The sequence below is a fragment of the Conexibacter arvalis genome (assembly GCF_014199525.1).
GTDB classification, from domain to species: domain Bacteria; phylum Actinomycetota; class Thermoleophilia; order Solirubrobacterales; family Solirubrobacteraceae; genus Conexibacter; species Conexibacter arvalis.
Map to the genome: position 1 here is coordinate 776,516 of NZ_JACHNU010000001.1, position 55,852 is coordinate 832,367.

The window sequence follows — 55,852 nt, forward strand, 5'->3', positions numbered from 1 at the left end:
CCAGCGACGCGTCGATCGACAACGTGATGGTCTTCGCCCATCACCCGACGCTCGATCCGAGAGACACGCGCGACTCGCAGCTCGGCGACCGCCTCGAGGTGCGGCTGGTCGAGAAGCTGCTGAGCGACTTCCGCCACGACTCCGGCAAGGGCGTCGCGATGGTCGGCTCGCACGCGTCGATCATGAACGTGCGCCGCGAGGAGGGCGTCCCGTACATCGTGCTCCCGTCGTCGGGCAAGGCGCCGTACGGCACGCCCGATCGCGGCGGCATCACCGGCTGGGTCCGCGCCGGCATCGACTCCGACGCCAACGCGGCCGAGGAGTGGCTGAGCCTCGACGTGCGCGCCTTCGCGCAGGAGATCGACCTGCAGGCGCCCGCGACGCTCGAGGTCGGCAGCGCCGCGACGCTCGGGGGCACGCTGGTGCAGCCGAGCGCGCTGAGACCGGGCAGCCGCACGGTGCCGCTGCGCTACCCGCTCTCGCTGCGCTGGTCGGGCAGCGACGAGCTGGCGATCGGCAGCGGCGAGGAGGCGGTCGAGGCCGCCCGCGAGGCCGACAAGGTCGCGATCGTCGATCCCGAGAGCGGCCAGCTGACCGCGCTCAAGACCGGCACCGTCGCGATCGCCGTCGAGGCCGACTCGATGCGCGAGGGCGACCTCGCGCCGATCAGAGCGCAGAAGACGATCGACGTCGTCGCCGCGACCGGGCCCGGCCCGAAGGCGTGGATCGGCACGCCGGTCTTCCCCGACCAGGCGGCGACCACGATCGGCGCCGGCCAGCCGGTGACGATCTCCAACACCGGCGACGAGCCGCTGGAGATCGCGCTCGCCCGCGTCGATGCGCTGGAGGGCCCGGCCGGCGACTTCATCGTCGCCGACGACACCTGCAGAGCCGAGATCGCCCCGGGCGCGGCCTGCACGGTGCTGGTGCGCTTCGCGCCCAGCCGCGAGAACGCCGTCTCGACGGCGCGGCTCGTCTTCCGCTCGAACACCGCCGAGCGGCGCCACACGGTGACGGTCAGCGCCAGATCGACCGGCCTGCCGAGAGGCGAGAAGGGCGACCAGGGCATCCCGGGCATCCCCGGCGCGGACGGCCCGGTCGGGCCGCAGGGCCCGCAGGGCCCGGCCGGTGAGCCCGGCCCGCAGGGCCCCGGCGGCGAGTCCGGCGCGCAGGGCCCGGCCGGTCCGCAGGGCCCGCAGGGCGAGTCCGGCGCGCCCGGCCCGGCCGGCGCGAAGGGCGACGCCGGCGCGCCCGGCGCCGCCGGCCCGAAGGGCGACAAGGGCGACCGCGGCGAGCGAGGAGCCAAGGGCGACCGCGGCCCGGCCGGCCGCGACGCGCTCGTCACCTGCACGGTCAGAAACGCCAGAGTGACGTGCAAGGTCCTCTACACGAGCGCCTCCGCGAAGAAGGCGAAGACGCGCGCGAAGACGAAGGCGAGCCTCGTCCGCTCCGGCCGCACGTTCGCGACCGGGCGCGCCAACGCCAAGGGCCGCGTCACGCGGCTGAAGGCCAACCGCAAGCTGCCGCGCGGCAGATACACCCTGCGCATCGGCAGCGGCAAGCGCGTGGCGAAGGTCGGCGTCGTCGTGCGCTGATCCGACCCGCACCGCAGGACCGCGGCCGGTCGCCCTCGGGCGGCCGGCCGCAGCGCGTGGGCCGAACGGGCCCCGCCGGCGCCGCCCCGTGCCCCGGGGCGGCGCCGCCATGCCCGGCCATCCGTCCGCTTCCGATTGCGCTCTACTTCCGCGCTGTTATATACACCTCTTTCCAGATTTGATCCGGGGAGGCAAAGGGGATGGGAACAGCAGCCGCGACGGTGGCGGACGAGGCGCTGGTGCGCTTCAGCGGGACGTCGAGAACCGAGCTCAACCCGGTGCTCGCCGGGATCCCGTGGCTCGACGGCTTCGAGCTGCGCGCCGGCGTCGACGCGGTCACCGGCGGGATAACCGGCTCGGCGCTCGAGAAGACGCCGGTCGACGAGTGGAGGACGAAGACCTCCTCCGAGCAGTACACGTTCATCCAGAGCCAGCGCGACCTCAGCAACGAGATAGAGATCGGCGCCTCCGGCAGATACAACATCGAGGGCGTCACCGTCAGCGCCTCGGTCGAGTACCTGACGAGAGTCCACTACTCCGAGCTGGCCGTCACGCTGATCGCGCGCTTCGAGTCGCACTGCGTCGACTACGACCGGCTCGCGGAGGCGAGACTGACCGACAGAGCGCGCAGACTGCTGGAGAGCGATCCGGAGAGATTCCGCTACGCCTACGGCGACTACTTCGTCGCCGGCGGCCGCCGCGCCTCGCGCTTCACCGCCGTCTACACCTGCACGTCGCGGACCGTCGACAAGATGCAGGAGTTCAAGTCGAGAATCGGCGCGAGCATGCCCGAGGTCTTCAGCGCCGAGGGCAGCGCCCGCTTCAAGGAGACGGCGAGAAGCAGCGACGTCGACATCTCGACCCACGTCTTCATGGAGGGCACCGACGGCGACTACCCGGGCGGCGGCCAGTGGACGCCCGACAAGGTGATCGAGGCGCTCGCCTGGTTCAAGCAGCACCAGAGAGGCGTCTACCTCACCGCGCTGCTCTGCCACTACAACACGATCGAGCCCTCCTACCCGCGCACCGTCGACGTCGCGCCGCAGGCTTTCGCCGAGCTGCGCCGCCTCTACCTGTCGGCGTGGGACGTGCGGGCCCAGTACGCGTCATGCCCGCCCCACTACAAGGAGCAGCTCAGCGGCGAGTTCCGCACCTTCACGTCGAGACTCGAGGCGAGCAAGGACGACCTCGTCACCGACGTGAAGCTGCGCGGCGACATGCAGCAGGCGTGCGACCTGCTCGGCGCCAGACTGAAGGCCGTCTACGACCGGCTCGAGGCCTACCTGCGCGTCACGCAGGCGGTCAGGGACGAGCCGCGCAAGGACGAGGCGATAGAGGAGGGGACCGGCCGGCAGTCGTGGCTGTACGGCATCCGCGACTGGGTCAAGAGCGACGCCGTCACGATCCACCGCAACGACTCGCGCTACGAGGAGAAGTGGCAGATCGGCTGGCGCGAGGCGACGATCGGCTTCAGCAACTCGAAGGCGCTCGTCGTCGGCTGGGAGGTCGTCTCCGACTGGGGCGACGGCACCAACGGGCAGTGGTGGAAGACGACCGAGCAGAACCTGCTCAGGGACCAGGCGTACGTCCACGTCAAGTCGCAGTACGACCGCGGCTGCGCCTGGACGCTCCACGTCTACTACGTCGACGCGGTCGACTACCAGTTCTGAGTCGCGCCGCTGCGGAGACCGGGGGTGCGGACCAGCCGGATCGCGCTCAGCGGCGAGGTCCGCTCGACGTAGTAGCGGACCCCGTCGCGCCCCTCGATCGCCGTCACGGCCGCGTCCTGTCGGCGCCACGACAGCGCCCAGATGATCGCGAAGCCGGCGGCGATCGCGGCGATCTGCGGGAACAGGAACGCGAGGCCCGCGGCCGCCAGCGTGCAGGCGAGCAGCGGCCACAAGCGGTTGAGCAGCACGCGTCCGGGGCTCACCTCCGGCAGCGACTGGGACGATCTGGCGTCGGCGAGCAGCCGGGCGATCGGCGGCGTCGTCTCCGCTCTGCGGCCGAGCGCGACGCCGACGGCCCCGGCGAGCACCCACCAGCCGGCCGCGAACGGAACCAGCAGCGGGTCGTCGGCGCGGCTGGCGGCGAAGGCGGTGATCGCGGCCAGCAGCGTCGCGGCCGCCGCGCTCGTCATCACGGTCGCCTTGAGGAAGTCCGTGAAGCGCATCTGGCGGCGCGGGGCTCAGCCGGCCGGCTGGGCGCCGCCGTCTCCGGCGTCGCCGCCGAGCAGCGCTTCCAACAGCGCCCGCACGCCGTCGGTCCCCTCGACCACGAGGTCGGCCTCGTCGGCCAGCTCCGTCGGCCCCTCGTCGGAGGCGGCGCAGACGCGCAGCGCGTGGCGCAGCTTCCCCTCGGCGAGCATCTCGCCGAGGCCGCGGAAGCCGTCGAGGTCGGTCACGTCGTCGCCGACGTACATCGCCGCGTCGAGCTCGGCGTCCTCGAGGAATCTCTGGATGCCGGCGCCCTTGTCCATCCGCACCGGCGGCCGCACCTCCAGCACCTTGCGGCCCCAGTGGGTGCGCAGGCCGCTCTGCTCGGCGCGGCCGGCGATCGTGTCGATCGCGGCGCGCGCGGCCTCCTCGTCGGGGGCGCCGCGCCAGTGGAAGGCGACGATCGAGCCCTTGTCCTCGATCCGCACCCGCAGGCGCCGCAGCTCGGCGTTGTCGGCCTCGCGCCCGAACGCCTGGATCCGCCTGCCCCAGTCGCGCACCGCCGGGTCGAGCACCGGCTCGACCGCGCCGGCCCGCAGCAGCTCCGTGCCGTGGCTGCCGAGATAGGAGATCGTCCCGATCGAGACGATCCGGCGGGCGTCGGAGGCGCGCCGTCCGCTGACGCAGGCGACGACCGCGTAGCGGCGCGCGATCTCGATCAGCAGCGTCCGCGTCGCCTCCGGCACGTGCGCGTCGTCGGCGTAGCGCACGATCGGCGCGAGCGTCCCGTCGATGTCGAGCAGGACCGCCGAGCGCGCCGGGTCGGCCCGCAGCGGCGCGAGCGCCTCGGCGAGCCGCGCGTCGGATGCGTCCGCCGTTGGTCTGGCGGGGGTCACCCGCCCTAGTATGGCGACCCCGCTCGCGGGCCGCCGTTCGGGGGTCCGGGCTGCAACGAGGCTTTCATCGCGCGGGCGCGCGCGGCGGGCCGAAGCCGACGCGCGCCGTCAGCGGCAGCCGCGGCCGACGCCGCTGCGGGCGCCGAACGTCGCCGCGAACGTCGCCCGCGGCGGCGCGTCGGCGGCGCGCGGGACGGGAGCGCCCGGGACCGCGGCGACGCCGATCTCGCGGAAGCGGGCGCGGAGCATGTTCGCGCGGTGGCCGCTGCTGCGCATCCAGGCGCCGACGACCCACGCCGCGTCGCCGCCCCAGGCGAGGTTCTCGCCGAGCGTCCAGCGCGCCGGCGGCGGGGCGTAGCCGGTCGCGAGGATCCGCGCGTCGAAGGCGCGCCCGTCGGGCGAGGTGTGTGCGAAATAGCGCCGCCGCACCATGTCGCGGGCGTGCCCGGCGGCAGCGCGCTCGAGGCAGCGGTTGACACGCAGCGGCGGGAGATCGGAGCGCGTCCGCTCGCGGTTGACGAGGCACAGCAGCGCCCGCGCGGAGCGCGCCGCGCTCGCGGCCGTCGCCGGCACCGTGCGGGCCGCCGCGCAGGCGCCCTCCTGGACGGTGCGGGCCGGGGCGGCCCGTGCCGCGGCCGGCGCGGCAGCGAGGCAGGCGGCCGCGGCCAACCAGGTCGCGGCCGCGGGCGCCGCCGCCCGTCGGCGTGTTGCGGGTCTGCGTTTGGCATGCGGAATCGTCCCACCTCCCGAGCGGTGGATTCGCCGTCTGCCTCCCTCGTGGCAACCGTGCCCCCGGACGGCGCCGCCCCTCCGACGGCGCGCGTCTTTGCACAGGATTGCTTCACCATTGGGGCTGCCCGGTCTGCCGCCGGGCAATCCCCGAACCTGCGGCCGCGGTCAGGGCGTCGAGCCGCTCGCCTCGCCGACACGCGCGACGCGCGGGAGGCGGCGGCCGCCGCCTCAGCGCTCGGCCGGGCGCTGCCCCAGCGGTCTGGGCGGCGGCGTCGCAGCCGATCGCCGCGTAGCCGCCGTCTCGCTACGGCGCTCAGCGGCGCGCGGCGCGGCCGCGCGCCGGCCGAGCCGGCCGGCGCTCACAGCGCCAGCGCGCCAAGCACCTCTTCCCACCAGGAGCGCTCGGCGTCGCTGCGCGCGGCGCGCGCCTTGCGGCGGACCCACTGGGAGAGGAGCTGCTCGCGCCCGAGCGCGAGGACCGGGCCGGTGACGGCGAAGTAGCCGTCGTCGAGCAGGACGAGCGCGCCCGGCTGGTCGCGGCGCGTGCGGAGGCGGTCGACGACCTGGCGGCCGGCGACCTCCTGGACGCTGGTGGGGTCGCCGTCGGCCTCCTGCCACGGGCGCACGTGAAAGACCGGCGCGTGGCCCTCGGGGATCCGCCGCGGCCGCGGTCTCGGGCCGATCGGCCCCTGGCGCCAGCGCTCGACCAGTCTGTTGATCGCCGGCAGCGCCTCGCGCCGGATCAGCACGTGGAGCCGGTCGCCGGCGCGGATTCTCGTCGAGCCGCGCGGCGGGACGGCCTGGTCGTCGCGCACGATCAGGTTGACGACCGCCTCGCGCGGCAGCTCCAGGTCGCGGATCCGCAGCCCGACGATTCTGTCGCTCGCGGCGACGCCGAACTCGACCGAGTCGGCGCCGAGCTGGCGGATCGTGCCGGTCTCCGACAGCGCGCTCGTCGCCAGCGGCGGCTCGTCGGCGGTCGCCTTCAGCTTGCGCGCGAGCGCCTCGAAGGTCGAGCCCTGGAGGACCGTCGACAGCAGCACCGCGAAGAAGACGATGTCGAAGAAGTCGGCGCTGCCCTGGACGCCGGCGAGCACCGGGAAGGTCGCGAGCACGACCGGCACCGCGCCGCGCAGGCCGGCCCAGCCGAGCACCGCGCGGTCGGCGAGGTCGAAGCCCGGCCCGCTCGCGACCAGCGCCGCGACCGGCCGCGCGACGAACGCCAGCATCAGCGCGAGCACCGTCCCCTCGATCCAGATGTCGCCGAACTGGCTCGGGAAGACGAGCAGGCCGAGCACGAGGAACATCGACAGCTGCGCGACCCACGCCATCCCCTGGTGGAACGTCGTGATCGTGTGCTTGGCCGGGATGTGCGCGCTGCCGAGCGCGAGGCCGGCGAGGTAGACGGCGAGGAAGCCCGACCCGTGCAGCGCGTCGGCGGCGCCGAAGGCGAGCGCCGCGGTCGCCAGCGAGGCGACCGGGTAGAGGCCGGGCGTCGCGAGCTGGAAGCGCTGGAACAGCTGGACGGCGCCGAGGCCGACGACGGCGCCGAGCACCGCGCCGATCCCGACCTCGACGACGAACAGCTCGAGCATGTCGAGCAGCCCGTAGTCGGGCTTCTCGATCCAGTCGATGAAGCCGACGACGAGCAGCACGGCGATCGGGTCGTTCATGCCGGCCTCGCCCTCGAGCGTGCGGCCGAGCTTCTTCTTCAGCGACGAGCCGCGCAGCAGCGCGAAGATCGCGGCGCCGTCGGTCGAGGAGACGATCGCGCCGAGCAGCAGCCCCTCCAGCAGCGTGAAGTCGAACAGCCACGTCGCCGCCAGGCCGCAGATCGCGGCGGTGATGAGCGTGCCGAAGAAGGCGAGGCTGACGACGTTGCGCAGCACCGGGCGGATCTCGCCGAAGCCGGCCGTCAGGCCGCCCTCGAACAGGATCAGCGCCAGCGCGATGATGCCGATCTCGCGCGCCAGGTCGTAGTCGGAGAAGTCGACCCAGCCGAGGCCGTCGGAGCCGACCGCCATGCCGATGCCGAGGAACAGGACCAGCGAGGGGAGCCGCAGGCGCCCCGCCAGCAGGGACGCCGCGATGCCGGCGAACAGCAGCGCACCCGCGATCAGGATGAGGTGGCCGTCCGCCATTGAGAACGGAACCATTTCAAGCTACGCAACGATTTGCACTTAGCCTTCCGGCGCATGCCTCCCGCCCCGCTTCCGCCACGCGCCCCTCGACAGCCGCTGAGCGACCTCGACCCCGCCCTCCTCGACGACGCGACGCTGAAGGAGGAGGGTCTGCGCGACCTCGTCCTCAGACATGCGAACCTCGCCAACAGGCGCGGCGTCAACGTGCTCGTCGAGCGGGTCCGGCTGACCGGCTGCCGGCTGACCGGCATCCAGCTCGCCGAGTCGAACGTGCGCGACCTCGCGGTCGCCGACAGCCGCGTCGACCTCGCCGCCTTCCGCATGTCGCGGCTGGAGCGGGTCGTCTTCCGCGGCTGCCAGCTGCAGGAGCTCGACCTCGTCGAGGCCGACCTGCGCTCGGTCGTCTTCGACGCCTGCGACCTCAGCGGCGCCGACTTCCGCAACGCCCGCTTCCAGCGCTGCGAGATGCGCGGCTGCACGCTCACCGGCGCGCTCGGTATCGAGCGGCTGCGCGGCGTCTCGATGCCGTGGCCGGACCTCGTCGGCCTCGTCGGCGAGCTGGCGGCGGCGATCGGGATCGGGATCATCGATCCCGAGGAGGACGAGGCCGCCTGAGCGCGGCGGGCGCGCTACGGGTGCAGCCCGTGCTCCAGCGCGCCCTTCACGCTCGCGTCGAGCGCGTTGACGCGCGCGAGCGCCAGCGCCTCGGCAGAGCCGAAGCGGCGGCCGGGGGCGCTGTCGGGCCCGTGGTGGCTGAGCACGCAGTGCAGCAGCGCGATCCGCCGCTCGTCGCTCAGCTGCGGGATCCGCGCGGCGCGCTCCTCGATCATCCGCGCGCCGATCTGCACGTGGCCGAGCAGGCGGCCCTCCTCGGAGATCCCGAACTCGGCCCCGTAGGTGAACTCGCGCGTCTTGCCGAGGTCGTGGACGAGCGCGGCGGCGATCAGCAGGTCGGAGTCGAGCCGCACGTGCAGCTGGCAGGTCTCCTGCGCGAGCTGCGCGACCGCGACGGTGTGCTCCAGCAGGCCGCCGAGGTAGGCGTGGTGGCCGGCGCGGGTGCACGGCGCCCGCCGCCACGCGGCGCGCAGCTCGGCGTCGCCGACCAGCTCGGCGAGCAGCGCCCGCAGCCCCGGCTCGTAGACCTCGCGCGCGAAGTGCTCGAGGAAGCCGTCGAGCTCCTCCATGTCGCGGTAGGTGCTCGGCAGGAAGGCGGCCGGGTCGGCCTCGCCGTCGCGCGCTCTGGCGATCGCCCGCACCTCGATCTGCAGCTCGTCGCGGAAGCGCTCGACGCGGCCGGCGACGCGCACGAGCTCGCCGCGCTCGAAGCGGCCGGCGATCAGGTCGGCGTCTCTGAAGACGCGCGCCTGCACGGCGCCGGTGCGGTCGCGCAGCTCCAGCGCCAGATACGGCGTGCCGGCGCGGCTGACGAGCCGGTCCTTGCGGGTGCAGGCGAAGACGCCGTCGACGTCGGTCGCGGGGCGCAGTGCGCTGACGGTCGGAGGTCCGGCCACCCGCTCATCATGTACTACTTTGGATCGATGCAGCCACTGCGATGGGAACGCCGACCCGACGGCCTTCGCGCCCCCGCCCTCGTCTGCGCCTTCAAGGGCTGGAACGACGCGGGGGACGCGGCGACGACGGCCCTCCAGTTCGTCGGCACCTCGCTCGGCGCGACCCGCTTCGCGACGATCGATCCGGAGGAGTTCTTCGACTTCCAGGCGACGCGGCCGCAGGTCAAGCTGGTCGAGGGGCTGACGCGCGAGATCGAGTGGCCGGAGGTCGAGATCTACGAGGCGCGCGTCCCGCGCGCGCCGCGCGACCTGATCCTGATGACCGGCAGCGAGCCGTCGATGCGGTGGCGGACCTTCACCCAGCTCGTGCTCGACCTCGCCGAGGCGCTCGGCGTCCAGATGGTCGTCTCGCTCGGCGCGCTGCTCGCCGACGTCGCGCACTCGCGCCCGATCGGCATCACCGGCCTCGCCTCCGACCCGGCGCTGGTCGAGCGGCTGCAGATGACGCCGTCGAGCTACGAGGGCCCGACCGGCATCGTCGGCGTGCTGCAGGCCGCCTGCCAGAGAGCGGCGATCCCGTCCGCGAGCCTGTGGGCGTCGGTGCCGCACTACATCGCCTCCGCGCCGAACCCGAAGGCGGCGCTCGCGCTCGTGCGCAAGCTCGAAGGGCTGGTCGGGGTCTCGGTCGACGCCTCCGAGCTGGAGTCGGCCGCCGCCGACTACGAGCGCCAGGTCAACCTCGCGGTCCAGAGCGATCCCGACGTGCAGGCGTTCGTCGAGCGGCTGGAGAAGGCCGCCGACGAGGAGGACGCGCCGCTGGACCCGACCGAGCTGCCCTCCGGCGACAGGCTCGCGTCCGACTTCATGCGCTTCCTCAAGCAGCGGGGCAGCGACCGCTAGCTGCCCGACCGCCTACCGCTCGGCGGCCGGGCAGACGAGGCGGTAGTCGCAGATCCCGCAGGCCGCGAACGACGGCGTCGGCTCGAAGCCCTGCGAGAGGATCCCCTCGGCGACCTCGGTCGCGATCTCCTCGATCCAGTCGCGCGCGTCGTCGGCCCGCTCGACCGGCACCTTCGCGTCGTCGAGCACGTAGTAGTAGGCGCCGCGGGCGGCGTTCAGCTCCCACGCCTCGCGCGCCGCGACCGAGTACAGCGACAGCTGCACGTCGTTCTCCAGCTGCGCCGCCGATCTGGGCGGGCCGGTCTTGTAGTCGATCAGCTCGAAGCCGCCCTCCGGCAGCTTGTCGACACGGTCGACGCGGCCGCGCAGCAGGTGCGGGCCGAGTCTGAAGGAGAACGCTCTCTCGAACGCGACCGGCTGCGCCGGCTCCTCCTGGAAGCGCTCGTGGTAGCGCGTCAGCGCCGCCGTCGCCTTGCCGCGCAGCTGGATCTCCTGCTCCGATCCGCCGAAGCCGCCGCGCCGCCAGCCGAACTCCAGCAGGCCCATCATCTCCGACAGCGTCTGCGCCCCGCCCTGGGCGTGGAATCGCTCAAGCACCTGGTGGACGAGGATGCCGAAGCGCTGGTTGAGCGTCGGCTCCTGCGGGATCCGGAAGACGCGCGCGAACTTGTACTTCAGCGGGCAGGTGCGGTACGTGTCGATGTCGGAGGCGCTCAGCATCACGCCCTCGTTGCGCAGCGGCAGGAACGGCTCCAGCGACGGCTCCTCGCGCGCCGCGATCGCCGCCGCCCGCCGTCTGTCGTCGGCCTCGGCGTCGAGCAGCCAGTCGTCGAGCGGCGAGGAGGCGAGGATGTCGCGCTGCTCGCTCGTGATCGCCGACGCGAGCCGGGCGTTGACCTCGGCGAGCGCGTCGGCGACCGGCTGGTCCTGGGCGCGCTCGATCAGCGCGGCCAGCTTGACGACCTCCAGGTAGCGGACGATCGCGTGCGAGACGTCGAGGTCGGTGTCGAAGCGCAGCTCGCCGATCCGCGTGCCGGTCCGCTTGATCGTCTCCAGCAGCTCGTCGCGGAGGATCCGATAGGTCGAGTGGAGCGACTCGGCCGGGCCGAACAGCTCCTCGGCGCGCTCCTCCCAGACGCCGCCGACGGCGGCGCGGGCCTCCTCCGCGAACGGCGACGGCGGCTGGGCGGCGCCGCGGTCGCTCGCCTGCGGGTGGACGAGCACGAGCCGCCGCCGCGCGCGCGTCATCGCGACGTGCAGCAGCCGCCGCATCTCGGCGACGTGCGCCTCGCGGTCGTCGACCTCGAGCCGCTCCTTCATCAGCTCCGGCGCGATCGGCTCCAGCGTGCGCGCGTGCGCGCCCGGCATCCCGGCGGCGTGGAGGCCGAGCACGAAGACGTGGTCGAACTCGAGCCCCTGCGCCGCGTGCATCGCCATCACCTGCACGCCGCGCAGGACGGCCGGCGGCGGCTCCTCCTGCTCGCGCAGCCCGGCCTCGGCGGCGGCCGCGATCGAGCGCGCGAACTCGCGCGGCGTCGCCTGCGGCTGGCGCTGGACGAAGGCGCTCGCCAGCTCGCCGAAGCGGGCCAGCCCGCGCAGCCGCTCGACGACCTCCGCCTGCGCGGTGAAGAGCTGCTGGCGGCGCAGCCCGAGCCGCTCGATCAGGCGGTGGACGTAGAGGTCCGGGCGCATCGTGTCGAGCGCCCCGACCGCCGATCTGTAGAGCGACAGGAACATGCGGATCCGATCGCGCGCCTCCGGCGGGATCTGCGGCGACTCGAGCGCGGCGGCGAGCGCGCCGACCATGTCGAGCTTGCGGCGGCGGGCGATCTGGGTGCAGCGGGCGAGGTCGACCGAGCGCAGCTCGATCGGCGGCCGCGCCAGCGCGCGCACCACCGCCGGCGCGTCGGCCGGGTCGATCAGCAGCCGCAGCCAGGCGAGCAGGTCGCGCACCTCGGCGCGCTGGAAGAAGGCCGCCTCGCCGACGAGCCGATGGCCGACGGCGCGCTCCTCCAGCGCGACCGCGACCGCCTGTCCCTCGCGCGCGATCGAGCGCACGAGCACCGCGATCCGCTCCGGCGGCACGTCCTCGCGCCCGATCAGCCGCTCGACCTCGGCCGCGACCGCCTGCGCCTGCGCCCGCTCGTTCGCCGCGCGCCAGAAGGCGACCTCGCCGCCGAGCGGGCCGTCGAGCCGCTTCTCGATCCGGTCCTCCAGCGGCGCGACGACGGCGCAGGCGGCGTCGAGCACCCGCTGGGGGCAGCGGAACGAGTGCTCCAGCCGCACGACCGTCGCGTCGGGCAGCTCGGCGTGGAAGTCGCGCAGGTTCTTCGCCGCCGCGGCGCGGAAGCGGTGGATCGCCTGGTCGTCGTCGCCGGCGGCCGTCAGGTTGCCGTGCTCGGAGGCGAGCAGCCGCAGCAGCAGGCCGTGGGCGAAGTTCGGCTCCTGCACGTCGTCGACGAGCAGATGGCGGTAGCGGGCCGCGACGCGGGCGCGCACGTGCGGGTGGTCGCGCAGCAGCCTCAGCGCGCCGATCACGAGGTCGCCGCTGTCGAGCGCCCCCTGCTCGGCGAGCATGCGGTCGTGGGCGCGGTAGACCTCGGCGAACTCGCGCTCGCGCGCCCCGCGCGCTCGCTCGGCGTCGCTCGCCCCCTCCTCGACGCCCAGCCCCGCCGCCCAGGTGGCGTACTCCTCGGCGCCGATCAGCTCCTCCTTGAGGCGGTCGATCCGGCGCACGAAGCTGGCGACCAGCGCCGCCGGGTTGCCGCGGAAGTCGTGGCGGCGGATCGTCAGCTCGTCGATCCGCTCCAGCAGCATCGCGAGCCGGTCGGCGCGGCCGACGGCGACCGCGAAGGGATCGTGCGCGGCGGCCAGCGCCTCCTCGCGCAGCAGCCGCGCGCAGAAGCCCTCCAGCGTCGTCACGGCCAGCTCCTCGTAGGAGCGCTCGACCGCCTCCTCGACCATCCGCCGCAGCGCGTCGGCCGACCGCTCCGACGGCGCCAGCGTCAGCAGCGACTCGGGCGCCTCGCCCTGCTCGACCAGCCACGCCAGCCGCGCGACCAGCGTCCGCGTCTTGCCGCTGCCGGCGCCGCCGACGATCAGCAGCGGCCCGCCGCGGTGGGTGACCGCGGCGCGCTGCGCGGGGGAGAGGCCGTCGTGCTCCGCATGGGGAGCGCCGCGGCGGCGCGCCGAGGCTGCGCTTCGGTGGGGGGAGGACCCGAAGGCGGACACCCTGCAAGTATGCCTCCGATGCACTCCTCCGGCACGGCGCTCGACGCGGATTGGCTGGGCGCCTGCCGCGCCGCCGCCGGCGGGCTGCGCACGATCCTGCGCGAGGCGCCGGCGACGCGCGAGCGCGCGATCGAGACCGGCGAGCGCGGCGAGGGCGGCGACCGCACGCTCGTGATCGACCGCGCCGCCGAGGACGCCGTCTTCGCGCAGCTCGACGCGCTCCACGCGGCCGGCCATCGCTTCACCGCGATCTCGGAGGAGCGCGGCGAGGTCGACTACGGCGGCGGCGGGGTGCGGGTCGTGATCGACCCGATCGACGGCTCGCTCAACGCGAAGCGGCTGCTGCCCTCCTGCGCGCTGTCGATCGCGGTCGCCGACGGCCCGACGATGGCCGACGTCGCCTTCGGCTACGTGCTCGACCTCGGCACCGGCGAGGAGTGGTCGGCGAGACGCGGCGGCGGCGCCTGGCTCGACGGCGCCGCGCTCGACCCCGGCCTGCCGGAGCGGCGCGGTCGCAGCGGGCGGCTGGAGGTGCTGGGGATCGAGCAGGCCGACCCGAGATGGCTGGCGCCGCTCGTCGGCGCGCTGGAGCGCGAGACCGAGCGGCTGCGCGTGAAGGGCTCGATCGCGTTGACGATCTGCCAGGTCGCGGCGGCGCGGATGGACGCGATGCTGTCGCTGCAGCGCTGCCGCGGGGTCGACGCCGCCGCCGCGCAGCTGATCGTGCGCGAGGCCGGCGGGCTCGTCTCCTTCCCCGCCTGCGACGACCCGCTCGCGGCGCCGCTCGACGTCGTCGCCCACTCGCCGGTCGTCTGCGCCCGCTCGCCCGAGACGCTCGCCTCGCTCGCCGCGCTGACCGCCTGAGGTCCGCCGTCCGACGGTTCCCCCGGCAGCCGGAGCGGCCGCGCTGCCATGATGGAGGGGATGATCGACTGGCCGCTGGCACAGCGGCTGGCCGGCTACGTCGCCGGCCGGCCCGAGACCGCTCCGCTGAGCGCCGACCTCGGCGAGCTGTCGCGCGACAGCGCCGAGCGGGTGATCGCGTACACGGGGCTGACGCCGCGGCGGGAGATCCCGCATGCCGAGCCGGTCGGCCGCGACGAGTGGATCCGCGCCAACGTCGCCTCGATGAGCGCGCTGCTCGACCCGGCGCTGAGAAGCGTCACGGCGAGAGTCGCCAAGCCGGCGAGACCGGCGATGGAGCTGGTGACCGGGGTCGTGATGACCGCCGAGGTCGGCGTCATGCTCGGCTTCCTCGCGCAGCGCGTGCTCGGCCAGTTCGAGCTGGTGCTGCTCGACACGACGCCGGCCGACCGACCGCCGCGGCTGCTCTACGTCGAGCCCAACCTCGCGAGAGCGGTGACCGCCTTCAGAGCCGACGAGCGCGAGTTCCTCCACTGGGTCGCGCTGCACGAGGTGACGCACGCGGTCCAGTTCGCCGGCGTGCCGTGGCTGCAGCCGCACATGGCCGGCATGGTGCGCGAGCTGCTCGACTCCGCGCAGCTGAAGATCGACGCGAGACGGGCGCTGCGCCTGCCGCGCAGCGACGACCTCAAGCGGCTCGTCGAGGCGGTCCGCACCGGCGAGCTGGTGACGCTCGTCGCCAGCCCGCAGGAGAAGGCGACGATCGACGCGATGCAGGCGACGATGGCCGTGATCGAGGGCCACGCCGAGCACGTGATGGACGCCGTCGGCACGCCGCTGCTGCCGTCGCTGCCGAGACTGCGCGCCGCGCTCGACGCCCGCCGCCGCTCGCAGTCGGCGCCGGCGCGGCTGATGATGAAGCTGCTCGGCATGGAGATGAAGATGCGCCAGTACCAGCAGGGCAAGGTCTTCGTCGACGCGGTCGTGAGAGCGGGCGGGATCGAGGCGCTCAACCGCGTCTGGAGCAGCCCGGCGGCGCTGCCGACGCTGGCGGAGATCGAGGATCCCGCCGCCTGGCTCAGGCGAACGGACGTTCCGCCCGCGCTGACCGCCTGAACGTCCGTTCGCACATCGCGCCGGTGTAACGCGACGCGGCCGCCGGGTTACAAACGGGTGTTCGCCCGTTTCGACCTCTCCAAGGAGCTTCCGCTCGATGGCCACGAACGACACGACCGCGAGACCGACCGAGACCGCGCCGAGAGCGCCCAGAGCGCCGAGAGCCCGCAGAGCCGCGAGAACCCGCAGAGCCGCGAGCGCGCGCAGCGCCGCGAGACGGAGCGCGAGCGCGCCGCGGACGCGCGTCGGCACGACGACCGAGCCGGTCGCCGTCACGCCGATCGCCCAGGCGCAGCAGCTCGCCGAGCGGATCGTGCTGATCCCCGTCGGCGCCGCGCTGGAGGCGCGCGACCTCGTCGCCGACGCGTTCGAGGGGGTCGTCTCCGCCTCGACCGGCGCGCTCGACGAGCTCCGCGCCGCCACCAGCTCGCGCAGCGCGCTCGACAGACGGCTGAAGCGGTTCGAGCGGCGCGGCGGCAGAGCCCGCATTGAGCTCGAGCGCGACCTGCGCAGAACCCGCACGCGGATCGAGCGCGAGGTGCGCCAGCACCGCGTCGCGCCGGTGCGCCAGCGGGTCGCGCCGCTGACCGACCGCGTCGCGCCGGTCCGCAGCCGTGTCGAGCGCGTGGTTCAGAACGGGCTCGGGGCGGGCAGAAGGTTCGTTGAAGACGCTCAGGACCGCATCGCGAAGGTCGCCTGAGCGGCTTCCACCGACTTCGTCCGCCGCGCTGGGGAGTGCGCGACGGCAGGGTTCGCCGGCTCACACCACGGCCGGCGGATGCAGCACCTCTCCTCCCTCAACCGTCGGGGCGCTCGGGGACGAGCGTCCCGACGGTCCTTGACCGGGCGCGTTCCGGTTCCCGGACTGACCGCAGCGGCCTGCCACAATGGATTGCATGCCGACCCAAGACCAGATCCGCGAGGCGCTGCGCGCCGTCATCGACCCTGAGCTGCGCAAGGACATCGTGGAGCTCGAAATGGTCCGCTCGATCGATGTCCACCCGACCGGCGTCGTCGACGTGATGGTGTCGCTCACCACGCCCGGCTGCCCGATCCGCAGCCACTTCCAGACCGGCGTCGCCAACGCCGTCAAGGCGCTCGACGGCGTCACCGGCGTCAACGTCAGCTTCGACGTCCTCTCCGACGAGGAGAAGGGCAACCTCCAGCGCAAGCTCGGCCGCGGCGGGCCGCTCCCCTCCGGCGCGCTCGCGCAGGTCAAGAACGTCATCTGCGTCGGCTCCGGCAAGGGCGGCGTCGGCAAGTCGTCGGTCACCGCCAACCTCGCCGCCGCGCTGACGGCCGAGGGCAAGCAGGTCGGCGTGCTCGACGCCGACGTCTGGGGCTACTCGCAGCCGCGCATGCTCGGCCTCGGCGCTCAGCGCCCGAAGGTCAACGAGCAGCGCAGAATCGTCCCGCCCGAGGCCGGCGACGGCATCAAGGTGATGTCGATCGGCTTCTTCATCGAGGAGGATGCCGCGGTCGTCTGGCGCGGCCCGATGCTGCACAAGGCGCTGCAGCAGTTCCTCGAGGACGTCGACTGGGGCGCGCTCGACTACCTCCTCGTCGACCTGCCGCCCGGCACCGGCGACGTCAGCATGACGCTCGCGCAGCTGCTGCCGGACGCGAGATTCCTGCTCGTCACCACGCCGCAGCCGGTCGCTCAGAAGGTCGCCCGCCGCTCGGCCGAGATGGCGACCAAGGTCAGACTGGAGATCGCCGGCGTCGTCGAGAACATGTCCGGCTTCGTCGCGCCCGACGGCGAGCGCTACGCGCTCTTCGGCGACGGCGGCGGCCAGCTGCTCGCCGACGAGCTCGGCGTCCCGCTGCTCGGCAAGGTGCCGCTGACGATGCCGCTGCGCGAGCAGGCCGACGCCGGCACCCCGCTCGTCGCCGCCGACCCCGACGATCCCGCCGCGCAGGCGGTCCGCGACGTCGCCAAGGGCCTGATCGCCCTCACCCCGGTCGCGCTGCCGGTGATGCAGAGCGAGCCGGAGCCCGCCGGGCTGAACGTCATCCCGCCGAGACCGGTCGGCATGTCGCTCCCGATGGCGTAAGACGTTCGAAGCAGACGCGCCCCGGTCCGGGGCGCGTCGTCGCTCCAGCCCTTACTTCCCGGCGTAATATCTGGCGTTGATCTCGGCGAAGTGGGCCCATTCGTCGGGCAGCTGGTCTTCGGCGAAGCAGGCGTCGACCGGGCAGGCCTCGACGCAGGCGTCGCAGTCGATGCACTCCTCCGGGTCGATGTAGAGCATCTCGACTCTGTCGAAGTCGGGCTCGTCCTGCGTCGGGTGGATGCAGTCGACCGGGCAGACCTCGACGCAGGAGTGGTCCTTCGTACCGATGCAAGGCTCTGCGATCACGTAGGCCATTGGCGATTTCCTCTTTGCAGCGTTGGTTGATGCGTGAAGCGAAGGCGCATCATACGACCGCGTCCCCGCGTCGGCGACGGCTGCGGCGCGACCGGGTCAGGCTGCCGTCGCCAGCTGCGGCCGGCGGTCGGCCCACGGGCGCGTCGCCTCCAGCTGGGCGGCGAGCGCGAGCAGCGGGCCCTCCTGCGCCGGTCGGCCGATGAAGTGGACGCCGGTCGGCAGGCCGTCGTCGCCATGGAAGAGCGGGACCGAGATCGCCGGCTGGCCGGTCACGTTCGCGATCGCCGTGAACGGCGTGAACTCGCCCGAGCGGCGGAAGGTCCCGGCCGGATCGTCGGTGACGCCGTTGACCTCGCCGATCGGGACCGGCCGCTGCGCCAGCGACGGGGTCAGCACCGCGTCGTAGGCGGCGGTGGCGGTCACGAGCGTGCGCGCGAGCGCCTGCAGCTGCGCGATCGCGGCGAGGTAGCGGGCGGCGCCGAGCTCGCCGGAGCGCTCCCACAGCATCCAGCTGAGCGGCTCCATGTCCTCCGGCGTCGGCTCGCGGCCGGCGACGGTCGCGGCGAAGACCATCGCCGAGCCGACCGCCGGCCCGAAGGCGGCCGAGAAGAGGTCGAGCAAGCCGGGGACGGCCCACGGCGGGTCGATCTCCTCGACCTCGTGGCCGAGCTCCTGCAGCAGCGCGACGGCGTCGTGGACGGCCTGCGCGGCGATCGGGTCGATCGGCGTCTCGGTCAGCGGCGGCCGCAGGCAGAAGCCGATCCGCAGCGGACCGGGCTCGCGCGCGGCCGTCTGCGCGAACGGCTCCGACGGCGCGGGCGCCCACGACGCGTCGCCCGGCTCGGGGCCGGCGAGCAGGTCGAGCACGACGGCGCTCTCGGCGACCGTGCGGGTCAGGACGCCGTCGCAGACGAGGAACGACTCGCCCTCGATCGGCGCAAGCGAGACCCGCCCGCGCGCCGGCTTGAGCCCGACGAGGCCGCAGCAGGCCGACGGGATGCGGATCGAGCCGCCGCCGTCGTTGCCGTGCGCGATCGGCACCATCCCGGCCGCGACCGCGGCCGCCGCGCCGCCGGATGAGCCGCCCGGCGTGCGCTCGAGATCCCACGGGTTGCGGGTCGGGCCGTTGCGGCGCGACTCGGTCGTGGGCAGGATGCCGTACTCCGGGAGCGCCGTCTTGCCGACGATCACGAAGCCGGCCTCCCGCAGCCGGCGCACGAAGGCCGCGTCGAACGGCGGCGTCAGGTCGCCGAAGAGGCTGGCGCCGCAGGTCAGCGGCATCACGGCGACCGGCCGGTTGTCCTTGATCGCGATCGGCACGCCGGCGAACGGCCGCGGGTCGTCGGCGCCGATCGCGTCGGCGGCGGCGAGCGCGCCGTCGGCGTCGACGTGGGTGAAGGCGTTGACGCGGCCGTCGAGCGCGTCGATCCGCTCCAGCGACGCGGTCATCAGCTCGCGGGCGCTGATCTCGCCGGCGCGCACGAGCGCGGCCAGCTCGGTCACGGGACGGAAGAGGAGATCGTGCACGTGGCGGCTCCTGACGGTCGCGAGGCGGGTGGAGTGACCCGACTAGCCTATGGCTCCCGGCGATACCGTGAGGCGTCCCGTCACCGCGCAGGCCCCCGACCGCGACAGGAGAGCAGATGAGCGCCACCGAAACCGACGTGCAGTCCGGCCTCGAGGGGGTCGTCGCCTTCGCGACCGAGATCGCCGAGCCGGACAAGGCGGGCGGCGCGCTGCGCTACCGCGGCGTCGACATCGAGGAGCTGGTCGGCACCGTCCCGTTCGAGCAGGTCTGGGGCCTGCTGGTCGACGGCAGCTACCTGCCCGGCCTGCCGCCGGCCGAGCCGCACGCGCTGTCGGTCCGCTCCGGCGACCCGCGCGTCGACGTGCAGTCGGCGCTGGCGATGCTCGCGCCCGAATGGGGCTTCCTCCCGCTGATCGACGAGAGCGACGAGAGCGCGCGCGACCAGCTGGCGCGCGCCTCGGTGATGGCGCTGTCGTTCGTCGCCCAGTCGGCGCGCGGGATCGGCCGCCCGCCGGTCTCCCAGCGTGAGATCGACCAGGGCGAGTCGATCCCCGAGCGCTTCCTGATCCGCTGGCGCGGCGAGGCGAACCCCGACCACGCGAAGGCGATCGACGCCTACTGGATCTCGGCGGCCGAGCACGGCGTCAACGCCTCCACCTTCACCGCGCGGGTGATCGCCTCGACCGGCGCCGACGCCGCCGCGGCGCTGTCGGGCGCCGTCGGCGCGCTGTCGGGTCCGCTCCACGGCGGCGCGCCGTCGCGCGTCCTGCAGATGCTCGACGAGGTCGAGCAGCTCGGCGACGCCGAGAAGTGGGTCAAGGACGCGCTCGACCGCGGCGAGCGGCTGATGGGCTTCGGCCATCGCGTCTACCGCGCCGAGGACCCGCGCGCCCGCGTCCTGCGCCGCACCGCGATGGAGCTCGGCTCGCGCCGCGCCGAGGTCGCCGAGCAGCTGGAGAAGGCGGCGCTCGCCGAGCTGCAGGCGCGCAAGCCCGACCGCGTCCTGGCGACCAACGTCGAGTTCTGGTCGGCGGTCGTGCTCGACTACGCCGAGGTCCCACCGGAGCTGTTCACGCCGCTGTTCGTCTGCGCCCGCACCGCCGGCTGGTCGGCCCACATCCTCGAGCAGAAGCGCGAGGGCCGCCTGATCCGCCCCTCCGCCAAGTACGTCGGCCCCGCTCCGCGCCCGCGCGACGCGGTCTGAGCTCGGGCGTCACGGCCCGAGCAGCGCCGCCGGCACGACGGCGATCCCGTCTGCGCGGCGATACGCCTCGGGCCCCGTCGTGACGACGACGGCGTCGAGCAGGTCGGGTCCGATCTCCCGCGCCAGCCAGCGCAGGTGGCGCAGGTCGTCGTCGCGCACGTCGCGCGCGAGCTTCACCTCGATTGCGGCGACCCGCCCGTCGGCACGCTCGACGATGAAGTCGACCTCCCGTCTTCCGCCGATCGTCCGCAGGTGCTTGACAGAGGCCTCGGCCGCCTGCGCATACGTGCGCAGCGACAGCGCGACGAGCGACTCGAACAGGCGGCCGAGCAGCACGCCGTCGCGCGGCGCCGGCCCGCGCGGTCCCTCGCCTTCCAGCAGCGCGTCGGCGTCGACGCCGAGCAGCCGAGCGGCGAGCGCCGGGTCGGCGAGCTGGTGCTTGGGCGGCGAGGAGAGCCGCGAGAGCCGGTTGCGGGTCGGCTGCCAGGCTTCGACCGGGTCGAGGATCCACAGCCGCTCCAGCACGTCGCGGTACGGGATCGTCGTCGTCTTCGCCGGCTTGTCGCCGTGGCCGGCGGTCGCGGCGTCGCGGATCTGCTCGAACGACGCGCTCGTGGAGGAAGCCGCGGCGTAGGCGGTCATCCACCGCCGCAGCGCGGCGGGGTCGCGGACCGCGCGGCCGAGCTCGGGGAAGTCGCAGTCGACGATCCGCAGCAGATAGCCGTCGAGCTGCGCCCGCAGCGCGCGGCCGGACAAGCCGCGCAGCCCCGGGAAGCCGGAACGGACGATCTCCTCGGCGTACTGCGCGAGTCGCACCTCCGTCGACCCCTCGATCGCCGGCCGCTCGCGCGCCAGCAGCCGCCTCAGGCTGACGGTCGGCTCCTGCAGCCCGCGCTCGGCCAGCGCGAGCGGCCGCATCCGCACGCTGACGATCCGTCCTGCGCCAGAGTGCGCGCCGCGGTCGGTCGGCTGCGTCGAGCCGGTCAGCAGGAACGAGCCCGGCGCGGCGCCGCGGTCGACGGCGCGCCGGACGAGGTCCCACGTCTCGGGCACGTACTGCCACTCGTCGAGCAGCAACGGGCTCGGCCCGACGAGGAGGCGCGCGGAATCGCCGGCGGCGATGGCCCGCAGCGCCGGGTCGTCCAGCTCGCGGACCGAGGCCGCGCGCCGCTGGGCCGTCGCGGTCTTGCCGACGCCCTTGGCGCCTTCGAGCGCCAGCGCCGGAACGGCGGCGATCAGCTCATCGAGTTCCCGATCGACGACGCGCGGGTGGTACGCGTCTGTCGAAGAGCCGCCTGAACTACCGTTCCGCACGGATCAACACTACCATTCCGCGCGGACCCACACTACTGATCCGCACGGATCAACACTACCGTTCCGCACTGCACCTGGAGGCCCGTCTCGGACGTGCGGGCCCTGGAACGCACGAAGGGCCCGGCGGTTGCCGGGCCCTTCGGTGAAACGGTTCCCGCCCGGATGGGCGGGTCGGTGGAGCGGGGCGGTCCGCTCCGGGAGGCCGGGAGGCCTCCTTACATCATGCCGCCCATGCCGCCCATGTCGGGCATGCCGGCGCCGGCGCCGCCGTCCTTCTCCGGGACCTCGGCGACGATCGCCTCGGTCGTGAGGATGTTCTTGGCGATCGACGCGGCGTTCTGGAGCGCGGAGCGCGTCACCATCGCCGGGTCGAGCACGCCCTCGGCGACGAGGTCGACGATCTCGCCGGTCGCCGCGTTGAGGCCGTGGCCCTTCTTCGCCTTGCGGACGTCGTTGACGACGACCGAGCCCTCGAGACCCGCGTTGTGCGAGATCTGGCGGAGCGGCTCCTCGAGCGAGCGGAGGATGATCTTCGCGCCGGTGCGCTCGTCGCCCTCGGCGATCGCGTCGAGGTCGATCGCGTCGGCTGACTGCAGCAGGGCGACGCCGCCGCCCGGCACGATGCCCTCCTCGAGGGCGGCGCGCGTGGCCTGCAGCGCGTCCTCGACGCGGTGCTTCTTCTCCTTCATCTCCGTCTCGGTCGCCGCGCCGACCTTCACGACGGCGACGCCGCCGGAGAGCTTGGCGAGACGCTCCTGGAGCTTCTCACGGTCGAAGTCCGAGTCCGTGGTCTCGATCTCCGACTTGATCTGCTTGATGCGGCCCTTGATCGCCTCGGCGTCGCCGGCGCCGTCGATGATCGTCGTGTTGTCCTTCGCGACGACGACGCGGCGGGCGCGGCCGAGCTGCGAGATCTGCGTGTTCTCGAGCTTGAGGCCGAGGTCCTCGGTGATGACCTCGCCGCCGGAGAGGATCGCGATGTCCTCGAGCATGCGCTTGCGGCGGTCGCCGAAGCCCGGAGCCTTGACGGCGACGCCGGTGAAGGTGCCGCGCAGCTTGTTGACGACGAGCGTCGCGAGCGCCTCGCCCTCGACGTCCTCGGCGATGATCAGCAGCGGCTTGCCCGACTGGATGACGGCCTCGAGGACCGGCAGCACGTCGCGGACCGAGCCGATCTTGGAGTTCGCGATGAGGATGTACGGATCCTCGAGCACGGCCTCCATGCGATCCTGGTCGGTGACCATGTAGGGCGAGATGTAGCCCTTGTCGAACTGCATGCCCTCGGTGAACTCGAGGTCCATGCCGAAGGTCTGGCCCTCCTCGACGTTCACGACGCCGTCCTTGCCGACCTTCTCGATCGCGTCGGCGATGACCGCGCCGATCTCCTCGTCACCGGCGGAGAGCGCGGCGACGCGGGCGATCTGGTCCTTGCCGCCGACGTCCTTGGAGAGCTTGCGGATCGCCTCGACGACGTCCTCGACGGCCTTCTCGATGCCGCGCTTGAGGGCGAGCGGGTTGGCGCCGGCCGCGACGTTCTTGAGACCCTCGCGGACGATCGCCTGCGCGAGGACCGTGGCGGTCGTCGTGCCGTCGCCGGCGATGTCGTTGGTCGCCGTGGCGACCTCGCGGACGAGCTGGGCGCCCTGGTTCTGGAAGACGTCCTCGACCTCGATCTCACGGGCGATCGTGACGCCGTCGTTCGTGATCGTCGGGGCGCCGAACTTCTTGTCGAGGACGACGTAGCGGCCCTTCGGGCCGAGCGTGACCTTGACGGCGTTGGCAACCGCGTCGACGCCGGCCTCGAGGGCCTTGCGCGCGTCCGCGTCGTACTTCAGTTCCTTGTGAGCCATGTCTGGTTCGTTCTCCTGTGGGTGAGCGGGAGGGCCCTACGACGTGACCTTGGCCAGGACGTCCGACTCGCGCAGCACGAGCAGGTCCTCGCCGTCGATCTTGATCTCGGTGCCGCCGTACTTGCTGTAGAGGACCTCGTCGCCCTCGCTCACGTCGAGCGGGATGCGCTTCTCCCCGTCCTCGTCCCACTTGCCGTCGCCGACGGCGATGACCTTGCCCTTCTGGGGCTTCTCCTTGGCCGTGTCGGGAAGCACGAGACCGCTCGCGGTGGTCTCCTCCTCCTCGACCGCCCGCACGATCAGCCGATCGCCAAGGGGCTTGAGCTTCATGTGATGCAACCTCCGGGATGGAAAGGGAGTGCAGTGGGGTCGTGTTTGGCACTCTCAGCACGAGAGTGCCAGCGTGTGACCACTATAACCATCCGCGGGCCGGATGGAAAGCGAAATTTGGCACTCTCGGCATGAGAGTGCCAAAGGCGGGCGCGCATCCGCTCCGGAAGCGGGTGCGACGAGCGGGGACGGGAGCTGCGCAGCGCGGTCGCCGACCGGGCGACCGTCGCGACGGCGTCAGTTCTGGGCGCCGCCGATGCCGTGCAGGCGGTCGCGGATCGTCGGCGGGCGGTCGATGATCTGCGAGAAGCGCACGACCGTCACGATGTCGTCGAGCTCGACTCTGCGGTCGTAGATCTGCTCGAGGAAGTGGACCATCTCCTCGGTGCGGCGGAACTCGGGGTTGTCGTGCTCGATGTCGCGCGGCGAGAGGTCCTTGACCCGCTTCACCTCGACCGAGTCGATCACCGCGTGGAAGATCCGCTCGCGCGGCGAGTACTGGTAGCCGATCGTCACCAGCACGCAGTCGTTCTTGCGGTACTTGTGCGACTTGTCGCCGAGCCGGATCGTCGCCGTCTTGCGGCCGTTCCGAAGCTGGTCGGCGAAGACGGCCGAGTAGAAGTTCAGCACGCGCACGGAGACACCACCCTATCGTTCCCGCGAGATCGCCGACAGTGCGCGCTGCACCATCTCGCGCTCGCCTCTGTAGCTGAGCGCTCTGGCCGCCTCCGCGAGCGGCATCCAGCGCGCCTCCTCGACCTCGTCGTCGTGATCCTCCAGCGCGCCCGAGCGGTAGTCGAACAGGAAGAAGCGGACCATCTTGAAGATCCGCTGGCCGTCGCGCTGGTAGAAGTAGCGCACGTCGCCGAGCTTCTCGACGAGGTCGGCGTCGACGCCGGCCTCCTCGCGCACCTCGCGCCGCGCCGCCTGCTCGGCCGTCTCGCCCGGGTCGACGTGGCCCTTCGGCAGGCCGAGCACTCTCTGCCCCTGGGCGCCGCGCCGCGTCGGGACGATCACGATCACCTCGCCGTCGCGCACGACGACGCCGCCCGCCGACAGCTCGCGCGCGTCGTCGCGCCGGCCGTCAGTAGACATACCGCTCGAGCGCCGAGGGATCGTGGACGGTCAGCTTGCCGCGGCCCTGCTCGATCACGCCGGCCCGCTCCAGCACGGCGAGGAAGCGGCTGGCCGACTCGCGCGAGGAGCCGGCGAGCTTCGCGATGTCGGCCTGGGTCGCGCTGACGAGCACGTCGCGCTCGCCGGCGCCCTCGTCCTGCGCCTCCTTCACGAGCTGCATCACGACGTTCGCGACGCGGCTCTGGACCGTCTGGAACGACTGGCTGGCGATCCGCTCGTTGGCGGCGCGCAGGCGGCGGCCGAGCGAGATCACGAGCTTGACGGCGATGTCGGGGTGCTCGCGCATCAGCCGGCGCATGTCGGAGCCAAGGATCGCGATCGCCTCGACGCCGTCGAGCGTCTCGATCGTCGCCGAGCGGCGCTCGTCCTCGAACATCGCCAGCTCGCCGAAGATGTCGCCGGGCCCGAAGTTCGCGAGCGTGATCGTGCGGCCGTCGGCATGCTCGCGGATCACCCGCACATGCCCGCGCTTCAGCACGTAGCAGGTGTCGCTCGCATCGCCCTCGCGAAAGATCACGCGGCCCGGCTCGTAGCGGCGCGGCACGGCGACCTCCGCCACGCGCGACAGCTCCTCCGGGCCGAGCGCCTCGAACGTGGGCACCCGCGCAAGCAGCGCGACGGTGTCCTCGGTGCTCGTTGCCACGCAAGGTATGTATCAGAACGGCGACGAGGCGAGCGCCCGCCCGGACGCCGATTCCCACGTTTCGGGGGGTTTGCGCGGGAAGGCCCACGCAAACCCTCCCGTCGTGGCGCGAGCGGCCCTCCTCAGACCGCGTCGAGCGCCTGCTCGCGGCGTCGCCGGCGCAGCGCGCGCGCAAGCGGCCATGCGCAGGCGGCGAGCAGCGCCAGCGGCACCAGCGCGGCCGCCGCGATCACCGCGACGCCCGCGGTGACGGCGAGCAGCCGGCCGGCGTCGTCGAAGGCGGCGCCGGGGGTGAAGGCGCCGTCGTCGTGCTCGGAGGCGCGCTCGTCGGTCCGGACGGTCAGCGTGACGCGGCTGAAGTCGACGCGCCGGTCGAGCGCCCGCTGGTCGCGCTCCCAGGCGGCGATGCGCCGGTCGAGCGTCTGCAGCTCGCCGCTCAGGCGGTCGATCTCCTCCTGGTCGGTCGCCGCTCTGAGCGCGTTCGCGGTCGCCGTGCGGCGGGCCTCGGCGGCCGACAGCCGGCGCCGGATCGTGACGTGCGCCTGGTTGACGTCGAGCGCCTCGTCGGTGCGCGACAGCGCGCGCGCATCGGGCAGGTCGGAGAGCTGCGCCAGCGCGCGCTGCAGCCGGTCGGCCGGGATCCGCAGGTCGAAGCGCGCCTCCCCGCCGTCCTCGCGGGTCGCGACGGTCGAGGCGTCGACGATCCCGCCGTTGCGGGCGACGACGCCGAGCACGCCCTGCGCGACGTCGCCGAGGCGGTCGGCCGGGGCGCCCAACTCGACGCTCGCGGAGCGCTCGATCTTGCGGGCGGCGCCGCTGGCCGGCGGGGCCGACTGGGCCGCGAGCGGCGGCGCGGTCGCTGCACCGGCGCCGCCCGCGCCGCTGGCCGCCTGCATCAGCCCGCGCCGGCGGCCCTGCAACGGCGCCGCCGATTCGCGCTCGAAGCGGAGCGGCGGAGCGGCGCTTTCGAGCGCGGCTCCGCCGTCGGCGTCGCGCGCCGCCGTTCCGCCGTCCGTGTCGCTCGCCGCCCCACCGCTGAGTGCGTCGCTGATCGCCGCGCCGCCGCTGACGGGGCTGTCGCTCGTACCGCCTCCGCCGCCGGTGACGTCGACGGCGACGACGATCGCGACCAGCGCGGCGAGGCCGGTCGCCGTGGCGGCCGGCGCGAACGGGATGCGGGCGAGCAGGCCGCGGCGGCGGGTGCCGCCGCCCGTGCGGCGCGCCGTCGCCGGCGCGCCGCCGTTCGCGGCGCTCGTACCGCTCGCACCGTCCGCGGCGCTCCCGCCGTTCGCGGCGCTAGCACCGTCCACGTTGCTCCCGCCAACCGCGGCGCTCCCGCCGTCCGCAGAACGCAGCGCGGCGAACGCGTCGGCGCGTGCGCCGGCGAATCTCGTCGCCACGCGCGCGTCGAGCGCGGCGCGGAACTCCGGGTCCGATCTGGGGCGCTCGGCGACGAGCGCCGTCGCGAGCCGCGCGAGGTCGGCCTCCTCGGCGCCGACGGGGTTGCCGGCGAGGGCGGCGTCGATCGCGGCCAGCTCGCGCGCGGCGGTGGGATCGGGTGCGCTGCTACGACGGCGCATGGCAGGCCTTCCTCAGCTTCGTCATGGTGCGGTGCAGGAGCGTGCCGGCGTTCGTCTCGCTGACGCCGAGGACGGAGGCGATCTCGGCGTTGGAGAGGCCGGCGTGGAACTTGAGCGCGACCAGCTCGCGCTCGCGCGGGGCGAGCCGTTCGAGCGCGGCGCGGACCGTCGTGCGCGCGAGCGCGTGGTCGGCGGCATCGTCGACCGCCGTCGCCTCGGCGTCGCGCGGATCGGCCGCGAGCGCGGCGTGGCGTCTGCGCCTGCGCAGCTCGTCGAGCGCGGCGTTGCGCGCGATCCCGAACAGCCAGGCGCGCTCGTCGCCGCGCCGGCGGTCGAACGAGCGCCGACGGCGGTAGGCGCGCTCGAACGCGAGCGCCGTCACGTCCTCCGCGGCCGCGGCGTCTCGCAGCAGCGTCGCGACGTATCCGTAGACGTCGTCGCGGCTGGAGCGGTAGAGCGCCTCGAAGCGCTCCCAGCTGGTGTCCACGGCCGTCGGCGTGGCGGTCATGGTGGCGTTCACACCGACACTACGCGCCAGCCGGCGCGCTCGTCACAGGAATCTCAGGCGAACAGCCGCGGGTCGTTCGTGATGACGCCGGTGACGCCCATCGCCGCCAGCGCGCGGATGCGCGCGGCGTCGTCGACGGTCCAGACGTAGCACTCGCCTCCGGCCGCGGCGATCGTCGCGACGAGGCGCGGCGTCACCAGCCGCCAGTGGACCATCAGCGCGTCGCAGCGGCCGGCGCGCAGGGCGGCCGCGGCGCGCGCCGGCAGGGCGCTGCGCATCAGCTGCAGGACCGCGAACGCCGGCAGCTTGTACAGCGCCGAGGTGGTGTAGTCGCGGCGGGCGCGCGGCACCGACCAGCCGAGCCGCAGCCGCGGCTCGTAGGCGCGGACGCGGGCGAGGCTCTCCAGATGGGTCGAGGAGATCAGCGTCCGCTCGACGAGGTCGTGGGCGCGGAGCGCGTCGACGACGCGCAGCTCGTAGCCGGGGAGCTTCAGGTCGACGTCGAGCTCGATCCCGTCGAACGGCTGGGCGGCGAGGTGGGCGAGCCCGTCGCCGAGGCCGAGCGGCGGCTCGCCGCCGCGCAGGTCGCCGTAGTCGTGCGCCAGCAGCAGCCGGCCGCGGGCGACGTCCGGCCGGCCGTCGGCGCCGAGGTCGGGCAGCACGTCGAACTCGATCATGTCGACGCCGGCGGCGAGCGCGGCGTCGAAGCTCGCGAGCGTGTTGCCGGGCGCGATCAGGTCGGCGCCCTTGTGGCCGATCCGCTTGACCGTCATCGCTGGCATCCCGGGCACCAGTAGGTGATGCGGTTGTCGTCGCCCTGGCCGCGGGCGCGGATCGTCTCGCCGCAGCGCGGGCACGGCATGCCGGCGCGCTTGTAGACGCGCCGGTCGTCGCGCTCGGAGGGGAAGCCGTCGACGCGTGCGGCGGCGAGCATCCGCGGGCGGGCGTGCTCGACGATCGCGACCGCCTCCTCGTCGCGCACGTCGCGCACCGGCCGCCACGGGTCGACCGCCGCGCCCCAGCAGCCCTCGGTCTTCCAGATGTTCCCGATCCCGGCGACGTTGCGCTGGTCGAGCAGCGCGTCGCCGATCGTGCGCGACTGGTCGTCGGCGCGCAGCCGGCGCAGGAAGCGCTCCGGCGCGAAGTCGTCGGCGAGCAGGTCAGGGCCGAGCGCGCGCAGGCGCTGGTCGAAGCGCGTCCGCGAATCGGTCATCAGCTCCAGCACCGGCCCGTCGAACTCGACCACCTCCACCTCGCCGGCGCGCACGACCAGCCACGCCCGTCGCGGCGACTTGCGCCAGCGGGCGCCGGGCGGGTAGACGGCCCAGGCGCCGTTCATGCGCAGGTGGGAGTGCAGCGTCAGGCCGCCTTCGAAGCGCAGGAAGAGGTGCTTGCCATAGGGGTCGACGCGCGTGACGCGCCGCCCCGCCAGCCGCTGCGGCCAGCGGTCGGGCGCGTGGCGCGGCTGTGGCGTGCGGATCTCGTCCGGCACGTTGCCCTCCAGCACCGGGCGGATGCGTCGCGCGGCGCGGAGGATCGTGTCGCCCTCGGGCATCCCACACAGGGTACGAAGCCCGGCCAGCCGCCGGTGAAGGAGCTGTGAGCGCGGCGGCCGTCAGGCGCTGGTGACGACCGCCTGCGCGGCGAGCGCGCGGGCGCGGCGCGGGTCGAGCTTGCCGGCGCCGGCGCGCTCCGCGTTCGCGGCCGCGGCGCCGAGCGCCAGCGGCAGCGTCTCCGGCCAGCGCGGCTCGCCGTCGCCCTCGGCGTCGAGCGCGACGAGCAGGCCGCCGAGGAACGAGTCGCCGGAGCCGTTCGGGAACGGGCCGCGCGCGTCGACCGAGCCGCGCCACAGCGAGCCGCTCGGGTCGACGAGGTAGGCGCCGTCCTCGCCGGCGGTGACGATCGTCGCCGGCGCGCCGAGCCCGAGCGCCTCGCGTCGCGCCGACAGCAGGTCGTGCAGCGCGAGCGCCGCGGAGCGGGGCTGGTCGTGGCCGGTCGCGCCGTGGGCCTCGTTCGCGTTCGCCTTCACGAGGTCGGGCGCGGCGCCGAGCGCGGCGGTGAGCGCCGCGCCCGACTGGCCGACGGCGACGCGCGCGCCGGTCTCGCGGGCCCGCTCGACGAGGTCGGCCGAGGCGCTCGCCGGGACGCCGGGCGGCAGCGAGCCCGAGACCGACGCCCAGCGGGCGTCGGTGACCGCCGAGACGCGCTCGGCGAAGCGCTCCCACGCGGCGGGGTCGGTCGACTCGCCGCGCTCGTAGAACTCGGTCGGCCTGCCGCTCTCGGGATCGGCGGCCGACAGCGACGTGCGCGTCTCCCCGGTCGTCCAGACGACGTCGGCGCGGATCGCGTTGTCGAGCAGCTCGTCGGCGATCCAGCGCCCGGCGTGGCCGGCGAGCAGCGCGATCGCGCGCACGTCGCCGCCGAGCGTCGCGGCGGCGCGTGCGACGTTGAGGCCCTTGCCGCCGGCCGTCGCGACCAGCTCGGCGGGACGGTGGATCGCCCCGGCGCGGACCTGGTCGGCGACGAGGAAGAAGCGGTCGATCGAGGGGTTGGGCGCGAGCGCGGCGATCATCTGGGCAGTCCTTCGCGAGCGGAGCGGTGCGGTGCGGCGGCGGCCACGATAGCGCTGCGGCGGTCGTCGCCCGCGTCCGCCTCGTGAACGGGCCGGCCGGTCGGGTGTGCCCGGGCTCAGCCGCGCTCGACCGGCACGTCGTCGGGCAGCGGCGTCTCCTGCGGCGGCGCGCTGTGGGTCGCGTCCCATGCCGTCCAGGCGATCCCGTCGCGGCCGAGGTGCTCGCCCGCGGCGCCGAGCGCCAGCAGCACGAGCCGCTGCGGGCGCTTGTTGACGAGCTGGCGTCTCACGCCCGGGGCGACGCGCACCAGCTCCCCGACGCCGAGCCGGTGCTCGCCGTCGACGAGGGTCAGCGCCAGCTCGCCCTCGAGCACGAGGAAGACCTCCTCCTGGCGCTCGTGGGCGTGGATCCGCCCCCGCTGCCCCGGCTGGAGGGTGATCAGGTTGATGCCGAACGAGGTGACGCCGAGCTGTCTGCGCAGCGGCTGGAACCGCTCGCCGCCGCCCGGGTCGAGTCTGCCGAACGCGATGCCGTGCTCCATGCGGTCGATGCTACCCCTGGCGGGGTGGCGGCCGGCGGCGCGCGACGGCTGGCTAGGCGCTGAGCGTCAGCCGGCGCGGGCCGGCGCTGAAGCCGACCTCCGCGAGCATCGCCTCCCAGCGCGTGCCCATCACCGGCTCGCCGTCGACCTTCTCCAGCGCGATCCGTCTGACGCGTCCGGCCCGGGTGTGGTCGGCGAGCGCCAGCAGCGCCGGCATGAGCCGCGCGTCCTCGGCGTCGACCAGCGTCTGCAGCGCCTTGCCGCCGCGCTCCAGGTAGAGGATTGGCGCCCCGCCGGCGAGCACGACCGTCGCGCCGGGCGTCCGCGACGGGCGGCGCGTCTCGCCGTCGCGCTTGGGCCACGGCAGCGCGGCGCCGAACGGCTGCGCCGGATCGGTCGCGGCGAGCACGAGCGGCGGCGCCTCCTCCGGCGCTCTCTGCGCCCGCAGCCGCTCGACCGCGCCGGGCAGCGCGAACTGGGCGCCGCCGAGCCCCTCGACGAAGTAGCCGCGCCGCGCGACGCCGAGCGTCTCCAGCTGCGACAGCTCGCTGTAGATCCCCGAGAAGCCGCCGACGACGCCCTCGGCCAGCACCAGCTCGCGCGTGAGGATCCCGTAGCGCTCCAGCAGCAGCTCGGCGAGCGCCCGCCGTCGCGCCGAGGGGTCGTCGGGCTGGCCGGGCGCCGGCGCGAACAGCGGCGCCGTCAGCGACCACCGTCCCTGCACCTCGGCGCGACCGGCGCCGCGGCGGGAGGAGAAGCGGCGGCCGGCGCGCATCGACGCCCGTCTCTGCGCCCGCGCCAACGTCAGCCGCGGCGCGCGCAGCGGCGCGAAGGCGTCGTTGGTGACCTCGCCGGCCCAGGCGAGGTCCCACAGCGCCTCCTGGATCTGCTCGGGCGGGAACGAGAGGTCGACGAGCAGGTCGGTGAAGAAGCACGAGCCCTGCGCCAGCCGCTCGCGGACCGCGGCGTGCTCGGGCAGGTCGAGCGCCGGCGCTCTCCCCGCGAGCGGCGGCGGTCCGATCAGCGGCGTGTCGTCGCGGAAGTAGAGCGCGACCTTGCCGTCCCTGCGGCCGAGCGCGCCGGCGCCGACCCAGACCAGCTCGCCGCTCGCGCACAGCTGGTCGATCCACGTCGCCGAATAGGCGCCGACGCGGCGTGGCAGCACCTCCGTCTCCCACGTCGACGGCGTCAGCGCCAGCCCCTGAAGGGGGACGAGCTGCTCGCGCAGCCGGTCGACGCCGGCGCCGCCGGGCGGATGGCGGTCGACGCCCTGCCAGCCGGGCAGGAAGGTCGCGAACGCGCGCTGGTCGGCCGGCTCGATCTCTCTGCGCAGCACCGCCAGCGAGGCGCGCCGCAGCCGCCGCAGGACGTCGGCGTCGCACCATTCGCGCGTGCCGGAGATCCCGCCGGGCCGCAGCTCGCCCTGGACCAGCTCGCCGTCGCGCTCCAGCGCTCTCAGCGCGATCTCGACCCCGCCCACGCCGAGCCCGAAGCGCACGCGCGGCTCGTCGGTCGTGAACGGCCCGTGCGTCTGGGCGTAGCGGCGCAGCAGCCGCACGAGCGCGTCGGGGACGTCGGCGAGGAAGGCTTCCGGCAGGCCGCCGGGCGGGACGACGCCGAGCGCGTCGCGGTACATGCCGGCGTCGGCGGCGTCGATCCAGCGCTGCTCGCCGCCGACGCGCACGAGCACGGCGCGGCGCTCCCGCTCCAGCTCGGCGAGCCACGCCGCCGCGACCGCGACGGCCTCGCCGGCCGCGTCGCCGCCGGGCGCGTCCTCGCTCGCGCCGCGCCCGCCAGGCGCGACCCGCTGCGCCGCCTCCGCGCTTGTCAGATCGCCCACTCGCCGCAGCACGTCGTGCAGCTCGTCCTTCGTCGTCGCGCGGGTCCGCTCGGAGCGATGCTGGAGGTCGTCCTCGACCTGGTCGAGCGCGTCGGCGTCGATCAGGTCGCGCAGCTCCTCCTGGCCGAGCAGCTCGCGCAGCAGGTCGCGGTCGAGCGACAGCGCCGCCGCGCGCCGCTCGGCGTTGGGCGTGTCGCCCTCGTACATGTAGGTCGCGACGTAGTCGAACAGCAGCGAGGAGGCGAACGGCGAGGCGGTCGCCGTCTCGACCTCGACGATGCTCAGCTCGCGCCGCTGCAGCTGGGTCAGCAGCTCCCGCAGGCCCGGCAGGTCGAGCACGTCGCGCAGGCACTCGCGGTAGGTCTCGAGGATGATCGGGAACTCGCCGTAGCGCTTCGCGACCTCCAGCAGGTTCTGCGACTTCAGCCGCTGCTGCCACAGCGGCGTGCGCTTGCCGGGGTAGGCGCGCGGGATCAGCAGCGCGCGGCCGGCGTTCTCGCGGAAGCGCGCGCCGAACAGCGCGCTCGACGACAGCTCGGCGACGACCGCGTCCTCCAGGGCGTCCGGCTCGATCAGCGCGAACTCTGCGCCCGGCGGCTCGTCGGCGTCGGGGAGGTGGACGATGATCCCGTCGTCGGACCAGATCGCGTCGGCCTCCAGCCCCAGCTCGTCGCGGATCTTCGCGCTCAGCGCCAGGCCCCAGGCGGCGTGGATGCGCCCGCCGTACGGGGACAGCACGCACAGCCGCCAGTCGCCGATCTCGTCGCGGAAGCGCTCGACGACGATCGTGCGGTCCGACGGGATCACGCGCGTCGCCTCCTGCTGCTCGCGCAGGAAGTCGAGCAGGTTCCTCGCCGCTCTCGGGTCGAGGTCGTATCTCCCCGACAGCTCCTCGACCGGCCGGTCGACCGCCCAGCGGCTGAAGGCCCCGATCGCCTCGCCCAGCTCCTTCGGCCGTCCGACGCCGTCGCCGCGCCAGAAGGGGACGGCGCCCGGCGCGCCCGGGGCGGGGGTGACGATCACGCGGTCGCGGCCGATCTCCTCGATCCGCCACGACGAGGCGCCGAGCAGGAAGACCTGGCCGGGCCGCGCCTCGTAGACCATCTCCTCGTCGAGCTCGCCGACGCGGCGCCCGTCGGGCAGCGTGACCATGAAGAGGCCGCGGTCGGGGATCGTGCCGGCGTTCGTGACGGCGAGCTGGCGGGCGCCTCTGCGCGGCCGCACGACGCCGGCGATCCGGTCCCAGACGATCCGCGGCCGCAGCTCGGCGAACTCGGAGGACGGATAGCGCCCGTCGAGCATGTCGAGGACGTTCTCCAGCTGCGCGCGGCTCAGCTCGGCGTAGGAGTGAGTGCGCGTGACGCGGGCGTGCAGCTCGTCGACGTGCAGCTCCTCCTCGCCGGCCGCCATCGCGACGATCTGCTGCGCGAGCACGTCGAGCGGGTTGCGCGGCACGACCGTCGGCTCGATCGCGCCGTCGCGCATCCGCTTGGCGACGACCGCGCACTCCAGCAGGTCGGCGCGGAACTTCGGGAAGATGCGGCCCTTGCTGGTGTCCCCGACGTTGTGGCCGGCGCGCCCGATCCGCTGCAGGCCGGCGGCGACCGACTTCGGCGACTCGACCTGCAGCACGAGGTCGACGGCGCCCATGTCGATCCCCAGCTCCAGCGAGGAGGTCGCGACGATGCAGGGGATCTCGCCGGCCTTCAGCTGCTCCTCGACGACCAGCCGCTCCTCGCGCGCGAGCGAGCCGTGGTGGGCGCGGGCGATCTCCAGCACCGGCCGCTGCGCGTCCGCGCCCTCGGCGCCCTCGCCGTCCGGCGGCTCGTTGGCCAGCTCGTTCAGCCGCAGCGCCAGCCGCTCGGCCGAGCGGCGGTTGTTGACGAAGATGATCGTCGAGCGGTGGTCCTGGACCAGTCTCAGCAGCTCGGGGTAGATCGCCGGCCAGATCGAGCGCCGCGTCGCCTCGCCGCCTCTCAACGGATCGAGCGGGTCGACGTTCGGGTCCTGCTCGGGCTCGACCATCGACTCGACCGGCACGTGGATCTGCAGGTCGAGCGGCTTGCGCACGCCGGTGTCGACGATCCGGCATCTGCGCTTCGGGCCGACCATGAAGCGGCCGACCTCCTCCAGCGGGTTCTGCGTCGCCGACAGCCCGATCCGCTGCACCCCTGCGCGCCCCTCCGACTCGCCGACGAGCGCGTCGAGCCGCTCCAGCGTCAGCGCGAGGTGGGCGCCGCGCTTGGTCCCGGCGACGGCGTGGATCTCGTCGACGATCGCCCACTCGGCGCCGGTCAGGATCTCGCGCGCTCTGCTCGTCAGCATCAGGTAGAGCGACTCGGGCGTCGTGATCAGCACGTCCGGCGGGTTGCGCAGCATCTGCTGGCGCTCTCTCTGCGGCGTGTCGCCGGTGCGGATCGCGACCGTGATCTCGCCGTCGGGCGCGATCCCCTTCAGCGGCGCCCGCAGGTTGCGCTCGATGTCGTAGGAGAGCGCCTTCAGCGGCGAGACGTAGACCAGCCGCGTCCGTCTCTCGCCATCCGGCAGCGGCGTCGCAGCGAGCCGGTCGAGCGCCCACAGGAAGGCCGCGAGCGTCTTGCCCGACCCGGTCGGCGCCGATATCAGCACGTGCTCGCCGGTCGCGATCGCCGGCCACGCCTGCTGCTGCGCCTCCGTCGGCGCCGCGAACGCGCGCACGAACCACTCCCGCGAGCGCGGCGTGAAGGAGTCGAGGGCGGCGGCGGGCGATCTCGGCATGCGGCTCGTCTACGAGCCTAGCGCCACGCGCGAGCGGATGCGAACGTCTGTTCGGACAATATGTGTATGTTCTTTGTGATCCTGCGCATATACGGGTATCGTCTCTCGTATGAGCACGTTGAGCCGGCGGACGCAGATCCTCCTGGACGAGGAGCGGTACGCGCGCCTCGAGCAGGCGGCGCAGGCGAGCGGAAGATCGGTCGCGGCGGTCATCCGCGACGCGATCGACGCCAAGCTGGCGCGCGACGAGACGGCCGGCCGCCGGCGAGAGGCCGTCGACTGGCTGCTGGCGCAGCCGGCGCCGCTCGACCCCGAGCCCGAATGGGCCGTCCTCAAGGCCGAGATGCTCGACGGCTTCGGCGCATCGCCCGCCGCCTGATGGCGAAGGCGCTGCTCGACACGAACGTCTTCGTCTACGCGATGGGCGGGCCGTCGCCCTATCGCGAGCCGTGCCGCAGGATCATGGAACTGCTGGCGACCGGCGCGATCGAAGGGGAGGTCAGCGTCGACCTCGTCCAGGAGTTCCTCCACCAGCGCCTCCGCCGCACCGGCGATCGCGTCGCCGCGGCGGCCGCGGCGCGCCACGTCTCCTACCTGGTCGCGTTGCACGACGTCACCGGCACCGAGTTCCTCCGCGCGCTCGCGCTGTTCGAGCGGCACGAGCAGCTCGGCGCGCGCGACGCGATGTTCGCTGCGATCGCGCTCAACCGCGGACTCGACGCGATCGTCACCGCCGATCGCGGCTTCGAAGGGATCGCCGGCCTGCGCCGCGTCGACCCGCTCGACGAGGCGGCGGTCGCCTCGATCTGCGGGTAGGCGCCCCTTACGGCGCTCCCATCCCCGCCAGCTCGCGCGCTCGCAGGAAGACGGCGTCGATCATCGGCTCGGTGAGGCGGCCGGTGAAGGTGTTCTGTTGGCTGGGGTGGTAGCAGCCGACCAGCGCGAAGCGCTCGCCGAGCAGCTCGGCGCCGTGGCCGAATCTCGGCCTTGGTCGCGGCGCCGGGTCGCCGAGCGCGGCGCGCAGGCGCAGGGCGGCGTCCCACGCGAAGCTGCCGAGGCAGACGATCGTGTCGACGTCGCGCAGCAGCCTCAGCTCGCGCTCGGCATACGGAAAGCAGGTGTCGCGCTCGGCCGGCGACGGCTTGTTGGCCGGCGGGGCGCAGCGGACGGCGGCGAGCACGTAGGCGCCGCGCAGCTCCAGCCCGTCGTCGAGCGCGATCGACGTCGGCTGGTTGGCGAGGCCGCAGCGCCACATCGAGGCGAACAGCCAGTCGCCCGAGCGGTCGCCGGTGAAGATGCGGCCGGTGCGGTTGGCGCCGTGGGCGGCCGGCGCGAGGCCGAGCACGAGGATCCGCGCGTCCGGGTCGCCGAAGCCCGGCGCGGGGCGGCCCCAGTACTCCTGATCGGCGAAGGCGGCCCGCTTCACGCGCGCCACCTCCTCGCGCCACGCGACCAGCCGCGGGCATCTGCGGCAGTCGACGATCTCGGCGGTCAACGCCGCGAGGCCGACGCGGTCGCCGCTCACCTGGCGGCTCCGCGGGCGATGCTCCGCGCGTGGGCGGGTGCGGCGACGATCACGGGCGGCCGCCTCAAACGGGCGGCTGGCGCTCGCCGAGCAGCCCGATCGCGAGCCGCTCGATCACCGGCTCGAGGTCGAGCGGGTGCGCCGGCTGGCCGAGCCGGACCTGGCGCGAGGCGAGCTCGACGATCGCGCCGACGATCGCGAACGAGTCGTCCGGCGAGGCGAACCGGGGGAAGCCGGACTGGCGCGCCATCCGCTCGTTCTCGCGGTCGACGACGCGCGCGAAGCGCTCGAGGATCTCGTCGCGTCTGCGCGCCGCCGCGGGCCCGGCGCCGATGATCTCGACCAGCAGCGTCTGCGCCTCGTTGGGGAACTCGACCAGCGCCTGCAGGAAGGCGCGCATCCCCTCGCGCCAGCGCTCCAGCGGATCGTCGCCGGCCGCCGTCGCCGCGCGCACGATGCGCCCGATCAGCACCTCGTAGGCGTAGTCGAAGAGGGCGATGATGCACTCCTCCTTGTTGGCGAAGTGCTCGTAGAAGGTCGCCTTCGACATGCCGGCCGCGCGGCTGATCGACTCCGCGCTCGCGTCGGCGTAGCCGGTCTCCGCGAAGACGGCCGCGGCCGCCTCGAACAGCCGCTCACGCTGAAGGCCGAGCCGCACCTCGAGCGGCGGGGCATGGCGTCCGCGCGGAACGGCGGTGCGCGGGGTGGTGCGGTCGGAGCTGGCCATCGCGGGGGATCGAGAGGAGTCTAACTCCGCCGCGCAACCGCCGCCGGCCCGCGCGAAGCGGCGACGTGCCAGGCCGCTCAGCCGAGCGCGCGGCCGTACTGGCGCTCGTAGTACTCGCGGTAGTCGCCGGAGCGGATCGGCTCCCACCACCACGTGTTCTCGCGGTACCAGTCGACCGTTCTGCGCAGCCCCTCGTCGAACTGCACCTGGGCCTCCCAGCCGAGCGCGCGCAGCTTCTCGGAGGCGAGCGAGTAGCGGCGGTCGTGGCCGGGGCGGTCGGTGACGTACTCGATCAGCGACTCGTCGTTGCCGGTCGCCGCGACGATCCGCTTGACGACCTCGATGTTCGGGCACTCGTCGGGCCCGCCGACGTTGTAGACCTCGCCGGCTCTGCCCTGCTCCAGCGCATGGCCGATGCCGCGGCCGAAGTCGGTCACGTACAGCCAGTTGCGGACCTGCATGCCGTCGCCGTAGACCGGCAGCTTGTCGCCGTGCAGCGCGTTCAGCACCATCAGCGGGATCAGCTTCTCCGGGTACTGGTACGGCCCGTAGTTGTTGGAGCCGCGGCAGATCAGCGTCTCCAGCCCGAAGGTGTGGAAGTAGCTGAGCACGAGCAGGTCGGCGCCGGTCTTCGTCGCGCTGTAGGGGGAGGAGGGCTGCAGCGGCGACTCCTCGGTGAAGGAGCCCTGCTCGATCGAGCCGTAGACCTCGTCGGTCGACACCTGCAGGAAGCGGACCCCGGCCTTGCGCGCGGCCTCCAGCAGCACGTAGGTGCCCTGGCCGTTGGTGACGACGAAGGCGTCGGGCTCGGCGATCGAGCGGTCGACGTGGGTCTCGGCGGCGAAGTTGACGACGGCGTCGACGCCCTCGATCGCGTCGGCGACGGCCTCCGGGTCCTCGATCGCGCCGTGGACGAAGCGCACGTCGTCGATCACGTCGTGGAGGTTCTCGCGCCGCCCGGCGTAGGTCAGCTTGTCGAGCACGACGACCTCGTCGCCGTGCTCCTTGACGCGGATGCGGACGAAGTTGGAGCCGATGAAGCCGGCCCCGCCGCAGACGAGCAGCTTCATGCAGTCACCTTTCGTGCGTGGAGGAAGTCGGAGAGGCCCTCCTGCCATCGCGGCAGGCGGGGCGCGTCGTCGCGCTCGCTGACGAGCGCGCTGAAGGCGGGACGGGGCGCGGGCCGCGGCATCTCGGCGGTCGTGCACGGCAGCACGCGGCAGGCGACGTCGGCCTGGCGGAAGATCTCGGTCGCGAAGGCGTTCCACGAGCACGGCTCGCCGCCGCCGGCGACGTGCACGATGCCCTCGGCGGCGCGCGCCTCGCCAGCCGCGAGCGACACCAGCGCCGGCGCGAGGTGGGCGGTCGCGGTCGGGAAGCCGACCTGGTCGGTCACGACGGAGAGCTCGTCGCGCTCCGCCGCCAGCCGCAGCATCGTCGCGGCGAAGTTGGCGCCGCCGACGCCGAACAGCCACGACGTGCGGACGATCGCGTGCGAGCCGCCGGCGGCCGCGACGGCCTGCTCGCCCTCCAGCTTCGTCGCGCCGTAGACGCTGCGCGGGCCGGTCGCGTCGGACTCGACGTACGGCGCGGCGTCGGCCGGCCGGTCGCCGTCGAAGACGTAGTCGGTCGAGACGTGGACGAGCCGCGCCCCCGCGTCGGCCGCGGCGCGCGCGAGCACGCCGGGCGCGGTCGCGTTGACGGCGCGCGCGCCGTCTGGATCGGCCTCGGCGCCGTCGACGTCGGTCCACGCGGCGCAGTTGACGACCGCGTCGGCCCGGGCCCGCGCGAGCGCCGCCGCGACGGCGTCCGCGTCGGTCACGTCGAGCTCGGCGCGCGGCAGCGCGACCGGCTCCAGGCCGGCGGCGCGGGCGGCGCGCACGACGTCCTGCCCGAGCATCCCGCCCGCCCCCGTCACGAGGACGCGCGAGCTCACGTGGTCACCGCGAGCGGGAAGGCGAGCGTTCCCAGTGGAAGCCGAGGCCGCAGGCCGAGCGCTTTCACGGGATCCCGATCTCCGAGTTGTCGCCGACCATGAAGCGGTGCGCGCGCGGCTGGCGCGCGTCGCGGTGGATCTTCACGTTGCGCCCGAGCAGCGACGACTCCATGCGGCCGTCGAGGTTGCGCACCGAGGAGCCGGCGAGCAGGATCGAGTGCTCGACCTCGGCGTTCTGGACCTCGCAGCCGGCGTCGATCGCCGTGTACGGCCCGACGTAGCAGTCGGTCAGCCTCGTCCCGGCGCCGATCACCGCCGGACCGCGGACGGTCGCGCGGATCAGGGTCGCGCCGGCCTCGACGATCACGCGGCCGTCGACGGTCGAGTCGATCAGCTCGCCCTCGATGTGCGGCTCGATCGCGTCGAGGATCAGGCGGTTGGCCTCGAGCATGTCGTCGAGCCGGCCGGTGTCCTTCCACCAGCCGCGGACGACGTGCGGCTCGACGCGGCGGCCGCTGTCGACGAGGTGCTGGATCGCGTCGGTGATCTCCAGCTCGCCCCGTCTCGACGGTCTGATCGCGCGCGCGGCGTCGTGGATGCCGGGCGTGAACATGTAGACGCCGACGAGCGCGAGGTCGGTCGCCGGCTCCTTCGGCTTCTCGACCAGGCGGGTCACCGACCCGTCGCCGTTCAGCTCCGCCACGCCGTAGTTCTCGGGATCGTCGACCGGGGTCAGCAGGATCAGCGCGTCCGGCTCGTTGGAGCGGAACGCGTCGACGAGGTCGAGCATGCCGCCCTGCAGCAGGTTGTCGCCGAGGTACATGACGAACGGCGCGTCGCCGAGGAACGGCTCGGCCGTCAGCACCGCGTGCGCCAGGCCGAGCGGCTCGTCCTGGAGGATGTAGGTGATCTCGACGCCGAACTGCGACCCGTCGCCGGCGACCTCCCGGATCTCCTCGCCGGTCTCCGGCGCGATGATGATCCCGATCTCGCGGATGCCGGCGGCGGCCATCGCCTCGATGCCGTAGAAGAGCACGGGCTTGTTGGCGACCGGCACGAGCTGCTTGGCGCTCGTGTGCGTGATCGGCCGCAGCCGGGTGCCCTTGCCCCCGGACAGGATGAGCCCTCGCAGATCCTTCATACGCTCGGGGAGGGTAACGGTCCCGCTGCGCCGATGTTTCGCCGATCCGGGCGCGGTCAGTAGACGCCGCCGAGCTTGCGGTGGTCCCAGGTGACCGGCGCGGACTCGGCGACGAACTGCATCGCGACCCGCTTCGGCGCCTGCGTGCGGACCATCTGCTCGACCTCCGGCGCCAGGGCGGTTCCGGCGCCGCCGCCGTAGCGGGCGAACAGCTCGAGACCGAAGGCGGTGACGGTCTCGACGTCGCGGTGGATCCGCGCCCGCGCCTTCACCATCACGCCGCGCAGCTGCTCGTAGCTCTCGCCTGCCTCGACCTGGAGCGTGACGCGGTCGTCGCGCTCCAGGTTCCTCACCTTCTGCGATCTCGCGTAGGTCCAGGCCCAGATCTCGCCGTCGCGCACCGTGTACCAGAGCGGCATCAGGTGCGGCCAGCCGTCTCTGCCCACGGTCGCCAGGACGACGGTGCGCTGCTCGTCGAGGAAGGCGGCCAGCTCCTCCTCGCTCATGCGGATCAGGTCGCGTCGGCTCATGGCCGGCGAGCGTAATGCACGCGGGTCGCGCGACGGCTCCGGTCGCCGGCGCCGCGCTCAGGCGTGGGCGAGGCGCGCGGCGGCGGCGCGGACGGCGTCGCGCGCGTCCTCGGGCTCGAGCACGGCGGCGTCGCCGGCCTCCTTGAGCACCTCGCGCACGAGCCAGTCGATCCCCTTGAAGCCGAACTCGACGACGATCGCGCCGTCGGCCAGCTCCTCGACGACCGAGCGCTCCTCGCGCAGCCAGCGGGCGCGCTCGGGGGAGATCCAGACGCGCGCCCGGCGCGACGCCTCGACCTCGCCGGTTCGCGGCCAGCCCTCGACGTCGCGCGACGGGTCGACCTCCGGCCGCGGCTCGAACCGCTCCCGTTCGATCGTCGCCTGCTTGATGCGGTCGAGGCGGAAGTGACGCACGCCGGCTCTCGCCGGGTCGTAGGCGGCGACGTACCAGCCCTCGCGGCCGTTGATCAGCGCGTACGGCTCGACCGTCCGCTCGGAGAAGACGTCCTCGTTCTCCTTGTAGTACTCGATCCTCAGCAGCCGGCGCTCGTGGACGGCGGTCGAGACGGTGCGGGCGATCTCGTGGTCGTCGCCGGCGCTGGCGACCTGCAGGCCCTCCCTGATCGGGTCCTCGCCGAGCGCGGCGACGACCTTCTCGCGCACGCTCGCCAGCGACCCCTCCGGGATGTAGTCGCCGATCAGGTCGATCGCCGCGATCAGCGCCTTCGCCTCGACCGGCAGCAGCCGCGCGGGCCGCGCGAACGAGTCGCCGTAGGCCTCCGGGTCGGCCATGATCGTGCCGTCGTCGAGGACCTCGGCGTAGAGCACGTAGGAGCCCGCGCCGAAGTTGACGACGTTGAGCACGCCGATGTCCTCCTGCAGCTCCTGCTCGCTGATCTGCAGCCGCTCGCAGACCTCGGCGGCGGGGATCCGCTCGCCGGCGTGGCCGGCGGTGATCAGGATCGAGGCGAGCGTGACCAGGCGCGCGAACCGCTCGGGGCGGATCGCGGCGGCGTCGCGGCGGCCGTTGCCGCTCCCGCCGCCGTTGCTCTCCGCGCTCCGCTCGTTCGCGGCCGGCGGCGCCACCTCGGGGCCGTCGGTGTGGCGCTCGACCAGCAGCGCGAGGCGGTCGTCGAGCTCTCTCACCAGCTCGGGCGGGCCGAGCAGGCGGGCGTGCTCGCCGAGGCCGAGCACCCACGCGACGAGCTGGCGGGCGTCGGCGTACGCGGTCGCGAAGACGCGGTCGTCGGCCTCGCCCTCGTGCGGCGCGGCCGGCCGCAGCTCGCCGTGGCGGCCGAAGTGGCGCTCGATCTGCCAGGCGATGCGGCCGGCGATCAGCACCTCGGCGGTCCCGATCGGGTCGCCGAACTGCCACTGGATGCGGTTGGCGTAGACGCGCGGGTCGAAGTCGGCGGGGCGCTGGAAGTCGTGCTCGGCCTTCGAGGCGTAGGCGACCTTGCCGCGGATGCGCGAGAGGCGGAAGACGCGGATCGCGTCGCGCTCGTGCGAGCGGCCGACGAGGTAGAACTGCCCGCCCTGGAACAGCAGCTGGTAGGGGTCGACCCTGCGCGTGCCGAGCTCGCCGCGCTGCATCGTGAAGTAGTCGAAGACGATCGTCTTGCGGCGGAAGATCGCGGTCTCGATCTTCGCCAGCCGCTGCGACAGGTCGTGGCCGCCGGCCGAGGCGGTGATGCCGAGCGCGATCGAGCGCTGCTCGGGCGCGTCGAGCGGGCTCGGCTGGCCCCACGAGATCTGCTGCAGCGCCAGCCGCAGCGGCTCGGCGTAGGCGAACTCGCCGTCGAGCAGGCTGAGCGCGGTGTGGAGGCCGGCCAGCTCCTCGTTGGTGAACTCGATCGCCGGCAGGTGGAAGTTCTCCGGCGGCAGCGAGTAGTTCTCCTGCTCGGCGAGGCCCTCGACCGGCTTGTCGACCGACAGCTGGATGCCGAGCGCCTCCAGCTCGGAGCGGTCGGCGTAGAAGCGACGCGCGAAGGCGTCCTCGTTCATCGCGCTGTAGCCCTCGACGTCGCGCCGGATCTCGGGCGCGGTGACGGGCCGCCGCTCCGCCATCAGGTAGCTGATGAGCGACAGCTGGCGGATCAGCTTCTCGGTGTCCTTCGCCATGTGGTCGCGACACTGTAGTCAGCGGGGCTTTGCCGCCTTTCGGTGTAGCAGGACATCGCCCGCTATTTGCGGACTTTTGTGCCGGCCCGCGGGGGCCGCGAGCGGTCAGGCCGGCGCCGCGGGGCCGTCGCTCGCGCCAGCTTCGCCGCGGGCCGGGAACCAGGCGCCGCCGCCGATCGCCTTGTCGTACGGCGACCAGGCGGCGCCGGGGGCGAGGGCGCGCTCGAGCCGGTCGAAGCTGCCGAGCCGTCCTCCAAGGTTGTCGACCATGTGCACGAGCGTCGCCTCGCGCGTCGCCGGGACGACCGGGCTGCCGTGCGCGAGCGATCCGTGGTGGCTCAGGACGACGTGCAGGAGCGCGCGGGCGAGCAGCGGCGGAAAGCCGCCGATCTCCTCGATCAGCCGGCGGACGCGGAAGTAGCCGAGCGCGATCTCGCCCTGCAGGCGGCCGTCGTCGGTCAGCTCGATCGCGGCGCCGTCGGCGGCGTAGGCGTCGAGCTTGCCGATGTCGTGGACGAGCGCGCCGGTGACGGCGAGGTCGCGGTCGATCCCGGGGAAGGTCTCGGCGAGCGCGCTGACGCCCCGCGCGACCGCCAGCGTGTGCTCGAGCAGGCCGTGGCGGTAAGCCTCGTGGTAGTGCTTGGCCGCCGGCGCGTCGCGGAAGGCCGGCCACGTCGCGCTGGCCGGTCCGAGCAGCGCGTCGAGCAGGGCGCGCAGATGGTGCTCGCGGACGGTCGCGACCAGCGCGCGCAGGTCGGCCTCCAGCTCGGCGACCGGCCGCTCCGGGCCGGGCTCGAGCTGCGCCGGGTCGATCTCCTCCTCGCGCGGCGCGCGCCAGCCGGTCAGCTCCAGCTGCGCGCCGTAGCGCGGGTGGAGCGCCCCGCTGCCGGCGACGCGGACGGCCGCGCCCGGCGCGAACAGCGCCTCGTCCTGCTCGCTCGGCTCCCGCACGACGGCGGCGACGGTCCCGCTGCGGTCGGCGAGCCGGAGGCGCAGCAGCGGGCGGCCGTCGCGCGCGGTGCGCGGCTCGGCCGCGCGCACCAGCAGCGTCCCCTCCCACTCCTCGCCGTCGGTCAGCTCGCGCAGCAGCACGGCGCCGACGATAGAGCGGTGCGCGGACGCGGCGCCGGATGCGCCGAGCGCCGCGCCCGGGTACGGTTGCCGCATGGCGCCCACTCGCACCGCGCTCGTCACCGGCGGCACCGGCGGTCTCGGCACGGCGGTCGTCGAGCGGCTGCTCGACGACGGCTGGCGGGTCGTCGTCCCGTGGGTCGCCGAGCGCGAGCTGCAGCGCGTCACGCCGCGCGACGGCCTCGTGCTCGCGGAGGCCGACCTGTTCGACCCGGCCGCCGTCGCGGCCGTGGCGAAGGAGGCGTCGGCGGACGCGGCGGCGCCGCTGCGCGGCGTCGTCAACCTCGTCGGCGGCTTCGCGATGGGCGCGAAGGTCGCCGACGCGCCGATCGACGAGTTCGACGCGCAGCTGCGGCTCAACCTGCGGCCGACCTACCTCGTCACGCAGGCGACGCTGCCGGCGCTCGTCGCCGCGGGCGGCGGCGGGATCGTCTGCGTCGGCAGCCGCGCGGCGCTGCAGCCGTTCGCCGGCGCCGCCGGCTACGTGACCGGGAAGGCGGCGGTGATCGCCTTCGCGCAGGCGGTCGCGGTCGAGTACCGGGACGACGGCGTCCGCTGCAACGCGATCCTGCCGAGCGTGATCGACACGCCCGCCAACCGCGCCGCGATGCCGAGAGCCGACCACGCGAAGTGGGTCGCGCCGGCGCGGATCGCCGGCGTCGTCGCCCATCTGCTCTCCGACGACGGCGCCGTCACCAGCGGCGCCGCGATCCCCGTCTACGGACGCGCCTGAACGGCGCCCGGCCGCTCGTCGCCGAGCGCGCCGGCCAGCTCGCGGCGGGAGTGGATCCGCAGCTTCAGGTAGGCGTTGCGGAGGTGGAACTCGACCGTCTTGGTCGAGACGAACAGCGCCTGCGCGATCTCGCGGTTGGTCAGCCCGCCGGCGGCCAGCTCGCTCACGCGCCGCTCGCTCGGCGTCAGCGCCTGCACGCCGCTGAGCGCCGGCCGCCGCGGCCGCGCCCCGGCAGCGACCAGCTCGGCGCGCGCCTGCGCCGCGAGACCGGTCGCGCCGCAGCGGTAGGCGGCGTCGAGGCCGATGCGCAGCGTCTCGCGCGCCGCGCTCCGCTGACGCGCCCGCCGCCGCGCGCCGCCGAGGTCGACGAGCGCACGCGCCAGCTCGAGTCTCGCCGGGGAGCGCTCCAGCGCCGCGACCGCCTCCTCCAGCAGCGCGAGCCCCTCGGTGCCGCCGGCGACGAGGCCGGCGACGCGCAGCGCCGTGCCGAGCGTCCGCGGCGCGCCGACGGCGCGGGCGCGCCGCAGCTCCTCGTGCGCCAGCTCGCGCGCCCGCTCGCCGCGCTCCAGCTTCAGCGCGGCGATCGCCGCCTCCGAGCGCCACGGCAGCACCGACGGGCTCGGCGCCGGGATCGCCGCCTGCCGCCGCCCGCATTCCAGCAGCGTCTCCAGCGCGGCCGCCGGGTCGCCGGTCGCGAGCAGCAGCCGGCCGCGCGCGAGCAGCATCCAGTTATAGGTGAACGGCTCGGTCAGCGAGCGGTCGCCGCCGTCGTCGAGCAGTCTCGCCGCCGCCTCCGTCTCGCCGCGGTCGAGCAGCGCGAGCGCCATGTAGCCGGTCGACCACGGGCGTGCCACGATCATCACGGGCAGTCGCTCGATCCCGCCCTCGAGGTCGCCGAGCGCGGCGACCAGCTCGCCGCGCAGGTAGCGGGCGGCGCCGCGCAGCGCCGACATCGCGGCGAAGCCGACGACCGAGCCGCGCGCGCGGGCGTCGTCGAGCCCGGCGCTCGTCATCCGCTCGACGTCGTCGAGCGCGTCGCTGAAGAAGAGGCCGGCGCCCGCGGCGACGTATGCGGTCCCGTCGGAGGTGACCTCGCGCAGCATCCGGTCGCCGCCGAGCGCACGGTGGAGCTGGGCGACCGCGTCCTCCCACGGCAGCGTGCCGAGCATCACGTGCTCGAGCGCCCGCTGCGCGAGCAGCTCGCGCTGGGCCGGGGTGGTCGCCTCGATCGTGCCGGAGAGCAGGTCGGCGAAGCGCGTCAGCGCCGCCTCGCGCGTGCGGAAGTCGAGCCGGGCGGCGCTCAGGTAACCGGCGGTCAGCTCCTCCTCCAGCTCCGGGTCGGCGTCGCCGAGCACCCGCAGCCCCTCGTCGAAGGCGCGCGCCGCGCCGTCGTTGTCGCTCGCCGCGTAGAGGGCATGGCCGAGCTGGGCGAGCGCGCGAGCGCGCGCCTGCGGCTGGTCGAGCAGGGCGATCGCGTCGCGCAGCCGCTCCGGCGCGCTCGGGCGGCCGGCGAGCGCGTCGGCGCGGCCGAGGTCGATCAGCAGCTGCGCGCGCCGGTCGCGCGAGGGGCCCTCGTCGAGCGCGCGCAGGAGGTAGCGCGCGGCCGTCTCGGGCGAGCCGCCCGCGAGCGCGCGGCGCGCGGCGGCGTGGAGGCAGTCGAGCGACCACGGCTCGCGCACCGGCAGCGTCTGCAGCAGGTGCGCGGCGGCGCGGTCGACGCCGGCGTCGCCGTCGTCCTTCAGCAGCCGCGCCGCCTCGAGGTGGAGCTGCGCCCGCTCGGCGGCCGGGATCTCGAGATGGACGGCCTGGTTGACGATCGGGTGGACGAAGCCGAGGTCGGCGGCCGGGCGCAGCACGTCGGCGGTCGCGAGCGCGTCGGCCGCGACGCGCGCCTGCGCCGGCGCCAGCGCCGCGAGCGCGGCCGCCTGCGCGAACGGCGCCGGGTCGCCGAGGACCGCGACCGCCTGCGCCAGCCGCGCCGCCCCCGGCGCGAGCCGATCGAGCCGTCCGGCCGTCGCGCGCGCGATCGTCGTCGGGCCGAAGTCGGCGACGCGGGCGGCGTTGGCGGCGGTCGGCGCGACCGCGGCCGCGACCAGCTCGGCGAGCAGCTCGCGGGTGAAGAACGGGTTGCCGCCGGTGACGCGCCAGCAGGCGGCGCAGAAGGGCTCCTCGGCGCCCGGCAGCGCCGCTCGCACGAGCACCGCGACCGCCTGCCCGCTGAGCGGCGAGAGGTCGATGCGGCGGACGCGCGGATGGGAGGCGAGGGCGGCGAGCGCGTCGCCGTCGGCCGTCGGGCGCGGGCGGGTCGTGACGACGATCAGCAGCGGCAGGTCCTCGCTGCGCTGGGCGGTGTAGAGCAGCGCCCGCATCGAGGCGTCGTCGGAGGCGTGCGCGTCGTCGACGGCGAGCAGCAGCGGCCGGTGCTCGGCGATGTTCTCCGCGACCCAATGGAGCCCGTGCAGCAGCGGGAACTCGGGCGGGCCCGACGCTTCGTGGATCCGCACCCGGCCGGTCAGCGCCGGCTCGGCGTGAGCGGCCGCGCCGGCGAGCACGCGCCGGCGCTCGCGCGGCGAGGCGGCGGAGAGGTACGGCTCGAACAGCTGCAGCGCGACGCCGAACGGGTACTGGCGCTCCAGCTCGCCGCCGCGGGCGCGCAGCACGACGAGGCCGCGCCGCTGCGCCTCGCGCGCGGCCAGCCCGAGCAGGTGGCTCTTCCCGACCCCGGCGGTCCCTTCGAGCACGACGATGCGGCCTTCGCTGGCGTCGGCGGCGTCGAGCGCCTCGCGCAGCGCGGCGATCTCCTCCTCTCGCTCGAGCGGGTCGGAGTCGAGCGCGTGCGCGGCCGCGCGTCGCCGCGGCGCGTCTCCCGAACCGGCCCCCCGGCGGACTTCGGCAGAACTCACGATCCCAACCCTATACGTCCTCGCGGTGCGTCGATAGTCGCCGGAGTGGAAGATCGTCCCAATCCCCAGGGTGGCCGTTGGAAAAGTCTGGGGCGGGCCGCCTGGTGCCTCCGCCCGGCGGCGGGCGTACGGTCTGCCGGCAGCAGGAGAGCGTTCGGACCGGCACGGAAGTGCCGCGCGGTCCTGTCACCGGTGTCGCCGGCCTGTCAGCGATCCAGGCCGTCGGCACGGGGCTCGCGCCCGGTCCGCGACTCGCGCTCCGCGCGCGATCGCCGGCTACGGCGACACCCCCTCGACCCGTACCGGCAGGGAGCGGGGCCCGCCGTCTCGACGGCGGGCCCCGTCCGTCCTGCCGGTCCCTCCCGACGACGGCCGCGATCGCCCCCGCTCGCCTGTACGGCGGCGCGTCGCCGCTGGCCAAGATGGCGCGCCGCCGCCCGGCGACCGTGACGTTTGCTACAAAGTCCGTGGGGCAGATCGCGAGAGGGGCCCCGGGAGAGGAGGCGTCATGGAGCCGTTGTTCGAGCACCGCATGGAGTTCGCCGGGACCGAGACCCGCGTGCTCGAGCTCGAAGGGCGAGGCGACCCGGTCGTGCTGTTCCACGGCTGGTCGGACAGCGCCGACACGTGGCGACACCTGCTCGCCCTGATGGCGCGCGAGGAGCGGCGCGCGATCGCCGTCGACCTGCCCGGCTTCGGCACCGCCGCGCCGGCCGCCGACGGGCCGCTGCTGCCGCAGCTCGACGCCTTCGTCGAGGCGGTCGTGCGCTACGCCGTCGCCGACATCCGCGCGCCGCGTCGAGGCCCGGCCGGCGGGAGCCGCGCCCGCCGCGGCGGCGGTCGCGCGACCGTCGTCGGCAACTCGCTCGGCGGCTGCCTTGCGCTGCGACTGGCCGAACGCGCCGGCGGCAGGCGCTCGCGCGCGCAGGTCGCGCGCGTCGTCGCGATCGCGCCGGCCGGGCTGGACATGGCCGGCTGGTTCAAGGTCGTCGAGCACGACCCGGTCGTGCGCTCGCTGCTGGCGCTGCCGCTGCCGCTCCCGCGGCGGGCCGTCCAGGAGGTCGTCGCCCGCGTCTACGGCGCGCTCGCCTTCGCCCACCCCGAGGCGATCGAGCCCGGCGTCGCGCGCGCCTACGCGCGCCACCATCCCGATCGCGCCGCCGTCGCGCGACTGCTCGCCTCCGGCCGCCGCCTGCTGCCGGAGCTGCGGGAGCCGTTCGAGCTGGGCGCGATCGACTGCCCGCTGCTGCTGATCTGGGGCGACCGCGACCGGATGGTCTACGCCAGCGGCGCCGAGCGGGTGCTCGCCGCCGTCCCGCAGGCGCGACTGGAGCTGATCGAGGAATGCGGCCACTGTCCGCAGGTCGAGCGACCGGAGCTGGTCGCCGAGCTGATCCTCGCGACCGAGCGTCGCGGAGGCGGGCGCCGCGCCGCGTAGGCCGCCGGCGCCGCCGCCCCCGACCGCCTGCCAGACTCTGCGCCGATGGACCTGATCCCGACGCCGGAGCAGCTCAGCGCCGCGACGGCGAACGTCTTCGATCGCATCGTCAGAGGCGGCCTCGCGGACCTGCGGCCGATCCCCTCCGCGATCGTCGACGAGGGGCCGCAGCGGACCGTCCGCCGCTACCTGCGCCAGGGCGAGGAGCGCGGCGCGGCGCCCGGCGCCGACGACCGCCCGCCGGTGCTGCTCGTCCCGCCGCTGGCCGCGCCGGCGACCTGCTTCGACCTGCGGCGCGGCTGCAGCGTCGCCGAGCATCTGCGCGCCGCCGACCATCGCACCTACCTCGTCGACTACGGCGCGATCGCCTTCGGCGACCGCAACCTCGGCATCGAGCACTGGATCGACGAGGTGATCCCGCGCTCGATCGACGCCGTCCTCGCCGACTCCGGCGCCGAGCAGGTGCAGCTCGTCGGCTGGTGCCTCGGCGGCATCATGGCGCTGCTCGTCGCCGCCGACCAGCCGGCGCGGATCCGTTCGGTCGCGATGGTCGCGAGCCCGATCGACTCGAGCGCCGTCCCGCTCGTCGCGCCGCTGCGGCCGCTCGTCAACCTCGCCGGCGGATCGGTCGGCACGCTCGCCTACAAGGCGCTCGGCGGCGCGCCGGCGCCGCTCGTGCGGCGGGCGTACCAGCTCGCCGGCTTCGACAAGTACGTGATGAAGCCGTTCACGCTCGCCACCAACCTCGACGATCGCGACTTCCTCGCGCAGGTCGAGGCGGTCGACCGCTTCATGGCGTCGATGCTCGCCTATCCCGGCCGCACCTTCGGGCAGATCTACCACCGGATGCTGCGCCGCAACGACCTCGCGCAGGGCCGGATGGTGCTCGGCCAGCGGACGATCGAGCTCGCGGGCGTCACCGCGCCGGTGCTGTCGATCGCCGGGGAGGGCGACGGGATTGCGCCGGTCAAGGCCGTCCACCGCGTCGCCGAGCTGCTGCCGGGCGCCGCCTCGGTCAGAGTCGCCTCGGCCCCGGGCGGCCACCTCGGCGTGCTGACCGGTCGCGCCGCCCGCCGCACGACCTGGCCGCTGATCGACGCGTTCCTCGAAGAGACCGCCGTGCCGCCGGGCCGCGCGCGCCCGCCGCGCAGGCACCTGCGCGCCGTGGCGTGACAGGCCGCGGCCGGCGGCCTCGCGCGCTCCACTGGGAGCGCTCGCCCGGCGGCGCGCGCTCCCGGGCTGATCAGAGTCCCGGCGGGTGGCGGACGGTGAAGCCGGCGCCGCTGCGCGGCGCCGTCTGCCAGCGCGAGCCGGTCTGCCGCAGCCCGCTGGTGTCGAAGCGCAGGCCGGCGACGTACATGTAGGCGTGCTCGCCGTGGGCGTAGATCGTGATCCATCTGCCCGGGCCGGGATCGCCCCAGCGCGCGAGGTCGCCGGAGACCATCGGCCGGTCGAGCAGGCCGGCGGCCGCGAACGCGAAGCTGATCGACGCCGAGCAGTCGTAGGCGGTGTCGATCCAGGTCTGGTGTCCGCCGCCGTAGCGGTACGGCAGGCGGGCGATCTGGTTGCCGGCGTGGATCACGGCGCGGACGACGTCGGGCGCCCCCAGCGGCGCGACCGCGAGGCCGTCGGGCGTCAGCGCGGCCTGCTGGCCCGAGGGGATCCCCGACTTCCGCAGCTCGGCGCGGATCTCGGCGTCGGTGCGCGGCTGGGGCAGTCTCGCGGGGTCGGTCGTGTCGGCGTGGGCGTTCGGGTCGAAGTTCGTGCGCACGCCCGCGTCGGGGTCGACGGCGGTCGGATTGCGCTGGAGCTTGTCGACCGCCTGCTCCTCGTACCGCGGCGGCGGCGCCGCGGCGGTCGCCGGCGGCGCGGAGGCGCCGGTCGCGGTCGGCTCGCTGGTGCCGCAGCCGGCGACGGCGGCGGCCCCCGCCAGCAGGAGCGCCGCGAGTGCGGCGATGACGGTGGTCCGCAGCCTCACCCGACCGAGTATGACGAAGCGCGCTCGCGCATCTGCCGGCAGCGACGGCACGCTACGGTGTGGCGGCGATGCCCTCCCGTCCCCGACGCGCGCTCGCCGCGCTGCTGCCGGCGCTCGCGTGCGCCGTCGCGCTCCTCGCCGCGCCGCTCGCCTCCGCCCACCAGGGCGATCCCCGCTACCGCTCGCTCGTCGGCGAGCTGCCGCCGGCGCTCGACGGCGTCACGGTCGAGATCCTCAACTACGACGACCGCATGGAGCTGGTCAACCGCGGCGGTCGCGACGTCGTGATCGAGGGCTACAACAGAGAGCCGTACGCGCGCGTCGACGCCGACGGCACCGTCGCCGTCAACCGCAACTCGACGGCGTACTACCTCAACGACGACCGCTACGGCCAGGAGGAGGTCCCGGCCGCGGTGCGGGAGAACCCGAGCGCGGCGCCCGACTGGCAGGTGCGCGACAGAACCGGCCGCTTCGAGTGGCACGACCACCGCATGCACTGGATGGCGAGAGGCGTCGCGCCGCAGGTCAGAGACCAGTCGGTCAGAACGAAGGTCTTCGACTGGTCGGTCCCGCTGACGGTCGGCGGCAGAGCGACCGCGGTCACGGGGACGCTGTGGTGGGTCGGCGAGCAGGGCGGCGGCTTCCCGGTCGCCGCGATCGTCGCGCTCGTCGCCGTCGCGCTGGCGGCCGCCGTCGCGGTCGTGGTCGTGCGCCGGCGCCGCGGCGGAGGCGACCGCCGCCCGGCCGGCGAAGCCTGGTAGCGCCGCACGCCGACGGGCCGCGCGCCCGGCGGCGAGGCCGCGCTAGGAGGCTCTCTCGCGCCGCTGGCGCCAGGCGGCGCCGGGCGGCTCGACGCGCGGCGCCGGGAAGCCGGCCTCGACGAGCGTCCGCGCCCACGCCTCCGGCGCGGCGTCGCCGCGGTGGAGGACGCGCAGCGTGTCGGCCTGGGGCGTCTGCAGCACCTCGCGGATCTCGCCGTGGACGAGCAGCGTCCAGCGGATCTGCGTGTGGCGGGCGGCGGCGTTGTACGACGGGAAGCAGAGGTCGGATGCGTGCACGGCCAGGCTCCTTCGCGAGCAGGCTTCAGGGAGCGAGGCAGTCGTGACCTCATGGAGGCGCCGACGTGAGCGCCTCGGGAAACGCTACCAGCGCGGGCGATCGGCGCACGCCGGTCGTCCGCGCGCCGACCGCGCCGCAGGCGCGCCGACGAGCGCGCCGTGGTATGACTCGCCACTCATGCTCGGGGCCGACCTCACCAGCGCCGGGCGGTTGCGGCTCCTGCCGCTCGCCTGTCTCACGCTCGTCGTCGTCGCAGCGGCGCTCACCTCGCCGCTGACGCTGGCGATGCTCGCGCCGGCGCTCGTGCTGCTCGGCCTCCTGCTCGCCGGACGCACGCCCGGCGAGGAGCTGATCCTCCGCCTGCGCCGCCGCCGCACGGCGCGCATGCCGCGCGCCGCGCGCACGATCGAGCGGCAGTACGCCGTGCTGCTCGCGCAGCGCCCCGGGCGCCTGATCGGCTGCGCGCTCGCCGTGCGCCCGCCGCCGGCCGCGGCCGCGCTCACGCACGCCGCGTAGCTCCGTCGGGCCGGTCCTGCCCGACGTGGGCCGCGCTCACGTCAGGTCGACCGAAGGAGCACCAGATGTCCCGTCTCGGACGGGCGTCGCGGCTCGTTCCCGCAGCAGCGGGCGCAGGGTGCGCGACCTCCCCGGCGGGCCCCCGCGAGGGGATCCACGACAACCGCATCGCCGCTCGCCCGCGCCGCGCCGTCCGCGTCGCGGCACTCGCCGGCATGCTGCTCGCCCTGCTTGCCTGCCTGCTGCCGGCGAGCGCGGCGGCGCATGCCCAGCTGGAGTCGACGACGCCGCAGCGCGGCGCCGTCCTGAGCGGCGCGCCCGAGCGGGTCGTCTTCCGCTTCAGCGAGCCGGTCGAGGCGAGCTTCGGCGCGGTGCGCGTCTTCGACGCGGCCGGCGGACGGGTCGACGAGGGCGACGCCTTCCACCCCGGCGACCGCTCGGACGAGATCGCCGTCGCGCTGCGGCGCGATCTGCCGGACGGGACCTACACGGCGACCTATCGCGTCGTCTCCGCCGACTCGCACGTGATCTCCAGCGGGATCGTCTTCTCGATCGGCAGAGCCGGCGCCGCCGGCAAGACCGTCGGCGAGCTGCTCGCCGGATCGGACGCCGGCGCCGACGTCGACGCGCTGCTGGGGATCGCCCGCGGCGTGCAGTTCGGCGCGATCGCGCTGGCGCTCGGCGCGCTCGCCTTCCTCGTGCTCGTCTGGCGGCGCGCGCTGCCGGAGGCGCTGCGCGGCGCCGCCGCACGCTCCACCGCGGCCAGCGCCTTCGCGGCGCGGCTGCGGCTGATCGTCTGCGCGGCCGCGGCGGCGGGAGCGCTGAGCGGTCTGCTGGGGATCGCGATGCAGGGCGCCGAGGCCGCCGGCCTGCCAGCGCTCGACGGGCTGAGACCGGCGATCGTGCGCGAGACGCTCGAGACCCGCTTCGGGACCGTCTGGGGCGTCGGGGTCGTGGCGTGGCTGGCACTCGGCGCGCTGGCGTGGGCGCTGCTGCGCGACCGCGGCAGCCGCCGCGGCGGCGCGGGCACCGACGAGGCGCGCGGCGACGCGCCCGCCGGCCCGGCGGCCGCCGCGTGGCTGCTCGCGCTGCCCGCCGCCTGGCTCCTGCTGCTGCCCGGCCTCGGCGGCCACGCGGCGGTGCAGGACCCGGTCGCCCTGCTGCTGGGAGCCAACGTCCTCCACGTCGCCGCGATGGCGCTGTGGACCGGCGGGCTGGCGGCGCTGCTGCTGGCGCTGCCGGCGGCGACCCGCGCGCTGGCCGAGCCGGCCGACCGCACCCGTCTGCTGGCGGCGGCGCTCGCGCGCTTCTCGCCGCTGGCGCTCGGCGCCGTCGGCGCGATCGTGCTGACCGGCGTCGTGCAGAGCGTGAAGCTGCTCGACCTGCCCGGCGACCTTCTCGACAGCGGCTTCGGCCGCGCCGTGCTGGCGAAGGTGGCGCTGCTGCTGGGCCTCGTCGCGATCGGCGCCTGGCAGCGGCGGCGCTCGCTGCCGCGGCTGCGCGCGCTCGCCGCCGCGGAGGAGCCGCCCGGCGGCGCCGGCGTGCTGCTGCGCCGCGCGCTGCGCGCCGAGCTGCTGCTGCTCGCCGGCGTGCTCGCGGCGACCGCGGCGCTCGCCGCCTCCGCGCCGGGGACGCAGACGCAGACGGGCCCGTTCGACGAGACGACGGCGATCGGGCCGCTCCAGCTCCAGCTGACGGTCGACCCGGCGCAGGTCGGGCCCAACGCCGTCCACCTCTACGTGATCGACCCGCGCGACGGCTCCCAGTTCCGCGGCGCGAGAGCGGTGCGCCTCAGCGCGACGCAGCCCGACAAGGGGATCGGCCCGGTCAGAGAGGTCCCCGACCTGGCCGGCCCCGGCCACTGGACGCTCGCCGCGATGCCGTTCGGCGTCGCCGGCACCTGGGAGGTGCGCGTCGCCGTGCGCGTCTCCGACTTCGACGAATACGAGACGACGGTGGAGGTGCCGATCGGATGACGACGCACCCTGGATGGACGAGCTGGACCTTCGACCCGGCGATGACCGCCGCGCTGCTGCTGGCGGCATGGGCGTACGCGCACGCCTACAGACGAGCGGCGCGCGTCGCGCCGAGACCACCCGGGCCGAGCCATTGGATCCCCTACGCGGCAGGGCTCGCGGTGCTCGCGATCGCGCTGCTGTCGCCGCTCGATCCGATCGGCGAGCAGTACCTGATGTCGGCGCACATGGTCCAGCACGTGCTGCTGGCCGACCTGGCGCCGGCGCTGATCGTGCTCGGCCTGCGCGCGCCGGTCCTGCCGCTCGGCCTGCCGAAGGCCGGTCTGCGCTGGATCGCCCCCGGCGGCCGGCTCGGGCGCTTCATCCACGTCGCGACGCGGCCGTGGGTCGCGCTGCCGGTGTGGGCGCTGGCGACGTGGGGCTGGTCGATCCCGGCCGTCTTCGACGCCGCCGCCGCGAACCCGCTGCTGCACGGCGTCCAGCACGCGACGCTGTTCTACGCCGGCCTCGCCGTCTGGTGGCTGATCGTCGACCCGCTGCCGAGCGAGCGGCGCAAGCCCCACCCGATCCGGCTCGGCTATCTCGGCTTCACGCGGCTGGTCAGCGCCGCCGTCTGCCTCCCGCTGACGTGGCTGGGGACGACGCTCTACCCCCGTTACGTCGAGGCGCCGCGCGCCTACGGCCTGTCGGCGATCCAGGACCAGCAGATCGCCGGCGCCGCGATGTGCCTGCTCGAGTTCCTCATCTTCGGGCTCGCGCTCGCCGTCGTCTTCCTCGACCTGCTCGGCCGCGACCAGCGGCTCGCCGACCGCACCGAATCGC

The 55,852-nt window shown here is 74.5% G+C and carries 50 protein-coding genes (2 of these 50 cut by a window edge); 18 read left to right on the top strand and 32 right to left on the bottom strand.

What is annotated here, in order from left to right; genetic code table 11:
• Window positions 1-1,595, top strand: the 3' end of a protein-coding gene (locus BDZ31_RS03685) for a phosphodiester glycosidase family protein (RefSeq protein ID WP_183339104.1). Its footprint begins 2,692 nt before the window's first position; the window shows 1,595 of its 4,287 coding nt (coding positions 2,693-4,287); its start codon lies off the left edge, out of view; the stop codon is at window positions 1,593-1,595.
• Between the two features lie 200 nt (window positions 1,596-1,795).
• Entirely contained in the window at window positions 1,796-3,265 is a 1,470-nt protein-coding gene (locus tag BDZ31_RS03690; protein WP_183339106.1) for a hypothetical protein, read from the top strand.
• Here the strand turns inward: BDZ31_RS03690 and BDZ31_RS03695 are convergent.
• The 4 genes from BDZ31_RS03695 to BDZ31_RS03710 form a co-directional block, all read right to left on the bottom strand.
• Complete coding sequence (locus BDZ31_RS03695) at window positions 3,253-3,768, bottom strand: hypothetical protein (RefSeq protein WP_183339108.1); 516 nt, start codon at window positions 3,766-3,768, stop codon at window positions 3,253-3,255. The genes BDZ31_RS03690 and BDZ31_RS03695 overlap by 13 nt on opposite strands.
• Before the next feature lie 15 nt (window positions 3,769-3,783).
• Window positions 3,784-4,647 (bottom strand): trehalose-phosphatase, encoded by an 864-nt coding sequence (otsB, locus tag BDZ31_RS03700; protein WP_183339110.1) that lies wholly within the window; start codon window positions 4,645-4,647, stop codon window positions 3,784-3,786.
• A 108-nt stretch (window positions 4,648-4,755) separates the two neighbouring features.
• Window positions 4,756-5,316 carry a CAP domain-containing protein gene (locus BDZ31_RS03705; RefSeq protein WP_183339112.1) on the bottom strand — a complete coding sequence of 187 codons (561 nt, stop codon included), beginning with the start codon at window positions 5,314-5,316 and terminating at the stop codon, window positions 4,756-4,758.
• Window positions 5,317-5,738: 422 nt separating this feature from the next.
• Window positions 5,739-7,520: a potassium/proton antiporter gene (locus tag BDZ31_RS03710; protein WP_183339114.1), complete on the bottom strand. Its 1,782-nt coding sequence runs from the start codon at window positions 7,518-7,520 to the stop codon at window positions 5,739-5,741.
• Between the two features lie 54 nt (window positions 7,521-7,574).
• Between BDZ31_RS03710 and BDZ31_RS03715 the strand changes: the two genes are divergently transcribed.
• Window positions 7,575-8,135, top strand: coding sequence for a pentapeptide repeat-containing protein (locus BDZ31_RS03715; RefSeq protein WP_183339116.1), 561 nt, complete (start codon window positions 7,575-7,577; stop codon window positions 8,133-8,135).
• A 14-nt stretch (window positions 8,136-8,149) separates the two neighbouring features.
• Here BDZ31_RS03715 and BDZ31_RS03720 read toward each other — a convergent pair whose 3' ends face one another.
• Complete coding sequence (locus tag BDZ31_RS03720) at window positions 8,150-9,031, bottom strand: HD domain-containing protein (protein ID WP_183339118.1); 882 nt, start codon at window positions 9,029-9,031, stop codon at window positions 8,150-8,152.
• Window positions 9,032-9,058: 27 nt separating this feature from the next.
• Between BDZ31_RS03720 and BDZ31_RS03725 the strand changes: the two genes are divergently transcribed.
• Window positions 9,059-9,931 carry a PAC2 family protein gene (locus BDZ31_RS03725; RefSeq protein WP_183339120.1) on the top strand — a complete coding sequence of 291 codons (873 nt, stop codon included), beginning with the start codon at window positions 9,059-9,061 and terminating at the stop codon, window positions 9,929-9,931.
• A gap of 12 nt (window positions 9,932-9,943) precedes the next feature.
• On the opposite strand, the gene BDZ31_RS25800 is transcribed toward BDZ31_RS03725, so the two are convergent.
• Window positions 9,944-13,162, bottom strand: a complete 3,219-nt coding sequence (locus BDZ31_RS25800; RefSeq protein ID WP_183339122.1) for a UvrD-helicase domain-containing protein — start codon at window positions 13,160-13,162, stop codon at window positions 9,944-9,946.
• Window positions 13,163-13,180: 18 nt separating this feature from the next.
• On the opposite strand from BDZ31_RS25800, the gene BDZ31_RS03735 reads away from it, so the two are divergent.
• From BDZ31_RS03735 to BDZ31_RS03750, 4 genes are all read left to right on the top strand, one after another.
• The gene (locus tag BDZ31_RS03735; protein WP_183339124.1) at window positions 13,181-14,026 is read left to right on the top strand and encodes an inositol monophosphatase family protein; all 846 of its coding nucleotides are present in this window, start codon (window positions 13,181-13,183) and stop codon (window positions 14,024-14,026) included.
• A gap of 60 nt (window positions 14,027-14,086) precedes the next feature.
• Window positions 14,087-15,142: a zinc-dependent metalloprotease gene (locus BDZ31_RS03740; RefSeq protein WP_183339126.1), complete on the top strand. Its 1,056-nt coding sequence runs from the start codon at window positions 14,087-14,089 to the stop codon at window positions 15,140-15,142.
• A 97-nt stretch (window positions 15,143-15,239) separates the two neighbouring features.
• On the top strand, window positions 15,240-15,842 hold the full coding sequence (locus tag BDZ31_RS03745) for a hypothetical protein (protein ID WP_183339128.1): 603 nt from the start codon (window positions 15,240-15,242) through the stop codon (window positions 15,840-15,842).
• Between the two features lie 187 nt (window positions 15,843-16,029).
• Window positions 16,030-17,196 (top strand): Mrp/NBP35 family ATP-binding protein, encoded by a 1,167-nt coding sequence (locus BDZ31_RS03750; RefSeq protein ID WP_183339130.1) that lies wholly within the window; start codon window positions 16,030-16,032, stop codon window positions 17,194-17,196.
• A gap of 51 nt (window positions 17,197-17,247) precedes the next feature.
• On the opposite strand, the gene BDZ31_RS03755 is transcribed toward BDZ31_RS03750, so the two are convergent.
• A complete protein-coding gene (locus tag BDZ31_RS03755; RefSeq protein WP_183339132.1) occupies window positions 17,248-17,511 on the bottom strand; it encodes a 4Fe-4S dicluster domain-containing protein in 264 nt (87 codons plus the stop codon).
• A gap of 96 nt (window positions 17,512-17,607) precedes the next feature.
• The gene (locus BDZ31_RS03760; RefSeq protein WP_183339134.1) at window positions 17,608-19,038 is read right to left on the bottom strand and encodes an amidase family protein; all 1,431 of its coding nucleotides are present in this window, start codon (window positions 19,036-19,038) and stop codon (window positions 17,608-17,610) included.
• Window positions 19,039-19,154: 116 nt separating this feature from the next.
• Here BDZ31_RS03760 and BDZ31_RS03765 point away from each other — a divergent pair, with 116 nt between their 5' ends.
• Entirely contained in the window at window positions 19,155-20,243 is a 1,089-nt protein-coding gene (locus tag BDZ31_RS03765; protein WP_183339136.1) for a citrate synthase 2, read from the top strand.
• A 9-nt stretch (window positions 20,244-20,252) separates the two neighbouring features.
• On the opposite strand, the gene BDZ31_RS03770 is transcribed toward BDZ31_RS03765, so the two are convergent.
• The 13 genes from BDZ31_RS03770 to BDZ31_RS03830 form a co-directional block, all read right to left on the bottom strand.
• Entirely contained in the window at window positions 20,253-21,557 is a 1,305-nt protein-coding gene (locus BDZ31_RS03770) for an ATP-binding protein (RefSeq protein ID WP_343075512.1), read from the bottom strand.
• A gap of 215 nt (window positions 21,558-21,772) precedes the next feature.
• Window positions 21,773-23,407 carry a chaperonin GroEL gene (gene groL / locus BDZ31_RS03775; RefSeq protein WP_183339138.1) on the bottom strand — a complete coding sequence of 545 codons (1,635 nt, stop codon included), beginning with the start codon at window positions 23,405-23,407 and terminating at the stop codon, window positions 21,773-21,775.
• Between the two features lie 36 nt (window positions 23,408-23,443).
• On the bottom strand, window positions 23,444-23,737 hold the full coding sequence (gene groES, locus BDZ31_RS03780; RefSeq protein ID WP_183339140.1) for a co-chaperone GroES: 294 nt from the start codon (window positions 23,735-23,737) through the stop codon (window positions 23,444-23,446).
• A gap of 237 nt (window positions 23,738-23,974) precedes the next feature.
• Window positions 23,975-24,373, bottom strand: coding sequence for an ASCH domain-containing protein (locus BDZ31_RS03785; protein WP_183339142.1), 399 nt, complete (start codon window positions 24,371-24,373; stop codon window positions 23,975-23,977).
• Between the two features lie 12 nt (window positions 24,374-24,385).
• The gene (locus BDZ31_RS03790; RefSeq protein WP_183339144.1) at window positions 24,386-24,832 is read right to left on the bottom strand and encodes an NUDIX hydrolase; all 447 of its coding nucleotides are present in this window, start codon (window positions 24,830-24,832) and stop codon (window positions 24,386-24,388) included.
• Window positions 24,822-25,517, bottom strand: coding sequence for a cyclic nucleotide-binding domain-containing protein (locus tag BDZ31_RS03795; protein ID WP_183339146.1), 696 nt, complete (start codon window positions 25,515-25,517; stop codon window positions 24,822-24,824). Before BDZ31_RS03795 ends, BDZ31_RS03790 begins: the two co-directional genes overlap by 11 nt.
• Window positions 25,518-25,639: 122 nt before the next feature.
• Entirely contained in the window at window positions 25,640-27,097 is a 1,458-nt protein-coding gene (locus BDZ31_RS03800; RefSeq protein WP_183339148.1) for a DUF4349 domain-containing protein, read from the bottom strand.
• The gene (locus BDZ31_RS03805) at window positions 27,084-27,605 is read right to left on the bottom strand and encodes an RNA polymerase sigma factor (protein WP_183339150.1); all 522 of its coding nucleotides are present in this window, start codon (window positions 27,603-27,605) and stop codon (window positions 27,084-27,086) included. Before BDZ31_RS03805 ends, BDZ31_RS03800 begins: the two co-directional genes overlap by 14 nt.
• A gap of 53 nt (window positions 27,606-27,658) precedes the next feature.
• Window positions 27,659-28,387 carry a glycerophosphodiester phosphodiesterase gene (locus tag BDZ31_RS03810; protein ID WP_183339152.1) on the bottom strand — a complete coding sequence of 243 codons (729 nt, stop codon included), beginning with the start codon at window positions 28,385-28,387 and terminating at the stop codon, window positions 27,659-27,661.
• A complete protein-coding gene (locus tag BDZ31_RS03815; RefSeq protein ID WP_183339154.1) occupies window positions 28,375-29,160 on the bottom strand; it encodes an Fpg/Nei family DNA glycosylase in 786 nt (261 codons plus the stop codon). The genes BDZ31_RS03810 and BDZ31_RS03815 overlap by 13 nt, the downstream gene beginning before the upstream one ends.
• A gap of 60 nt (window positions 29,161-29,220) precedes the next feature.
• The gene (locus BDZ31_RS03820) at window positions 29,221-30,177 is read right to left on the bottom strand and encodes a 1-phosphofructokinase family hexose kinase (protein WP_183339156.1); all 957 of its coding nucleotides are present in this window, start codon (window positions 30,175-30,177) and stop codon (window positions 29,221-29,223) included.
• Between the two features lie 116 nt (window positions 30,178-30,293).
• Complete coding sequence (locus BDZ31_RS03825; protein WP_183339158.1) at window positions 30,294-30,719, bottom strand: cupin domain-containing protein; 426 nt, start codon at window positions 30,717-30,719, stop codon at window positions 30,294-30,296.
• A gap of 52 nt (window positions 30,720-30,771) precedes the next feature.
• Window positions 30,772-35,316, bottom strand: coding sequence for a DEAD/DEAH box helicase (locus BDZ31_RS03830; RefSeq protein ID WP_183339160.1), 4,545 nt, complete (start codon window positions 35,314-35,316; stop codon window positions 30,772-30,774).
• Window positions 35,317-35,425: 109 nt separating this feature from the next.
• On the opposite strand from BDZ31_RS03830, the gene BDZ31_RS03835 reads away from it, so the two are divergent.
• Window positions 35,426-35,695: a ribbon-helix-helix domain-containing protein gene (locus BDZ31_RS03835; protein ID WP_183339162.1), complete on the top strand. Its 270-nt coding sequence runs from the start codon at window positions 35,426-35,428 to the stop codon at window positions 35,693-35,695.
• On the top strand, window positions 35,695-36,132 hold the full coding sequence (locus BDZ31_RS03840) for a type II toxin-antitoxin system VapC family toxin (RefSeq protein WP_183339164.1): 438 nt from the start codon (window positions 35,695-35,697) through the stop codon (window positions 36,130-36,132). The genes BDZ31_RS03835 and BDZ31_RS03840 overlap by 1 nt, the downstream gene beginning before the upstream one ends.
• 7 nt (window positions 36,133-36,139) lie before the next feature.
• Here BDZ31_RS03840 and BDZ31_RS03845 read toward each other — a convergent pair whose 3' ends face one another.
• The 8 genes from BDZ31_RS03845 to BDZ31_RS03880 form a co-directional block, all read right to left on the bottom strand.
• Window positions 36,140-36,841, bottom strand: a complete 702-nt coding sequence (locus BDZ31_RS03845) for a uracil-DNA glycosylase family protein (protein WP_183339165.1) — start codon at window positions 36,839-36,841, stop codon at window positions 36,140-36,142.
• A gap of 64 nt (window positions 36,842-36,905) precedes the next feature.
• Window positions 36,906-37,568: a TetR/AcrR family transcriptional regulator gene (locus BDZ31_RS03850; RefSeq protein ID WP_183339167.1), complete on the bottom strand. Its 663-nt coding sequence runs from the start codon at window positions 37,566-37,568 to the stop codon at window positions 36,906-36,908.
• Window positions 37,569-37,645: 77 nt separating this feature from the next.
• The gene (rfbB, locus tag BDZ31_RS03855; protein WP_183339169.1) at window positions 37,646-38,638 is read right to left on the bottom strand and encodes a dTDP-glucose 4,6-dehydratase; all 993 of its coding nucleotides are present in this window, start codon (window positions 38,636-38,638) and stop codon (window positions 37,646-37,648) included.
• Window positions 38,635-39,504 carry a dTDP-4-dehydrorhamnose reductase gene (gene rfbD / locus BDZ31_RS03860; protein ID WP_221242800.1) on the bottom strand — a complete coding sequence of 290 codons (870 nt, stop codon included), beginning with the start codon at window positions 39,502-39,504 and terminating at the stop codon, window positions 38,635-38,637. The genes rfbB and rfbD overlap by 4 nt, the downstream gene beginning before the upstream one ends.
• Before the next feature lie 64 nt (window positions 39,505-39,568).
• On the bottom strand, window positions 39,569-40,636 hold the full coding sequence (locus BDZ31_RS03865; RefSeq protein WP_183340977.1) for a glucose-1-phosphate thymidylyltransferase: 1,068 nt from the start codon (window positions 40,634-40,636) through the stop codon (window positions 39,569-39,571).
• A 65-nt stretch (window positions 40,637-40,701) separates the two neighbouring features.
• On the bottom strand, window positions 40,702-41,175 hold the full coding sequence (locus BDZ31_RS03870; RefSeq protein ID WP_183339171.1) for a pyridoxamine 5'-phosphate oxidase family protein: 474 nt from the start codon (window positions 41,173-41,175) through the stop codon (window positions 40,702-40,704).
• A 57-nt stretch (window positions 41,176-41,232) separates the two neighbouring features.
• Window positions 41,233-43,296: a helix-turn-helix transcriptional regulator gene (locus BDZ31_RS03875; protein ID WP_183339173.1), complete on the bottom strand. Its 2,064-nt coding sequence runs from the start codon at window positions 43,294-43,296 to the stop codon at window positions 41,233-41,235.
• A 105-nt stretch (window positions 43,297-43,401) separates the two neighbouring features.
• Entirely contained in the window at window positions 43,402-44,388 is a 987-nt protein-coding gene (locus BDZ31_RS03880) for an HD domain-containing protein (RefSeq protein WP_183339175.1), read from the bottom strand.
• Between the two features lie 73 nt (window positions 44,389-44,461).
• Here BDZ31_RS03880 and BDZ31_RS03885 point away from each other — a divergent pair, with 73 nt between their 5' ends.
• Window positions 44,462-45,160, top strand: coding sequence for an SDR family NAD(P)-dependent oxidoreductase (locus tag BDZ31_RS03885; RefSeq protein WP_183339177.1), 699 nt, complete (start codon window positions 44,462-44,464; stop codon window positions 45,158-45,160).
• On the opposite strand, the gene BDZ31_RS03890 is transcribed toward BDZ31_RS03885, so the two are convergent.
• On the bottom strand, window positions 45,145-48,063 hold the full coding sequence (locus tag BDZ31_RS03890; protein WP_183339179.1) for an AAA family ATPase: 2,919 nt from the start codon (window positions 48,061-48,063) through the stop codon (window positions 45,145-45,147). The two genes, BDZ31_RS03885 and BDZ31_RS03890, sit on opposite strands and share 16 nt — an antisense overlap.
• A gap of 508 nt (window positions 48,064-48,571) precedes the next feature.
• On the opposite strand from BDZ31_RS03890, the gene BDZ31_RS03895 reads away from it, so the two are divergent.
• Window positions 48,572-49,501, top strand: a complete 930-nt coding sequence (locus BDZ31_RS03895) for an alpha/beta fold hydrolase (RefSeq protein WP_183339181.1) — start codon at window positions 48,572-48,574, stop codon at window positions 49,499-49,501.
• A gap of 45 nt (window positions 49,502-49,546) precedes the next feature.
• On the top strand, window positions 49,547-50,674 hold the full coding sequence (locus BDZ31_RS03900; RefSeq protein ID WP_221242802.1) for an alpha/beta fold hydrolase: 1,128 nt from the start codon (window positions 49,547-49,549) through the stop codon (window positions 50,672-50,674).
• A gap of 70 nt (window positions 50,675-50,744) precedes the next feature.
• Here BDZ31_RS03900 and BDZ31_RS03905 read toward each other — a convergent pair whose 3' ends face one another.
• Window positions 50,745-51,479, bottom strand: a complete 735-nt coding sequence (locus BDZ31_RS03905) for a hypothetical protein (RefSeq protein ID WP_183339183.1) — start codon at window positions 51,477-51,479, stop codon at window positions 50,745-50,747.
• Window positions 51,480-51,547: 68 nt separating this feature from the next.
• Between BDZ31_RS03905 and BDZ31_RS03910 the strand changes: the two genes are divergently transcribed.
• Complete coding sequence (locus BDZ31_RS03910; RefSeq protein ID WP_183339185.1) at window positions 51,548-52,240, top strand: hypothetical protein; 693 nt, start codon at window positions 51,548-51,550, stop codon at window positions 52,238-52,240.
• Window positions 52,241-52,282: 42 nt separating this feature from the next.
• Here BDZ31_RS03910 and BDZ31_RS03915 read toward each other — a convergent pair whose 3' ends face one another.
• Complete coding sequence (locus tag BDZ31_RS03915; RefSeq protein WP_183339187.1) at window positions 52,283-52,537, bottom strand: hypothetical protein; 255 nt, start codon at window positions 52,535-52,537, stop codon at window positions 52,283-52,285.
• A gap of 178 nt (window positions 52,538-52,715) precedes the next feature.
• Here BDZ31_RS03915 and BDZ31_RS03920 point away from each other — a divergent pair, with 178 nt between their 5' ends.
• The 3 genes from BDZ31_RS03920 to BDZ31_RS03930 all read left to right on the top strand — a co-directional run.
• Window positions 52,716-53,054 carry a hypothetical protein gene (locus BDZ31_RS03920; RefSeq protein WP_183339189.1) on the top strand — a complete coding sequence of 113 codons (339 nt, stop codon included), beginning with the start codon at window positions 52,716-52,718 and terminating at the stop codon, window positions 53,052-53,054.
• A gap of 65 nt (window positions 53,055-53,119) precedes the next feature.
• The gene (locus BDZ31_RS03925) at window positions 53,120-55,030 is read left to right on the top strand and encodes a copper resistance CopC/CopD family protein (protein WP_183339191.1); all 1,911 of its coding nucleotides are present in this window, start codon (window positions 53,120-53,122) and stop codon (window positions 55,028-55,030) included.
• Window positions 55,027-55,852, top strand: the 5' portion of a protein-coding gene (locus BDZ31_RS03930; protein WP_183339193.1) for a cytochrome c oxidase assembly protein. The gene runs 29 nt beyond the window's last position; only the first 826 of its 855 coding nucleotides appear in the window; the start codon lies at window positions 55,027-55,029; the stop codon falls past the right edge of the window. Before BDZ31_RS03925 ends, BDZ31_RS03930 begins: the two co-directional genes overlap by 4 nt.

Coding starts and splice junctions, on each gene's coding strand:
- BDZ31_RS03690 (WP_183339106.1), top strand. CDS start 1,796: ATGGGAACAGCAGCCGCGACGGTGGCGGACGAGGCGCTGGTGCGCTTC.
- BDZ31_RS03695 (WP_183339108.1), bottom strand. CDS start 3,768: ATGCGCTTCACGGACTTCCTCAAGGCGACCGTGATGACGAGCGCGGCG.
- BDZ31_RS03710 (WP_183339114.1), bottom strand. CDS start 7,520: ATGGCGGACGGCCACCTCATCCTGATCGCGGGTGCGCTGCTGTTCGCC.
- BDZ31_RS03715 (WP_183339116.1), top strand. CDS start 7,575: ATGCCTCCCGCCCCGCTTCCGCCACGCGCCCCTCGACAGCCGCTGAGC.
- BDZ31_RS03725 (WP_183339120.1), top strand. CDS start 9,059: ATGCAGCCACTGCGATGGGAACGCCGACCCGACGGCCTTCGCGCCCCC.
- BDZ31_RS03735 (WP_183339124.1), top strand. CDS start 13,181: ATGCACTCCTCCGGCACGGCGCTCGACGCGGATTGGCTGGGCGCCTGC.
- BDZ31_RS03740 (WP_183339126.1), top strand. CDS start 14,087: ATGATCGACTGGCCGCTGGCACAGCGGCTGGCCGGCTACGTCGCCGGC.
- BDZ31_RS03745 (WP_183339128.1), top strand. CDS start 15,240: ATGGCCACGAACGACACGACCGCGAGACCGACCGAGACCGCGCCGAGA.
- BDZ31_RS03750 (WP_183339130.1), top strand. CDS start 16,030: ATGGATTGCATGCCGACCCAAGACCAGATCCGCGAGGCGCTGCGCGCC.
- BDZ31_RS03755 (WP_183339132.1), bottom strand. CDS start 17,511: ATGGCCTACGTGATCGCAGAGCCTTGCATCGGTACGAAGGACCACTCC.
- BDZ31_RS03765 (WP_183339136.1), top strand. CDS start 19,155: ATGAGCGCCACCGAAACCGACGTGCAGTCCGGCCTCGAGGGGGTCGTC.
- groL (WP_183339138.1), bottom strand. CDS start 23,407: ATGGCTCACAAGGAACTGAAGTACGACGCGGACGCGCGCAAGGCCCTC.
- groES (WP_183339140.1), bottom strand. CDS start 23,737: ATGAAGCTCAAGCCCCTTGGCGATCGGCTGATCGTGCGGGCGGTCGAG.
- BDZ31_RS03790 (WP_183339144.1), bottom strand. CDS start 24,832: ATGTCTACTGACGGCCGGCGCGACGACGCGCGCGAGCTGTCGGCGGGC.
- BDZ31_RS03800 (WP_183339148.1), bottom strand. CDS start 27,097: ATGCGCCGTCGTAGCAGCGCACCCGATCCCACCGCCGCGCGCGAGCTG.
- BDZ31_RS03805 (WP_183339150.1), bottom strand. CDS start 27,605: ATGACCGCCACGCCGACGGCCGTGGACACCAGCTGGGAGCGCTTCGAG.
- BDZ31_RS03810 (WP_183339152.1), bottom strand. CDS start 28,387: ATGCCAGCGATGACGGTCAAGCGGATCGGCCACAAGGGCGCCGACCTG.
- BDZ31_RS03815 (WP_183339154.1), bottom strand. CDS start 29,160: ATGCCCGAGGGCGACACGATCCTCCGCGCCGCGCGACGCATCCGCCCG.
- BDZ31_RS03820 (WP_183339156.1), bottom strand. CDS start 30,177: ATGATCGCCGCGCTCGCGCCCAACCCCTCGATCGACCGCTTCTTCCTC.
- BDZ31_RS03825 (WP_183339158.1), bottom strand. CDS start 30,719: ATGGAGCACGGCATCGCGTTCGGCAGACTCGACCCGGGCGGCGGCGAG.
- BDZ31_RS03830 (WP_183339160.1), bottom strand. CDS start 35,316: ATGCCGAGATCGCCCGCCGCCGCCCTCGACTCCTTCACGCCGCGCTCG.
- BDZ31_RS03835 (WP_183339162.1), top strand. CDS start 35,426: ATGAGCACGTTGAGCCGGCGGACGCAGATCCTCCTGGACGAGGAGCGG.
- BDZ31_RS03840 (WP_183339164.1), top strand. CDS start 35,695: ATGGCGAAGGCGCTGCTCGACACGAACGTCTTCGTCTACGCGATGGGC.
- BDZ31_RS03850 (WP_183339167.1), bottom strand. CDS start 37,568: ATGGCCAGCTCCGACCGCACCACCCCGCGCACCGCCGTTCCGCGCGGA.
- rfbB (WP_183339169.1), bottom strand. CDS start 38,638: ATGAAGCTGCTCGTCTGCGGCGGGGCCGGCTTCATCGGCTCCAACTTC.
- BDZ31_RS03870 (WP_183339171.1), bottom strand. CDS start 41,175: ATGAGCCGACGCGACCTGATCCGCATGAGCGAGGAGGAGCTGGCCGCC.
- BDZ31_RS03875 (WP_183339173.1), bottom strand. CDS start 43,296: ATGGCGAAGGACACCGAGAAGCTGATCCGCCAGCTGTCGCTCATCAGC.
- BDZ31_RS03885 (WP_183339177.1), top strand. CDS start 44,462: ATGGCGCCCACTCGCACCGCGCTCGTCACCGGCGGCACCGGCGGTCTC.
- BDZ31_RS03895 (WP_183339181.1), top strand. CDS start 48,572: ATGGAGCCGTTGTTCGAGCACCGCATGGAGTTCGCCGGGACCGAGACC.
- BDZ31_RS03900 (WP_221242802.1), top strand. CDS start 49,547: ATGGACCTGATCCCGACGCCGGAGCAGCTCAGCGCCGCGACGGCGAAC.
- BDZ31_RS03910 (WP_183339185.1), top strand. CDS start 51,548: ATGCCCTCCCGTCCCCGACGCGCGCTCGCCGCGCTGCTGCCGGCGCTC.
- BDZ31_RS03920 (WP_183339189.1), top strand. CDS start 52,716: ATGCTCGGGGCCGACCTCACCAGCGCCGGGCGGTTGCGGCTCCTGCCG.
- BDZ31_RS03925 (WP_183339191.1), top strand. CDS start 53,120: ATGTCCCGTCTCGGACGGGCGTCGCGGCTCGTTCCCGCAGCAGCGGGC.